Origin of the sequence: Pseudoxanthomonas sp. J35 (assembly GCF_000513995.1) — a bacterium.
Classification (GTDB): domain Bacteria; phylum Pseudomonadota; class Gammaproteobacteria; order Xanthomonadales; family Xanthomonadaceae; genus Pseudoxanthomonas.
In genome coordinates, this window is record NZ_AZVB01000026.1 from 1 (window position 1) to 44,535 (window position 44,535).

General features: G+C 71.0%; 50 protein-coding genes. 32 read left to right on the top strand and 18 right to left on the bottom strand.

The window, feature by feature from the left end; genetic code table 11:
- Window positions 1-332: 332 nt before the first annotated feature.
- A complete protein-coding gene (locus PSEJ35_RS0112915; protein ID WP_156924816.1) occupies window positions 333-686 on the bottom strand; it encodes a hypothetical protein in 354 nt (117 codons plus the stop codon).
- Window positions 687-965: 279 nt separating this feature from the next.
- Here PSEJ35_RS0112915 and PSEJ35_RS0112920 point away from each other — a divergent pair, with 279 nt between their 5' ends.
- The gene (locus tag PSEJ35_RS0112920) at window positions 966-1,931 is read left to right on the top strand and encodes an integron integrase (protein ID WP_028918162.1); all 966 of its coding nucleotides are present in this window, start codon (window positions 966-968) and stop codon (window positions 1,929-1,931) included.
- A gap of 27 nt (window positions 1,932-1,958) precedes the next feature.
- Here PSEJ35_RS0112920 and PSEJ35_RS0112925 read toward each other — a convergent pair whose 3' ends face one another.
- The 4 genes from PSEJ35_RS0112925 to PSEJ35_RS0112940 all read right to left on the bottom strand — a co-directional run bounded on the left by PSEJ35_RS0112925 (window position 1,959) and on the right by PSEJ35_RS0112940 (window position 5,191).
- Window positions 1,959-2,141, bottom strand: a complete 183-nt coding sequence (locus tag PSEJ35_RS0112925) for a hypothetical protein (RefSeq protein WP_028918163.1) — start codon at window positions 2,139-2,141, stop codon at window positions 1,959-1,961.
- 39 nt (window positions 2,142-2,180) lie between these two features.
- Entirely contained in the window at window positions 2,181-2,570 is a 390-nt protein-coding gene (locus PSEJ35_RS16255; RefSeq protein ID WP_051412681.1) for a hypothetical protein, read from the bottom strand.
- Between the two features lie 449 nt (window positions 2,571-3,019).
- Window positions 3,020-4,522 carry an aldehyde dehydrogenase gene (locus PSEJ35_RS0112935; RefSeq protein WP_028918164.1) on the bottom strand — a complete coding sequence of 501 codons (1,503 nt, stop codon included), beginning with the start codon at window positions 4,520-4,522 and terminating at the stop codon, window positions 3,020-3,022.
- 120 nt (window positions 4,523-4,642) lie between these two features.
- Window positions 4,643-5,191 carry a cupin domain-containing protein gene (locus PSEJ35_RS0112940; RefSeq protein WP_024869297.1) on the bottom strand — a complete coding sequence of 183 codons (549 nt, stop codon included), beginning with the start codon at window positions 5,189-5,191 and terminating at the stop codon, window positions 4,643-4,645.
- Window positions 5,192-5,435: 244 nt separating this feature from the next.
- On the opposite strand from PSEJ35_RS0112940, the gene PSEJ35_RS0112945 reads away from it, so the two are divergent.
- From PSEJ35_RS0112945 to PSEJ35_RS0112960, 4 genes are all read left to right on the top strand, one after another.
- Window positions 5,436-6,731 carry an aspartate aminotransferase family protein gene (locus PSEJ35_RS0112945; RefSeq protein ID WP_198014188.1) on the top strand — a complete coding sequence of 432 codons (1,296 nt, stop codon included), beginning with the start codon at window positions 5,436-5,438 and terminating at the stop codon, window positions 6,729-6,731.
- A gap of 44 nt (window positions 6,732-6,775) precedes the next feature.
- Entirely contained in the window at window positions 6,776-7,894 is a 1,119-nt protein-coding gene (gene ald, locus PSEJ35_RS0112950; protein WP_028918166.1) for an alanine dehydrogenase, read from the top strand.
- Between the two features lie 64 nt (window positions 7,895-7,958).
- Entirely contained in the window at window positions 7,959-9,461 is a 1,503-nt protein-coding gene (locus tag PSEJ35_RS0112955; RefSeq protein WP_037083306.1) for a CoA-acylating methylmalonate-semialdehyde dehydrogenase, read from the top strand.
- Window positions 9,462-9,853: 392 nt separating this feature from the next.
- The gene (locus PSEJ35_RS0112960; RefSeq protein WP_037083312.1) at window positions 9,854-11,107 is read left to right on the top strand and encodes a DUF445 family protein; all 1,254 of its coding nucleotides are present in this window, start codon (window positions 9,854-9,856) and stop codon (window positions 11,105-11,107) included.
- Window positions 11,108-11,298: 191 nt separating this feature from the next.
- Here the strand turns inward: PSEJ35_RS0112960 and rlmKL are convergent, their stop codons facing one another.
- The 3 genes from rlmKL to PSEJ35_RS0112975 form a co-directional block, all read right to left on the bottom strand.
- Entirely contained in the window at window positions 11,299-13,569 is a 2,271-nt protein-coding gene (gene rlmKL / locus PSEJ35_RS0112965; RefSeq protein ID WP_028918169.1) for a bifunctional 23S rRNA (guanine(2069)-N(7))-methyltransferase RlmK/23S rRNA (guanine(2445)-N(2))-methyltransferase RlmL, read from the bottom strand.
- A gap of 145 nt (window positions 13,570-13,714) precedes the next feature.
- Window positions 13,715-14,245 (bottom strand): alpha/beta hydrolase, encoded by a 531-nt coding sequence (locus PSEJ35_RS0112970; RefSeq protein WP_028918170.1) that lies wholly within the window; start codon window positions 14,243-14,245, stop codon window positions 13,715-13,717.
- A complete protein-coding gene (locus PSEJ35_RS0112975; RefSeq protein WP_028918171.1) occupies window positions 14,242-14,748 on the bottom strand; it encodes an MOSC domain-containing protein in 507 nt (168 codons plus the stop codon). The genes PSEJ35_RS0112970 and PSEJ35_RS0112975 overlap by 4 nt, the downstream gene beginning before the upstream one ends.
- 25 nt (window positions 14,749-14,773) lie before the next feature.
- Between PSEJ35_RS0112975 and PSEJ35_RS0112980 the strand changes: the two genes are divergently transcribed.
- The 3 genes from PSEJ35_RS0112980 to PSEJ35_RS0112990 all read left to right on the top strand — a co-directional run bounded on the left by PSEJ35_RS0112980 (window position 14,774) and on the right by PSEJ35_RS0112990 (window position 17,347).
- Window positions 14,774-15,346, top strand: coding sequence for an N-acetylmuramoyl-L-alanine amidase (locus tag PSEJ35_RS0112980; protein ID WP_028918172.1), 573 nt, complete (start codon window positions 14,774-14,776; stop codon window positions 15,344-15,346).
- Window positions 15,347-15,908: 562 nt separating this feature from the next.
- Entirely contained in the window at window positions 15,909-16,820 is a 912-nt protein-coding gene (gene tesB, locus PSEJ35_RS0112985; protein WP_028918173.1) for an acyl-CoA thioesterase II, read from the top strand.
- A gap of 2 nt (window positions 16,821-16,822) precedes the next feature.
- On the top strand, window positions 16,823-17,347 hold the full coding sequence (locus PSEJ35_RS0112990) for a hypothetical protein (protein ID WP_028918174.1): 525 nt from the start codon (window positions 16,823-16,825) through the stop codon (window positions 17,345-17,347).
- 92 nt (window positions 17,348-17,439) lie between these two features.
- Here the strand turns inward: PSEJ35_RS0112990 and PSEJ35_RS0112995 are convergent, their stop codons facing one another.
- Window positions 17,440-18,030 carry an EF-hand domain-containing protein gene (locus PSEJ35_RS0112995; RefSeq protein WP_028918175.1) on the bottom strand — a complete coding sequence of 197 codons (591 nt, stop codon included), beginning with the start codon at window positions 18,028-18,030 and terminating at the stop codon, window positions 17,440-17,442.
- 166 nt (window positions 18,031-18,196) lie between these two features.
- Between PSEJ35_RS0112995 and PSEJ35_RS0113000 the strand changes: the two genes are divergently transcribed.
- The 7 genes from PSEJ35_RS0113000 (at window position 18,197) to PSEJ35_RS0113030 (ending at window position 23,173) form a co-directional block, all read left to right on the top strand.
- A complete protein-coding gene (locus tag PSEJ35_RS0113000; RefSeq protein WP_028918176.1) occupies window positions 18,197-18,934 on the top strand; it encodes an arginyltransferase in 738 nt (245 codons plus the stop codon).
- Between the two features lie 82 nt (window positions 18,935-19,016).
- Window positions 19,017-20,177 carry an endonuclease/exonuclease/phosphatase family protein gene (locus PSEJ35_RS0113005; protein WP_232207666.1) on the top strand — a complete coding sequence of 387 codons (1,161 nt, stop codon included), beginning with the start codon at window positions 19,017-19,019 and terminating at the stop codon, window positions 20,175-20,177.
- A gap of 84 nt (window positions 20,178-20,261) precedes the next feature.
- Window positions 20,262-20,651, top strand: a complete 390-nt coding sequence (locus PSEJ35_RS0113010; RefSeq protein ID WP_028918178.1) for a roadblock/LC7 domain-containing protein — start codon at window positions 20,262-20,264, stop codon at window positions 20,649-20,651.
- A 2-nt stretch (window positions 20,652-20,653) separates the two neighbouring features.
- The gene (locus PSEJ35_RS0113015) at window positions 20,654-21,157 is read left to right on the top strand and encodes a PAS domain-containing protein (protein WP_051412682.1); all 504 of its coding nucleotides are present in this window, start codon (window positions 20,654-20,656) and stop codon (window positions 21,155-21,157) included.
- Window positions 21,154-21,906 (top strand): phosphate/phosphite/phosphonate ABC transporter substrate-binding protein, encoded by a 753-nt coding sequence (locus tag PSEJ35_RS0113020; protein WP_028918180.1) that lies wholly within the window; start codon window positions 21,154-21,156, stop codon window positions 21,904-21,906. Before PSEJ35_RS0113015 ends, PSEJ35_RS0113020 begins: the two co-directional genes overlap by 4 nt.
- 2 nt (window positions 21,907-21,908) lie before the next feature.
- Complete coding sequence (locus PSEJ35_RS0113025; RefSeq protein ID WP_028918181.1) at window positions 21,909-22,538, top strand: hypothetical protein; 630 nt, start codon at window positions 21,909-21,911, stop codon at window positions 22,536-22,538.
- Window positions 22,535-23,173 (top strand): hypothetical protein, encoded by a 639-nt coding sequence (locus PSEJ35_RS0113030; protein WP_084635555.1) that lies wholly within the window; start codon window positions 22,535-22,537, stop codon window positions 23,171-23,173. The genes PSEJ35_RS0113025 and PSEJ35_RS0113030 overlap by 4 nt, the downstream gene beginning before the upstream one ends.
- A gap of 95 nt (window positions 23,174-23,268) precedes the next feature.
- Here PSEJ35_RS0113030 and purT read toward each other — a convergent pair whose 3' ends face one another.
- Window positions 23,269-24,471, bottom strand: coding sequence for a formate-dependent phosphoribosylglycinamide formyltransferase (purT, locus tag PSEJ35_RS0113035; RefSeq protein ID WP_028918183.1), 1,203 nt, complete (start codon window positions 24,469-24,471; stop codon window positions 23,269-23,271).
- Window positions 24,472-25,100: 629 nt separating this feature from the next.
- Here purT and PSEJ35_RS0113040 point away from each other — a divergent pair.
- The 9 genes from PSEJ35_RS0113040 (at window position 25,101) to PSEJ35_RS0113080 (ending at window position 29,603) form a co-directional block, all read left to right on the top strand.
- Window positions 25,101-25,964: an SPFH domain-containing protein gene (locus PSEJ35_RS0113040; RefSeq protein ID WP_028918184.1), complete on the top strand. Its 864-nt coding sequence runs from the start codon at window positions 25,101-25,103 to the stop codon at window positions 25,962-25,964.
- Window positions 25,964-26,248, top strand: coding sequence for a hypothetical protein (locus PSEJ35_RS0113045; RefSeq protein WP_028918185.1), 285 nt, complete (start codon window positions 25,964-25,966; stop codon window positions 26,246-26,248). Before PSEJ35_RS0113040 ends, PSEJ35_RS0113045 begins: the two co-directional genes overlap by 1 nt.
- Complete coding sequence (locus PSEJ35_RS0113050; protein WP_028918186.1) at window positions 26,245-26,424, top strand: hypothetical protein; 180 nt, start codon at window positions 26,245-26,247, stop codon at window positions 26,422-26,424. Before PSEJ35_RS0113045 ends, PSEJ35_RS0113050 begins: the two co-directional genes overlap by 4 nt.
- Window positions 26,421-26,600 carry a DUF4177 domain-containing protein gene (locus PSEJ35_RS0113055; RefSeq protein ID WP_028918187.1) on the top strand — a complete coding sequence of 60 codons (180 nt, stop codon included), beginning with the start codon at window positions 26,421-26,423 and terminating at the stop codon, window positions 26,598-26,600. The genes PSEJ35_RS0113050 and PSEJ35_RS0113055 overlap by 4 nt, the downstream gene beginning before the upstream one ends.
- A 14-nt stretch (window positions 26,601-26,614) precedes the next feature.
- Window positions 26,615-26,737: a hypothetical protein gene (locus PSEJ35_RS17770; RefSeq protein WP_255326749.1), complete on the top strand. Its 123-nt coding sequence runs from the start codon at window positions 26,615-26,617 to the stop codon at window positions 26,735-26,737.
- 8 nt (window positions 26,738-26,745) lie between these two features.
- A complete protein-coding gene (locus PSEJ35_RS0113065) occupies window positions 26,746-27,564 on the top strand; it encodes a CPBP family intramembrane glutamic endopeptidase (protein ID WP_051412683.1) in 819 nt (272 codons plus the stop codon).
- Entirely contained in the window at window positions 27,561-28,154 is a 594-nt protein-coding gene (locus PSEJ35_RS16715) for a hypothetical protein (RefSeq protein ID WP_051412684.1), read from the top strand. The genes PSEJ35_RS0113065 and PSEJ35_RS16715 overlap by 4 nt, the downstream gene beginning before the upstream one ends.
- Before the next feature lie 9 nt (window positions 28,155-28,163).
- On the top strand, window positions 28,164-28,994 hold the full coding sequence (locus PSEJ35_RS0113075) for a M15 family metallopeptidase (RefSeq protein WP_028918189.1): 831 nt from the start codon (window positions 28,164-28,166) through the stop codon (window positions 28,992-28,994).
- Window positions 28,995-29,060: 66 nt separating this feature from the next.
- Complete coding sequence (locus PSEJ35_RS0113080; RefSeq protein WP_028918190.1) at window positions 29,061-29,603, top strand: cytochrome b; 543 nt, start codon at window positions 29,061-29,063, stop codon at window positions 29,601-29,603.
- A 7-nt stretch (window positions 29,604-29,610) separates the two neighbouring features.
- On the opposite strand, the gene PSEJ35_RS0113085 is transcribed toward PSEJ35_RS0113080, so the two are convergent.
- The 5 genes from PSEJ35_RS0113085 to PSEJ35_RS0113105 form a co-directional block, all read right to left on the bottom strand.
- Window positions 29,611-30,285 (bottom strand): DNA-3-methyladenine glycosylase, encoded by a 675-nt coding sequence (locus PSEJ35_RS0113085; RefSeq protein ID WP_028918191.1) that lies wholly within the window; start codon window positions 30,283-30,285, stop codon window positions 29,611-29,613.
- Between the two features lie 2 nt (window positions 30,286-30,287).
- Window positions 30,288-30,668, bottom strand: a complete 381-nt coding sequence (locus tag PSEJ35_RS0113090) for a DUF423 domain-containing protein (protein WP_232207667.1) — start codon at window positions 30,666-30,668, stop codon at window positions 30,288-30,290.
- A 120-nt stretch (window positions 30,669-30,788) separates the two neighbouring features.
- Window positions 30,789-31,952, bottom strand: coding sequence for a polyketide cyclase (locus PSEJ35_RS0113095; RefSeq protein ID WP_028918193.1), 1,164 nt, complete (start codon window positions 31,950-31,952; stop codon window positions 30,789-30,791).
- A gap of 291 nt (window positions 31,953-32,243) precedes the next feature.
- Window positions 32,244-32,885 (bottom strand): response regulator transcription factor, encoded by a 642-nt coding sequence (locus PSEJ35_RS0113100; protein WP_028918194.1) that lies wholly within the window; start codon window positions 32,883-32,885, stop codon window positions 32,244-32,246.
- On the bottom strand, window positions 32,882-34,081 hold the full coding sequence (locus PSEJ35_RS0113105) for a sensor histidine kinase (RefSeq protein ID WP_028918195.1): 1,200 nt from the start codon (window positions 34,079-34,081) through the stop codon (window positions 32,882-32,884). Before PSEJ35_RS0113105 ends, PSEJ35_RS0113100 begins: the two co-directional genes overlap by 4 nt.
- 228 nt (window positions 34,082-34,309) lie before the next feature.
- Between PSEJ35_RS0113105 and PSEJ35_RS0113110 the strand changes: the two genes are divergently transcribed.
- The 5 genes from PSEJ35_RS0113110 (at window position 34,310) to PSEJ35_RS0113130 (ending at window position 37,439) form a co-directional block, all read left to right on the top strand.
- On the top strand, window positions 34,310-34,909 hold the full coding sequence (locus tag PSEJ35_RS0113110) for a GNAT family N-acetyltransferase (RefSeq protein ID WP_028918196.1): 600 nt from the start codon (window positions 34,310-34,312) through the stop codon (window positions 34,907-34,909).
- A 7-nt stretch (window positions 34,910-34,916) separates the two neighbouring features.
- Complete coding sequence (gene minC, locus PSEJ35_RS0113115; protein WP_028918197.1) at window positions 34,917-35,681, top strand: septum site-determining protein MinC; 765 nt, start codon at window positions 34,917-34,919, stop codon at window positions 35,679-35,681.
- Between the two features lie 70 nt (window positions 35,682-35,751).
- Window positions 35,752-36,561 (top strand): septum site-determining protein MinD, encoded by an 810-nt coding sequence (minD, locus tag PSEJ35_RS0113120; RefSeq protein WP_028918198.1) that lies wholly within the window; start codon window positions 35,752-35,754, stop codon window positions 36,559-36,561.
- A 2-nt stretch (window positions 36,562-36,563) separates the two neighbouring features.
- Window positions 36,564-36,821: a cell division topological specificity factor MinE gene (gene minE, locus PSEJ35_RS0113125; protein WP_028918199.1), complete on the top strand. Its 258-nt coding sequence runs from the start codon at window positions 36,564-36,566 to the stop codon at window positions 36,819-36,821.
- Between the two features lie 138 nt (window positions 36,822-36,959).
- Entirely contained in the window at window positions 36,960-37,439 is a 480-nt protein-coding gene (locus PSEJ35_RS0113130; RefSeq protein ID WP_028918200.1) for a hypothetical protein, read from the top strand.
- Between the two features lie 122 nt (window positions 37,440-37,561).
- Here PSEJ35_RS0113130 and PSEJ35_RS0113135 read toward each other — a convergent pair whose 3' ends face one another.
- Entirely contained in the window at window positions 37,562-38,869 is a 1,308-nt protein-coding gene (locus PSEJ35_RS0113135; protein WP_028918201.1) for a HAMP domain-containing sensor histidine kinase, read from the bottom strand.
- A complete protein-coding gene (locus PSEJ35_RS0113140; protein WP_028918202.1) occupies window positions 38,862-39,557 on the bottom strand; it encodes a response regulator transcription factor in 696 nt (231 codons plus the stop codon). The genes PSEJ35_RS0113135 and PSEJ35_RS0113140 overlap by 8 nt, the downstream gene beginning before the upstream one ends.
- A 318-nt stretch (window positions 39,558-39,875) precedes the next feature.
- Between PSEJ35_RS0113140 and PSEJ35_RS0113145 the strand changes: the two genes are divergently transcribed.
- The 3 genes from PSEJ35_RS0113145 to PSEJ35_RS0113155 all read left to right on the top strand — a co-directional run bounded on the left by PSEJ35_RS0113145 (window position 39,876) and on the right by PSEJ35_RS0113155 (window position 44,194).
- Complete coding sequence (locus tag PSEJ35_RS0113145; protein WP_231497027.1) at window positions 39,876-40,475, top strand: phosphatase PAP2 family protein; 600 nt, start codon at window positions 39,876-39,878, stop codon at window positions 40,473-40,475.
- Between the two features lie 65 nt (window positions 40,476-40,540).
- Window positions 40,541-42,184: a phosphoethanolamine--lipid A transferase gene (locus PSEJ35_RS16265; protein WP_156924818.1), complete on the top strand. Its 1,644-nt coding sequence runs from the start codon at window positions 40,541-40,543 to the stop codon at window positions 42,182-42,184.
- A 33-nt stretch (window positions 42,185-42,217) separates the two neighbouring features.
- Window positions 42,218-44,194 carry a M2 family metallopeptidase gene (locus tag PSEJ35_RS0113155; RefSeq protein WP_028918204.1) on the top strand — a complete coding sequence of 659 codons (1,977 nt, stop codon included), beginning with the start codon at window positions 42,218-42,220 and terminating at the stop codon, window positions 44,192-44,194.
- A 52-nt stretch (window positions 44,195-44,246) separates the two neighbouring features.
- On the opposite strand, the gene PSEJ35_RS17515 is transcribed toward PSEJ35_RS0113155, so the two are convergent.
- Window positions 44,247-44,535 (bottom strand): transposase (locus tag PSEJ35_RS17515; RefSeq protein ID WP_028918009.1); only part of this gene is annotated, 289 nt, incomplete at its 5' end.

Consider the following 44,535-nt stretch of genomic DNA (forward strand, 5'->3'; position numbering starts at 1 on the left):
TTCCGGCGCCACCACGGCACGCGGCTGATCCCCGCGACCGGGCGACACCGATGAATGAGAGAGGCCTTCGGGTGCGGTTTTTGCCCTGGTCCGGATCGGCGACATCGATCCAACAAGACCGTCCACGGAAATGCAGTCTGGCTTTCGTTGCCACCGACCACTGAGCGAACAGCAGCACCGCAGCAGAGCAGCAGAGCAGCAGAGCAGCAGAGCAGCAGAGCAACAACACCACAACGAGGAAGCAGCAATGCCTGAAGCTCAAGGCAAGGACGTCATGCACCCCGGGTTGACGGGAAGCTCCCCACGGAATTGTTAGGTGCCTGGCGAGGCACTTACAGGCCCTGACTGCGATAGACCGCGTTAACGGCGGCCATGGCCATAATTACATTTTTGCAGAGAGTGCTAGGCATAAGTTCGTCGTGTTCGAGCGAACCCACATAGGTCATTACTCGCGACTTTTGGCCACCAAAGATGCCGCGGCCAGCATTCTGCTTGATAAAGACAAAGTCGGTGTCCAAGTCGGCTGCCTTCAACGCGATAAAGCCTTCATCGAATGCTTCTTTAACCGAACCTGCCATCGTTGGATGGAAGTTGATCCTGCGGCCCGACTGCATGAAGCCTTTGAGGGTAGACAACAGGTACTGCCCGTCCGCCTGCGAAAAATGGAGGCGGTTGCTGGCCGTCATGATGCTCTCGAGTGACGCGTACTGCGGAGTTGGCATTGCTTCCTCTTACGATTGCTACGTTGCTGCTTCAGGCGCCTAACTACCAGTAGACCCCCACCGGGGGCGTAGCGCCGAGTTTGTGCCCCGGGGCGGGAGCCGTCAATCAAGGAATTCCTACCGCAATCANAGGTTTATGCCGATTCCGGCCCGGCCGGCGGGGCGCCAGGATCCGGGGAAAGGCGGCAAGGAGGCCNCGATATGACGTATGACGGCGAGCAGGCCCCGTTATCGGCCGGAGGGATGCAGGCGGGCGGGCCGCGGCTGCTGGAGCAGGTACGCGGGCGGCTGCGGCTCAAGCATTACAGCCTGCGTACCGAGCAGGCCTACCTTTACTGGATTCGCCGGTATATCCGGGCGTACCTGCCGCGGCATCCGCGCGATCTTGACGGGGCGGCGGTCGAGGCCTTCCTCACCCGCCTGGCCACACGCGACCACGTCGCCGCCAGCACCCAGAACCAGGCGCTGTCGGCGCTGCTGTTCCTGTACCGCGAGGTGCTGGGCGTGGACCTGCCGTGGATGGAGAACGTGGTCCGGGCGCGGCGGCCGCAACGGCTGCCGGTGGTGCTGTCGCGGGCCCAGGTCGGCCAGCTGCTCGGCCTGCTGGCCGGGCGCGAGGCGCTCATGGCCGGGCTGCTCTACGGCAGCGGCCTGCGCCTGATGGAGTGCGTGCGGCTGCGGGTGAAGGACGTGGACCTGGCGCGCAACGAACTGACCGTGCGCAATGGCAAGGGTGGCAAGGACCGCATGACCGTGCTGCCGGCCGCGCTGCGCGAGCCCCTCGCCCGCCAGCTGGCGGGGGTGCGCCAGCTGCACGCACGCGACCTGGCCGCCGGGCTCGGCCGGGTGCACCTGCCGCACGCGCTGGCGCGCAAGTATCCGAACGCGGCGGCCGAGCCGGGCTGGCAGTACGTGTTCCCCGCCACGCGCATCTCGGTGGACCCGCGCGACGGCGTGCGCCGGCGCCACCACATCGACGAGAAGGTGCTGCAGGCGGCGGTGCGGCGGGCGGCGCTGGAAGCGGGCTTCGAGCGGCCGGTGACCCCACATACCCTGCGCCACTGCTTCGCCACCCACCTGCTGGAAGCCGGCGCGGACATCCGCACGGTGCAGGAACTGCTCGGGCACAAGGACGTCGCCACCACCCAGATCTACACCCACGTCCTCAATCGCGGCGCCCACGGTGTGGTCAGCCCGCTGGACCGCTGAGGAGATGGCCGGCTGCACCGGTGGGATTCAGAACACGGTGGACAGTACGACCGAAAGCGCCGCGCAGATCACCACCACGCTCCAGAAATAACCCGGAGAGTCGATGCGCTGGACTTCGCGCATCCGGACGCCGGCCTTCGCGTGGATGCGTCCGGTGGCGACCGCGTAGCAGACGTAGAGCAGGAGGAACGCGCCGATCAGCTTGAACATGACTGTGCCCGTATGGTCTTCACGCCCGGGGTCGGCCCATCACGCGCTCTGGCGGACGAACAGCAGCCATCCGGGCAATCCGCCGACCAGCGCCCCCACGAATGCCGATCCGAACCCGGGCGCCAGGACCAGGGCGATCTCGAACGGCCACAGGTTGTGGGTGCCCGGATCCAGGATCACGTCGTAGGCGACGCGGGCGAAGATGGCGGCCGGGACCGAGGCGCCGATCACCAGCCACGACAGCCAGAAGCCCGTGCCGCTGAGGAACGCTGGCACTGCGGCCATCACTGCGACGACGACCAGGCGGGCATCCAGGATCGCGTCCGGCAGCGCCAGCTGCTTGAGCGGCGTCAGCCAGTAAGGCAGGCCCACGGCGAGGAAGGCGACGAGGAAACACGGGATGAGGACATCGCGGCTTTTCGCAGCCATGGCGGCGGTTCCCCCAGGTCCGGGACTGGCCGGGCGCCCGCCCCCCCTGGGCGTGAGTCCGGCTGGGCCTGAAGTTAACCCAGGACGCGACATCAGCGTAGCCCGGGCAAGCGGAGCGCACCCGGGGTATGCGGTCTGGTATCGCAGGATGGTCGACTGCCGGGCCCTTCGAGGTGGTGTCCCGGATGCGCCCTTCGGCCTTATGCGGGCTACGGGGCGATTGCTGGGCGCCCGAACCTCTCCCCTCCCCCCTCGCGAGGAGAGAGGGAGGCCAGGTGCGTAGCCCGGGTAAGCGGAGCGCACCCGGGATCACGGCGCCTGGTGTCACGGAGTGTCGGCCGCCGGGGCGCGCGGGACCGGTTTCCCGCATGCGGCCTTCGGCCTTGTCCGGGCCACGCCGGCGCCCGACCCGCTGCCCTACCCCTCTCCGGGGGAGAGGGGGCTCCTGGCTAGTCGGCCAGGTTGATCCAGGTCGCCTTGATCTCGGTGTACTTGTCGAAGGCGTGCAGCGACTTGTCGCGGCCGTTGCCGGACTGCTTGTAGCCGCCGAAGGGCGCGGTCATGTCGCCGCCGTCCCAGTAGTTCACCCACACGCTGCCGGCGCGCAGGCCGCGGGCGACACGGTGGGCGCGGGCCAGGTTGGCGGTCCACACGCCGGCGGCCAGGCCGTACTCGGTGTCGTTGGCGATCCTCAGCGCCTGGGCCTCGTTGTCGAACGGGATCACCGACAGCACCGGGCCGAAGATCTCCTCGCGCGAGATCGTGTGCTCCGGGCGCACCTCGTCGAACACGGTCGGCTCCACGTAGCAGCCGCCGTCCACCGGCGAGATGCGCTTGCCGCCCAGGGCCAGCTTCGCGCCTTCGGCCTGGCCCTTGGCGATGTAGTCGAGCACCCGCTTCGTCTGCGACTCGTCCACCAGCGCGCCCATCGGCGCGCCCGGCTCCAGCGGGTGGCGCGGCTGCATCTTCCTGCCCGCTTCCACCACCCGGGCGACGAACTCGTCCTTGATCGAGCGGTCCACCAGCAGGCGCGAGGCCGCGGTGCAGACCTCGCCCTGGTTGTAGAAGATGCCCACCGCCGCGGCCTCGGCCGCCTTGGCCAGGTCCGGGGCGTCGGCGAAGACGATGTTCGGGCTCTTGCCGCCGCACTCCATGTACGCGCGCTTCATGTTGGACAGGCCGGCGCACTGCAGCAGGCGCTTGCCCACCGCGGTCGAGCCGGTGAACACCAGCCCGTCCACGTCCATGTGCAGCGCCAGCGGTTCGCCGGCCTCCTGGCCGAAACCCGGCACCACGTTGAACACGCCGTCGGGGATGCCGGCCTCGGCCACCAGCTCGGCCAGGCGCAGCACGCTCAGCGGCGACTTCTCCGAGGGCTTGAGCACCACCGAGTTGCCGGTGGCCAGCGCCGGGGCCAGCTTCCACGCCGCCATCAGCAACGGGAAGTTCCACGGCACGATCGCGCCGACCACGCCCAGCGGCTCGCGCGTGACCAGGCCCAGCTCGTCCTCGCCGGTGGGCGCGACCTCGCCGTAGACCTTGTCCAGCGCCTCGGCGGTCCACGAGAAGCAGCGGATCGTCGCGGCCAGGTCGACGTTGCGCGCGTCGTCGATCGGCTTGCCCATGTCCAGGGTTTCCAGCAGGGCCAGCTCGTCGGCGTGCCGTTCGATCAGCGCCACCAGCTTCTGCAGGGTCTTCTTGCGCTTGACCGGCCTGGCCCGCGACCAGTGCCCGGCCTCGAAACTGCGCCGCGCCGCGCGCACCGCGCGGTCGATGTCCGCCTGCCCTCCACGCGCCACCTGCCCCAGCACCCGCCCGTCGATCGGGCTGGTGCAGTCGAAGGTGCGGCCGTCGGCGGCGTCGACGTACTTGCCGTCGATGAACGCCTGGGTGCGCAGCGACAGCCCGGCGGCCATCGCTTCCCAATCGGTGCGGGTACGTGCAGTGCTCATCGTGAACTCCCGAAGTAAAGCGTCAACCCCGTCCAGCGGAGAAATGGTCCTGGAACCGCTGGCGACCTCGAAGCATCACGGTGCGAGGCCTGCCGACGGAAAACAATCGCCACCTGTGCATCAGAACGTCGCCGGCGTGTTCGCACTGACGATCACCGCCTCGGTGTCGCCGACGTTACGGAAACGGTGCGGCACCTTGCTCTCGAAGTAGTACGCCTCGCCCGGCCCCAGCACCCGCACCTGGCTGCCGACGGTCACCTCCACCTGGCCGGAAACGACCACGCCGCCCTCCTCGCCTTCGTGGACGATCATCGCCTCCCCGGTGTCGCTGCCCGGCGGCATCACCTCGCGCAGGATGCACATCTGCCGCTGCGGCCGGTGCTGGCCCACCAGGTAGTAGTGGATGCCGCCATTGCCCACGTCCGGCAGTTCGTCGGCCGCGTAGAACGGCTGCTCCGGCGGGCCCGGGTCCAGGTCCAGGGTGAAGAAGTCGGCCAGCGAGATCGGGATCCCGTCCAGCACCTTCTTCAGCGAGCTGACCGAGGGGCTGACCTTGTTCTGCTCGATCAGCGAGATCGTGCTGTTGGTGACGCCCACGCGGCGGGCCAGCTCGCGCTGGCTCAGGCCACGGGCCGTGCGTACCCGCTGCAGGCGTGCGCCGATGTCCATCGCCTCGTTCCGCTCCGTCCGGGGGCTGGCCCGGCGTGTTGCGGGATACTTTACATGGCACCCCGCCGGGGTCAATTTTTGCCGTAGACTCGCCCCCAGCGTTGAATTTTTCGAACGGCGCCCGGTCCCACGGACGCCCCGCCGATCCAGACCGGAGCCTGCCGCCATGAGCACCGACGCCGACGCTTCCCGGGCCGCCCTGGCCGACCACTACGCCTCCCAGAACCTGGCCGCGCCGCCGGCCATGGACGCGTTCTGGATGCCGTTCACCGCCAACCGCCAGTTCCGGCACAGCCCGCGCCTGCTCGCCTCGGCCGAGGGCATGTACTACCGCGACGTCGAGGGCCGCCAGATCCTGGACGGCACCGCCGGCCTGTGGTGCTGCAACGCCGGCCATGCGCGCCCGCGCATCGTCGAGGCGATCGCGCGCCAGGCCGCGACCCTGGACTTCGCCCCGCACTTCCAGATGGGCTCGCCGCTGCCCTTCGTCGTGGCCGAGCGCCTGAAGGAAATCGCGCCGCGGCCGCTGGACCATGTGTTCTTCACCAACTCCGGCTCCGAATCCGTCGACACCGCGTTGAAGATCGCCATCGCCTGGCACCGCGCCCGCGGCGAGGGCCAGCGCACGAAACTGGTCGGCCGCGAGAAGGCCTACCACGGCGTCGGCTTCGGCGGCATCTCGGTCGGCGGTCTGCCCAACAACCGCAAGTGGTTCGGCCCTGGCCTGCCGGGCGTGGACCACCTGCGCCACACCCTGGACATCGGCCGCAACGCGTTCTCGCGCGGCCTGCCCGCGCACGGCGTGGAGCTGGCCGAGGACCTGGAACGGATCGTGCAGCTGCACGACCCCAGCACGATCGCGGCGGTGATCGTCGAGCCGATCTCCGGTTCGGCCGGCGTGATCCTGCCACCGCCGGGCTACCTGCAGCGGCTGCGCGAGATCTGCGACAAGTACGGCATCCTGCTGGTCTTCGACGAGGTGATCACCGGCTTCGGCCGGGTCGGCGCGCCGTTCGCGGCGCAGCGCTTCGGGGTCACCCCGGACATGATGACCGTGGCCAAGGGATTGACCAGCGGCTGCGTTCCGATGGGCGCGGTGTTCGTGTCCGAGCGCATCCACGAGGCCTTCATGCAGGGCCCGGAGGGCGCGATCGACCTGTTCCACGGCTACACCTACTCCGGCCACCCTCTGGCCTGCGCCGCCGCGCTGGCGACCCTCGACACCTATGCCGAGGAAGGCCTGCTGACCCGGGCGCTGGAGCTGGAGGACTACTGGGCCGACGGCCTGCACGCGCTGCGCGGCAGCAGCCCGCACATCATCGACATCCGCAACTACGGCCTGATCGGCGCGATCGAGCTGGCGCCGCAGGACGGCGCCCCCGGCGCGCGCGGCTACCAGGTGCTGGAGCGGGCGTTCCGCAAGGGCCTGCTGGTGCGCACCACCGGCGACATCGTCGCCCTGTCGCCGCCGCTGATCGTCGAACGACGGCACATCGACGACATCTTCTCGATGCTGGGCGAGATTCTTTCGAGCCTCTGACCGGCGCTCCCCCACGCCGCAGTCATCACTCCACGGAGATTTCCATGCTGATCGGCGTACCCAAGGAAATAAAGAACCACGAGTATCGCGTCGGCCTGACCCCGGCCGGCGCGCGCGAGCTGTCCGCACGCGGCCACCAGGTCCTCGTGCAGCGTGGCGCCGGCGAAGGCGCGGGCCTGGCCGACGCGGCGTTCGAGGCCGCCGGCGCCCGGATCGTCGACACGGCCGAGGAGGTCTACGGCTGCGCCGAAATGGTCATCAAGGTCAAGGAGCCGCAGCCGGCCGAATGCGCGATGCTGCGGCCCGGGCAGATCCTCTACGCCTACCTGCACCTGGCGCCGGACCCGGAGCAGACGAAGGCGCTACTGGCTTCCGGCTGCACCGCGATCGCCTACGAGACCGTCACCGACGACCGCGGCGGCCTGCCGCTGCTGGCGCCGATGAGCGAGGTGGCCGGGCGCATGTCGATCCAGGCCGGCGCGCACGCGCTGGAGAAGGCGCAGGGCGGCTCGGGCATCCTGCTCGGCGGCGTGCCCGGGGTGAAGCCGGCCGAGGTGATGGTGATCGGCGCCGGCACCGTGGGTCTCAACGCCGCGCGCATGGCCATGGGCCTGGGCGCGCACGTGACCCTGCTGGATCGTTCGCTGGAACGGCTCAAGTACGTCGACGAGCTCTACGGCGACCGGCTGACCACGATCTTCTCCAGCCAGGACGCGATCCAGGAACGGTTGCCCTACACCGACCTGGTGATCGGCGCGGTGCTGATCCCCGGCGCGGCCGCGCCCAAGCTGGTCAGCCGCGCGCAACTGAAGCTGATGCGACCCGGCTCGGTGCTGGTGGACGTGGCCATCGACCAGGGCGGCTGCTTCGAGACCAGCAAGCCGACCACCCACCAGGAGCCGACCTACGAGGTCGACGGGATCATCCACTACTGCGTGGCCAACATGCCCGGCGGCGTGGCCCGCACCTCGACCTTCGCCCTGACCAACGCCACCCTGCCGCATGCGCTGGCGCTGGCCGGCAAGGGCGCGGTGCAGGCGCTGATGGACGACGCGAACCTGCGCAACGGCCTCAACGTGCACGCCGGCAAACTCACCTACCGCGCGGTGGCCGATGCGCTGCGCCTGCCGTACACGCCGGCTTCCGAGGCGCTGGCGGCGTAGCCGCGCCCGGCACGCATCCCTTCCCCACCACCGGCGCCCGCCGCGCCGCGCACCGCAGACCGCCATGGACACGCACCAGATCCGCCAGCTCACCCACCACATCCGCGGCCCGGTGGCGGCCGCGCCCGGCGCGCGCCTGTCGCCGGTGTTCGACCCGTCCAGCGGCGCGGTCACCGCGCAGGTGCCGCTGGCCGATGCGGCCCAGGTCCGCGCCGCGGTGGATGCGGCCCAGGCCGCGTTCCCGGCCTGGGCCGCCACGCCGCCGCTGCAGCGCGCGCGGGTGATGTTCCGCCTGCGCGGGCTGATCGAACGCGATGCCGACGAACTGGCGCGCACGATCACCTCCGAGCACGGCAAGACCCTGTCCGATGCGCGCGGCGAGGTGACCCGCGGCATGGAGGTGGTGGAGTTCGCCGCCGGCATCCCGCACCTGCTCAAGGGCGAGCACTCGCCGGAAGTGGGCCGCGGCGTGGACAGCTGGAGCGAGCGCGCGCCGCTGGGCGTGGTCGCCGGCGTCACCCCGTTCAACTTCCCGGTGATGGTGCCGCTGTGGATGGCGCCGGTGGCGCTGGCCTGCGGCAACAGCTTCGTGCTCAAGCCCTCGGAGAAGGTGCCGTCGGCGGCGCTGCACCTGGCGCGGCTGCTGCAGGAGGCCGGGCTGCCTCAGGGCGTGTTCAACGTGGTCCACGGCGGCCGCGAGGCGGTGGACGCGCTGCTCGACGATCCGCGGGTGCAGGCGCTGTCGTTCGTCGGTTCCACGCCGGTGGCGCGCTACCTGTACGAGCGTGGCAGCGCCGCCGGCAAGCGCGTGCAGGCGCTGGGCGGGGCCAAGAACCACGCGGTGGTGCTGCCGGACGCGGACATCGGGCTGGCCGCCGACGCGCTGCTGGGCGCCGGCTACGGCTCGGCCGGCGAGCGCTGCATGGCCATCTCGGTGGCGGTCTGCGTGGGCGACGCCACCGCCGACGCGCTGGTCGCGGCGCTGGCGCCGAAGGTGGCGGGGCTGCGCATCGCGCCGGGCCTGGAGGATCCGGACATGGGTCCGCTGGTCGACGCGGCGCACCGCGAGCGGGTGCGCGGCTACATCGACCTGGGCGTGCAGGAAGGCGCGAAGCTGGTGGTCGACGGGCGCGCGCATCCGTGCACCTCGCGCGACGGGTTCTTCCTCGGCGGCAGCCTGTTCGACCATGTCACCCCGCAGATGCGGATCTACCGCGAGGAGATCTTCGGGCCGGTGCTGTGCGTGGTGCGGGTGCCGGACTTCGAGTCGGCGCTGGCGCTGGTGGACGGCCACGAGTACGGCAACGGCACGGCGGTGTTCACCCGCAGCGGCGGCGCGGCCCGCGAGTACGCGCGCCGCGTGCAGGCCGGCATGGTCGGCATCAACGTGCCGATCCCGGTTCCGATGGCGTTCCACTGTTTCGGCGGCTGGAAGGCCTCGCTGTTCGGCCCGCTGCACATGCACGGCCCCGACGGTGTGCGCTTCTACACCCGCCTGAAGACCGTGACCGCCCGCTGGCCCGAAGGCGCCGCCGGCGCCGAGTTCGTGATGCCGACAATGCGCTGACCCCGCCGGCACTCGACCTGTAGAGCGGGGCTTGCCCCGCTGCTTTTCGCAGGGCGCTGGAACATCGGGCGGGGGAGTCGGGCAAGCCCGGCTCTACAGGGGCATTCCGCTCCCACCGGGCCAGGCTCGCCTCGTAGAGCGGGGCTCGCCCCGCTGCTTTTCACAGGCGCGGGACATCCGGATTCCGTAGCCCGGATAAGGCCGAAGGCCGCATCCGGGACGAACGGGCCCACCACGCGTACCCCCGGACGCGCTTCGCTTATCCGGGCTACACGCCGGCAACGCCCCCGCCGCTAAACTCCCGCGAGTCGGTGCCGCCCGATGGTGGCGCCTCCCTCCCCTACAGGACGCAGATGAGCGAGCAGGACCCGCGCGCGGCGCAGTTGCGCCGCATGAAGAGCATCGCCCTGGCGATGCTGCTGGCGATGGTCGCCGGCTTCGTGCTCAGCCACGCCATGGGCAACCAGGGCGTGTGGGCGTGGGTGTCGGCGTTCTGCGAGGCGGCCACCGTCGGTGCCCTCGCCGACTGGTTCGCGGTGGTCGCGCTGTTCCGCCATCCGCTGGGCCTGCCCTTCCCGCATACCGCGATCATCCCGCACAGCAAGGCGCGCATCGCCGACAGCCTGGCCGCGTTCGTGCGCGACCATTTCCTCGAGCCGGAGACCCTGCTCAAGCGGCTGGAGGTGTTCGATCCGGCGACGAAGCTGGGCGAGTGGCTGTCCCGGCCCGAGCAGTCGCAGCGACTGGCGCAGATGGCGCGCGGCTGGGCGCTGCAGGCGCTGGACCTGCTCGACGAGCGCGCGGTGCACGAGAGCATCCAGCGCTTCGTCATCGCCCGCCTGCAGGCCTGGGATGCCTCCGCCACCGCCGGCGAGGTGATGGGCCTGCTCACCGCGGATGGCCGCCACCAGCAGCTGCTGGATGAGGCGCTCAAGCGCCTGTCGCATTACCTCGACGGCGAGGCGGTGAAGCGGCGCGCCTCGGCGCTGCTGGTCAAGCACGCGCGCCGCGAGTGGCCGCGGCTGGTCGGCACGGTCAACTGGATCCGTCCGGTCGAAGGCATCGCCGACGACCTGGCCGAACGCATCGCCCGCGCGGTGCTGGAAGAGCTCAACGGCATCCTCGCCGAGCCGCGCCACCCGATCCGCCGCGATTACGAACGCTGGTTGCGTACGTACATCCAGCGCCTGCGCACCGATCCCGAGCTGGCCGCGCGCGTGGCGAAGATCAAGCAGGACCTGATCGACCATCCCAGCGTGCAGGACTACGTGCGCGGATTATGGGACCAGATCCACGGCGCCCTGCGTGAGGACCTGGAACGCGGAGACGGCGTTCTGGCGCGCCACCTGGAACGCTCGCTGCTCGGCATCGGCGAGGCGCTGGGCCGCGACGAGGGCCTGCGCGAGGCGATCAACCAGCACGTGATGGGCGGGGCCGAAAAGCTGGCCCTGCGCCTGCGCGGCGGCGTGACCGACTACATCGCGCAGACGGTGAAGAGCTGGGACGAGCGCCACCTGGTCCGGCAGCTGGAGCTGAGCGTCGGCCGCGACCTGCAGTACATCCGCTTCAACGGCACCCTCGTAGGCGGTCTGATCGGCCTGCTCCTGCACGCGGTGATCGTCCTCCTCGACCGCGCCCCGGTGTGACCCCGTAGAGTCGGGCTCGCCCGACTCCCCGCCTGATGTCCCAACGCCCCCCGAAAAGCAGCGGGGCAAGCCCCGCTCTACAAAAGCCCCGCCCCTGTAGAGTCGGACTTGCCCGACTCCCCCGCCCGATGTTCCAGCGCCCTGCGAAAAGCAGCGGGGCAAGCCCCGCTCTACCAAGCGCGGCACGCCCCTCAAACCGTCAGGCGCCAGGCGCGGTGGATGCGCGGGTTGCGTTCGAAGTCCGGCGGGATGGTGGAGGCGCTGATGTCCTCGCAGTGGGCGAACTGCGCCACCGCTTCCTCGTCCAGGCGGAAGCGGCGGAAGTTGTTGGAGAAGTACAGCACCCCGCCCTGCGCCAGGCGTGCGCAGGCGGCGCGCAGCAGGCGCACGTGTTCGCGCTGCACGTCGAAATCGTCCGCGCGCGCCGAGTTGGAGAAGGTCGGCGGGTCGCAGAAGATCACGTCGTACTTGCCGCGCTCGGCCTCCAGCCACGCCACCGCGTCGGCCTGCACCAGCCGGTGCGAGGCGCCGCCCATGCCGTTGAGCGCCAGGTTGTCCGCGCACCACTGCAGGTAGGTCGCCGACAGGTCCACGCTGGTCGTCGATGCCGCGCCGGCCACCGCCGCCTGCACGCTGGCCACGCCGGTGTAGCAGAACAGGTTGAGGAAGCGCCGCCCCCTGGCCTCCTTGGCCATCCGCCGGCGCAGTGGGCGGTGGTCGAGGAACAGGCCGGTGTCCAGGTAATCGAACAGGTTCACCCACAGCTTCGTGCCATGCTCGCGCACGACGAAGCGCTCGCCGCCCTGCTGGAAGCGCCCGTACTTGCTGCCGCCCTTGCCGCGCTCGCGGGTCTTCAGCGCGACCCGGTCCGGCGGCACGGCGAAGGTCGTGCGCGCGGCGGCCAGCAGTTCGTGGCGGCGGCGGCGCACGTCGGCCTCGGGGATCTCCGCCGGCGGTGCGTACTCCTGCACGTGCAGGAAGGTGCGTTGTTCGCCACCGTCCTCGGCGTAGACGTCGATCGCCGCCGCGTACTCGGGGATGTCGGCGTCGTAGGCGCGAAAGCAGGACACGCCCTCGCCGCTGCGCCAGCTCTTGAGCTTGCGCAGGTTGCGCTGCAGGCGGTTGGCGACCATCTTCGCGCCTTCGGACAGCTCGCGCGGGACGGCGTCGCGCTGCGGCGGGCGCAGCGGATCGCAGACGATCAGCGCGCACTCCAGCGCGCCGTTGAACAGCTGGTATTTCTTCGCCGCGCGCAGCCCGGTGGCCTGGGCCAGCTCCGCGTCGCCGCACAGCAGGCTGGCGCGCCACTCCGGCACCGCCCGTTGCAGCGCCTGGCCCAGGCGCCGGTACAGCAGGCCGTCTGCAGCCAGGCGGCGGTCGTACGGCGGATTGCACACCACCAGGCCGCGCGGTTGCGGCGCCTCCGGCAGCGCGTCGATATCGCGCACCTCGAACGCGATCGCCGAGGCGACGCCAGCGGCCTGCGCGTTGCTGCGCGCCGCGGCGATCGCGTACGGATCCAGATCGCTGCCATGGAACACCGGGCGCAGCGCGGCCAGGCCGGCCGCGGCGCGGGTGCGGGCTTCGGCCACCAGCGCGCGCCAGGCGGCGGCATCGAAGCCGATCCAGCGGGTGGGCCGCGACGCATCGGCGGTCGCGGCGACGGCACGGGCGCCTGCATCGCCCGGCGCGACCTTCGCCAGCGCCGCCGACCACGGGTCCTGTGCCGCACCTTCCAGCGAAGGGGCCGCCAGTGCCTCCGGCGCCGGATCGCCGGCGCTGCGCGCGTCGATCCGGCCCAGTCCCGGAGCCACGTCGGCGGCCATCAGCGCGCCTTCGATCAGCAGCGTACCGCTGCCGCACATCGGGTCGAGCAGCGCGCCGCCTTCGGCATACAGCGCCGGCCAGCCGCCACGCAGCAGCACCGCCGCGGCGAGGTTTTCCTTCAGCGGCGCCTCGCGCTGTTCGGCGCGCCAGCCGCGCCGGTGCAGCGGGCCACCACCGAGATCGATCGACAACGTCGCCCTGCCCTTGCGCAGCGACAGGTTCAGGCGCAGGCCGGGGGCCTCGACGTCGACCGACGGCCGTTCCAGGCCCTGCGCGCGGAACACGTCGACCACCGCGTCCTTGACCCGCTGCGCGGCGAAGCGCGCATGGCTGATCGCCTCGCCGGAAACGTGCGCGTCCACCGCCAGGGTGTCGCCCTCGCCCAGGTGCTCGTGCCACGGTACCGCGGCCGCGCCGGCGTACAGCGCCTGCTCGTCCGGGCAGTCGAAGCTGGCCAGCGGCCACAGCACGCGGCTGGCCAGGCGCGACCACAGCACGGCGCGCTGGGCGTCGGCCAGGCTGCCTTCGGCGTTGGCACCGGCGATGGTGGCGGTGGCCTTCGCGGCGCCCAGCGCCACCAGTTCGTCGGCCAGCAGGTATTCCAGGCCCTTGGCGCAGGAAACAAAGAACTTCATCGGGAAACGGGCTCGCGTTCGGGGCCGCCGGGCCGCGGCGCGCGGCCGGGCATCGGCATGGATGGGAATGGTCGGCCATCGGGCGGGGCCGCGCCAGCCCGGGGCTGGCGCGGCGTTCACCCGGGCGATGGCCGCCGGCGCAGGCTCAGAGCGATTCGAGCAGCTCGGCGAAGGCGCGCGCGGTGGCGTCCACGTGCGCCGACAGGCGGTGGCTGTCGTCCAGCAGCAGCAGCCGCGCCGAGCGCGCGCGTGCCCATTCGATGACCCCGGCCGCCGGGATGATCTCGTCGTGCCAGGCATGGACCACCGAGGTCGGCACCGGCGCGGCGTCCAGCGCCGGCATCGGCCCCATCTGCAGCGGCGGCACCATCAGGAACAGGCCGCGGGTCGGCACCTGCAGCGAGGCGATCGCCGAGATATAGGCGCCCAGGCTCGAGCCGGCCAGCACCACCGGCCCGCGCCGCTGCACCGCCTCGCCGGCGATGCGCAGCAGGCGCTGCAGGCGCGCCGGCACGTCACCGACGCGGCTGACCTCGCTGCGCGCGTCCAGGTCGGTGTAGTCCGGGCGCTCGGTGGTCCAGCCCAGCGCCTCGGCCGCCTGCGCCAGCGCGGTGACCTTGGTCGCGTCCGGGCCGCTTTCGAAACCGTGGGAAAGAATGCAGTGGCCGCGGCTCACAGCGCCTCCACCACGTCGCCGACGCGCAGGGTGCCGCCTTGGACGATGCGCGCGCACAGCCCGCCGTGGCCGCGCATGGCATTGAAGCCGCCGGGGCCGAGCGCGTCCTCCATGCGCGTGCACGGATCGCACGCATCCGTGCCTTCCAGCACCACCTCGCCGACGCGGAAGCGGCGGCCCTTCAGCGCCACCAGCGGTATCCCGGAGACGACCAGGTTGCGGCGCAGGGTGGCCGGGACGACGGATTCGTGGCCGGACAGCGCGGCGATCACCGGCAGGTGCTCGGCCTGGATCAGGGTGACCCCGCGCTTGCCGCTGCCGCCGTTGTAGCGGTCACCGGTGAGGCCGGCGCCGGGGGTGGCTTCGACCGCGTCGACCTCGACCATCGCCGTGTCGCGGGCCGGGCGCAGACCGATCCATTCGACCTTGCCGCCGCGCGGGAGGGTCGCCATGAGCCGACCGAGGGGACTGTCGGGAGGAGGAACGGAGCTGCGGGTCGCCATGGCGCGAATGCTAGCATCCGGCCCCATGCCCACCCCGCCGGAACTCGAAGTGATCGACCAGCCGCTACCCTACGTGGACCGGCTCGGGCAGCGTTCGCTGGCGGACATCGACCTGGTGGTCATCCACTGCACCGAACTGCCGGACCTGGCCACCGCCCGCGAGTACGGCGAACGCGTTCGCTACGACAGCGGCACCGGCAACAGCGGCCATTACTACATCGACCGCGACGGCACGGTGCTGCGCTACGTGCCCGAGGAGCGCATCGCCCACCACGTGCGCGGGCAGAACCCGCGTTCGCTGGGGATCGAGCTGGTCAACAGCGGGCGCTACCCGCACTGGCTGGACTCACGCCACCAGGCGATGGACGAGCCGTACACCGACGCGCAGATCGACGCGCTGGCGCGCCTGCTGCAGGACCTGGCCGCGCGCCTGCCCTCGCTGCGCCACATCGCCGGCCACGAGGACCTGGACCGCGAGCGCGTCCCCGCCAGCGACGATCCGGCGGTGCTGGTGCACCGCAAGCTCGACCCCGGCCCCCGCTTCCCCTGGGACCGCGTCCTCGCCGCCCTCCCCCTCCAGCGCCTCCTGCCCTCGTAGAGTCGGGCCCACCCGACTCCCACCCCTGATGCCCCGCTCTTCGTAGAGTCGGGCTCGCCCGACTCCCACGCCCGATGCCCCAACCCGCGCCAAGAGCAGCGGGGCAAGCCCCGCTCTACCCGAAGCGCCGCGGATTCATGTCCGTCGCCCCAACCCTTCCCCCGGGGAGCGAGGGAAAGAAGCCACGACCCATAAGCGCCCGAAGACGCGGCAGCACGGGGGTATGGCGCAAGCAGCACATGGATGTGCTGCGTTCGCGCGCTGGAGCAGGACGCGGAACCGCGCGATGCGCCATACCCCCGTGCTGCCGCGGCTCCGTCCGGAGCTGGCCCAACCCAATGCTGTCGTTGTTGCTGTCGCTATTGCTATTGCTGTTGCTGTTGCTGTGGCTGTCGATCGAGCGGACTCAGGCTCGAGCGGGGAACGTCCGGACGCCGCCGCACCGCGAACGGGAGGACTTGCCGGCCCCCGGCCCCCTCCCCCGGCCCTCTCCCCGGAGGAGAGGGGGCAGACAACGCCCCCGGTATAATTGGCTCCCCCCTTAGCGACGACGGGTGCCCCCTTGCCCCCCGCCCTCGGCCCCGTGGCCTCCGAACTGATCGACCTGCTCACCCTGGAGCGTCTGGAAGACAACCTCTTCCGCGGCCAGAGCCGCGACATCGGCACCCGCTACGTGTTCGGCGGGCAGGTGCTCGGCCAGGCCCTGGCCGCCGCCCAGGCCACCCTGGACAACGGCCGCCACGTGCACTCCCTGCACGCCTATTTCCTGCGCGCCGGCGACATCGACCACCCGATCGTCTACGACGTCGACCGCACCCGCGACGGCGGCAGCTTCTCCGTGCGCCGGATCACCGCGATCCAGCACGGCAAGGTGATCTTCTTCTGCGCCGCCTCCTTCCAGGACGACGAACCCGGTGCCGAGCACCAGCTCGGCATGCCCGAGGTCCCGCAGCCGGAAGACGTCCAGCCCGCCCCGCTGGTGCCGGCCGACGTGATGGCCTCGCTGCCGACCAAGGTGCAGCGCTGGCTCTCCCGCGGCGGCCCGTTCGAGTTCCGCCACGTCTATCCGCGCGACGAACTCAACCCGCCCAAGCGCCCGCCCTACCAGCAGGTGTGGTTCCGCCTGCGCGAAAGCGTCGGCGACGCGACAACCGAGATGCACCAGGCCCTGCTCGCCTACGCCTCCGACTTCCACCTGCTGGGCACCGCGACCTTCCCCCACGGCATCAGCTACTACACGCCGAACGTGCAGATGGCCTCGCTCGACCACGCGCTGTGGTTCCACCGTCCGTTCCGCATCGACGAGTGGCTGCTGTACTCGATCGACAGCCCCTCCACCCAGGGCTCGCGCGGCCTGGCCCGCGGCCAGATCTTCGATCGCCAGGGCCGGCTGGTCGCCAGTACCGCCCAGGAAGGCCTGATCCGCGTCGTCCCGGACCGCGCCGCCGCGCGGGCCGTGCCGGCGAAGGAATAAGCGTGCGCCAGGTATTCACCAGCCAGCGCCTGGAAACCGTCGAAGGCGTGGCGAAGATGCTGGAAGAGGCCGGCATCGCGGTCCACGTCAGCCAGCCGCGTTCCTACCGCGGGCGTCGCCGCGGGCAGTTCAGCTATTCCGAACCGGTGCCGCAGAACCAGCAGCCGGCGGTCTGGGTGCGCCTGGCCGAGGACCAGCCACGCGCCCGCGAGCTGCTGCGCCAGGCTGGCCTGCTGGCGACCACGCGCTCCTACTCCGGCCTGCCGCAGGCAGCGACCGAAGCGCTGCCCTCGCGCTTCGAGGAGAACGGCGGCAGCCGCTGGGCCTGGCGCATCCGCCTGGCCCTGCTGCTGGTGATCGCGGCGGTGGCGGTGCTGGTGTGGATGGGCCGCCACAAGGCGCCCGCGCCGGCGGCAGTCCCCGCTGCCACGGAACAGCCAGCCGCATCGCAACCGGCGCCGGCCGAGGACGAGGACGAGGAGGTCCGCGTCCGCATCGCCCCGCCGCCGCCAGCGCCGCAGGACTGAGCGCGCGGCGCGCCACGGCATAAAAAGAGGCCCGGCGACGCATCGCCGGGCCTCGTTGCTTCAGGCTTCGCGGAGCCGGGGCTCCAGCGGGCTTACTTCTGCGCCGGCGCAGCCTTCGGCGCCGAACCGCCCTTCGGGGGGTGGTGGCCGCGCTCCGCCATGCGCCTGGCATGGGCGGCGTCGAACTCGGCCTTGCTCAGCTTGCCGTCCTTGTCGGTGTCGGCCTCGGTGAACCAGGCGTCGTTGCGCTTCTTCATCGCCAGCTCGTGATCGGCCTTGTCGAGGAAGCCGTCGCCGTTCACGTCGAGCTTGGCGAAACGCTCGGCGAAACGCGGCTTGGCAGCGGCCTCGGCCTTGCTGATGCGGCCGTCCTTGTCGGCGTCCAGGGCCATGAAACCGTCGTTCGGCCCGTGGCCGAAGCGGCCGTGGTGGCCCTTGCCGTGGCGCGGCAGCTCGCCGGTCTGCAGCTTGCCGTCCTGGTCGCGGTCCAGTTCGTCGAAACGCGCGGCCAGGCGGGGGAACGCGGCGGCCTCGCTGCGATCGACCACGCCGTCGCCATTGGCATCGAGCGCCTTGCGCTCCGCCTTCGCAGGCGCGGCGGCCGGGGGGGTGGTCTGGGCCACGGCGGCGCCGGCGGTCATGGCCAGCAGGGCGGCGGCGATCAGGGAGGGGGTCTTCTTCATGGTGTTCTCCAGTCAAGGTGACCCGGTGGCCACGCGAAGGAGAACGGGCCAGCACCGGGCCGGTTGACCGCCCGCCGGATCCGTTCAGCCACCGTCCGGGAAAGGCGTCGCAGCGTCCGCGACCGGCCGGCGCTATGCTGCGGGCATCCGCCGCGGTCCGTACCCGATGGGCAACGACTCCTCCCCGACCGACGACCTGCGCCTGTTCCAGACCGGCGGCCACCCCTGTGGCTACTGGCCGGAGCGCAGCGCGCGCGACCTGGTCCTGGATCCGCGCGACCCGCGCCTGGCGACGTTCTACCCGCAGGCGCTTGAATGGGGCTTCCGCCGCTCCGGCGACCTGGTCTACCGGCCGCACTGCGCGCACTGCCGCGCCTGCATCGCCGTGCGCATCCCGATCGCGGACTTCGTTCCCGACCGCAGCCAGCGCCGCTGCCTGGCACGCAACGCCGAGGTCGAGTCGCGCATCGTGCCGGCGCGGCGCAGCACCGAACACTTCGAGTTGTACCAGCGCTACCTCGGCAGCCGCCACCGCGACGGCGGCATGGACGGGCATGGCACCGCCGAGTTCGACCAGTTCCTGGTCGGCAGCTGGTCGGACACCCGCTTCCTGGAGATGCGCGAGCCTGGCGACGGCAAGCCCGGACGGCTGCTGGCGGTGGCGGTGACCGACCGCGCGCCCCACGGCCTGTCGGCGGTCTACACCTTCTACGAACCGGACCTGCCGCAACGCGGGCTGGGCACGCTGGCGATCCTGCGCCAGATCGAATGGGCCCGCCGCGAGGGCCTGGACCACCTCTACCTGGGCTACTGGATCGACGGCCACGCGAAGATGGACTACAAGCGCCGCTTCCGCCCGCTGGAAGCCTTCGACGGGTGCCGCTGGCGCCGCTTCGAACCCTGAGCGCGGACGAGCGCGCGGCGGCGCATGCGAGAATCGGCGCATGCACGCCCTCTTCCGCTTCCTGCCCGCCGCCCTCCTGCTGATGACCACCGCCTGCGCCAGCACGCCGCAGCCGGCCGCGACGCACGCGACGCTGCGCGTGGCCACCTACAACACCTCGCTGTACGACGACGAGGACGGCGGCCTGGTCCGCCGCCTGGAAGCCGGCGACGAGAGCGCGCGCAGGATCGCCGCAGTGCTGCAGCAGGTGCGCCCGGACCTGGTCCTGCTCAACGAATTCGACTACGACCCCGAAGGCCGCGCCGCCGACCTGTTCCAGCGCCGGTACCTGGAACAGCCGCAGGCCGGCGGCGGCGAACCGCTGCGCTATCCCTACCGCTACCTGGCCGAGGTCAACACCGGCGTGCCCAGCGGCCTGGACCTGGACAACAACGGTGTGGTCGGCGGCGAAGGCCGCGCCCGCGGCAACGACGCCTGGGGCTACGGCCTGCACCCGGGCCAGTACGGCATGCTGGTGCTGTCGATGCATCCGATCGACGCGGCGCAGGTGCGCAGCTTCCGCCTGCTGCGCTGGGCCGACATGCCCGGCGCGCGGCGCCCGCTCGACCCGGCCACCGGCCAGCCCTGGCACAAGGACGAGGTATGGCGGCAGCTGCGCCTGTCGTCCAAGTCGCACTGGGACGTGCCGGTGCGCACGCCGCTGGGCACGGTGCACTTCCTGGTCTCGCACCCGACCCCGCCGGTGTTCGACGGTCCGGAGGACCGCAACGGTGCGCGCAACGCCGACGAGATCCGGCTGTGGCAGGACTACATCTCGCCGGGCGAACACCCGTGGCTGTGCGATGACGCCGGGCGCTGCGGCGGCCTCGCGCCGGACGCGCGCTTCGTCATCGCCGGCGACCTCAACAACGATCCGGTCGACGGCGACGGCCACAGCGAAGCCATCCTCGGCCTGCTCGAACATCCGCGCGTGCTGCGCATGGCCACGCCGAGCTCGATCGGCGGCGCGGAAAAGGCCCGTGCCTATGCCGCGGCCGGGCTGCAGCACCGCGGCGCACCGGCGCACGTGACCGGCGATTTCGGCCCTCGCTCCGGCGCGATGCGCCTGGACTACGTGCTGCCGTCCACCGGCTTCGCCCTGCGCGGCAGCGGCGTGTTCTGGCCGGCTTCGGACGATCCCGCAGCGGCCATCGCCGATGCCAGCGACCACCACCTGGTATGGGTGGAGCTTGCCGCCGACTGAACGGCACCGGGGGTCCGGAAAGGCGGCAGTGGGCGATTGATTTCAATCAATCTCCCCTTCGGGATGGCGTGCTGCAATGAATACATGAACGCGATCCCCCTCCAGCAGAACCAAAGGGCCCAGCAGATCCATCAGACGCTGGCGGACCTCAACACCTCCAGCGCCGACATCGAAGCCTCGGCCCTGATCTCGATCGACGGCCTGCTGATCGATGCGGTCATGCCCCAGGGCATGGACGAAGACCGCATCGGCGCCATGTCGGCGGCGCTGCTCTCGCTCGGCGAGCGCACCGCGCGCGAACTGGGCCGCGGCCGCCTCGAGCGCGTCCTGGTCCAGGGCGAGCACGGCTACGTGATCATGACCGCCGCCGGCGAAGAGGCCGTGCTGACCGTGCTGACCAAGGCCGAGGTGAAGCTGGGCCTGGCCTTCCTTGACATCAAGCGTGCCGCGCAGGCCCTCGGCAGGATCGTCTGAACATGCGCGTGCTCCCCGACATGGTCCCGCCGGCGGAGCCGCATCGCTCCGCCAAAGCCATCTACCAGGACGGCACCTCCCGCGTCATCCACTGGAGCGATCGCGAGGTGCCCTTCCCCGACGGCCGTCTCATCGTCTCCAGGACCGACCTGGACGGCATCATCACCCACGCCAACGCGGCCTTCGTCGAGATCAGCGGCTACAGCCGCGAGGAACTGATCGGCGCCCCGCACCACATCCTGCGCCACCCGGACATGCCCAAGGTCGCCTTCAAGGACCTGTGGGACACCCTCAAGCAGGGCCGCAAGTGGCACGGCTACGTCAAGAACCTGCGCAAGGACGGCGCCCACTACTGGGTCTACGCCACCGCGCTGCCGAACGTGCGCAACGGCGAGGTCGTCGGCTACACCTCGGTGCGCCGCAAGCCTTCGCGCAAGCGCATCGAGGAGCTGGTGCCGGTCTACCAGAAGTGGCTCGAGGAAGAGATCGCAGGAGTGGGCGCATGACGCTGAACATGCTGGTGGCGCCGGACTTCGCGCCCGAGAACTTCCCCGGCTGGTACATGCTCAGCACCCTGCTGCAGGGCCGCTCCGGCCTGCGCCTGCACCTGCTGATGCCCAGCGACGCCCACGAACAGGTGCGCATGCTGGCCGACGGCGGCGTCGACCTGGTCTACGCCAATCCCTTCGATGCCACCTCGCTGATCCGCAGCGAAGGCTACATCCCGTTCGCGCGCCCGGCCGGGCATTCGGACGAGATGGTGATCGCCACGGCCGCGACCTCGCCGCTCAACTGCGTCGAGGACCTGCAGCCGGGCTGCAGCATCGCCCTCACCGACAACCGCGACGTCAAGCTGATCGGCCTGCGCCTGCTCGAACCGGCCGACCTGGCCGAACAGGACATCCGCTGGGAACTGGCCAACAGCTACCAGGCCGCCGCGCGCATGACCCTCAACGGCCAGGTGGACGCGGGCTTCTTCCTCGCCTCGGCCTACCACTCGCTGGCGCGCATCACCCGCGAGCGGCTGAAGGTGTTGGTGGAAAGCAAGCTGCGCGACATCAGCCACGTGCTGCTGGCCCACCCGCGCATGACCGAAGACCTGCCCAGGCTGTCCGAGGCCCTGCTCGGCGTGAACCCGGCCGACCCGGGCGACCTGGAAGTGCTCAGGGCGCTGGGCCTGGCCAACGGCTTCGAGGCCATGGAGCAGGAAGACGCCGAGTTCATGATCGACCTGATGGACACCCTGCTGGATTGACCATGCCCGGGACCGCCGCCTCGCTCAACGCACGCCGCCAGTTCCGCACCCGCACCTGTGCGGTGCTGCGCGCCCCGCAGGACGCCAGCGCGCACCTGGCGCGCCTGCAGTCGGCCCTGCAGCTGGGCGACGTGGAACCGCTGCAGGGCACGCTGGCGGACCTGTTCGTGGCCCTGCCCAAGGAAGAGACCGCGATCCGCCAGGCCGCGCTGGCCCTGGCGGCGCCGCGGCTGCCGCCCTACGTGGCCGAAGCCTTCGACCGCAACGCCCACGGCCACGCGCTGACCCAGGTCACCACCCTGGCCACGCGCTGGAGCGTGTTCGCCCAGCCTTCGGCCAGCGTGCCGGCGCGGATCCGCCGCGCCAGCCCCGACCATTCGCGACGCCTGGCGGCGCGGGTGGTGGAGGCCCTGCTCGACGGCGAGCCGCTGCAGGCGGCGCGCATCGAGCGCGACTTCCTCGACCACTGCGTCTCCTGCCAGGACAAGTTCGCCTTCATGCTCGCCAGCCGCGACCTGCGCCGCCACGAGATCGCCGTGGGCGACCGCTGGGAACAGGTCGCCGCCTGGCTGGAACAGCACGCGGCGATGGGCGAGAAGCAGCCCCCGCCCCGTTCAACGACACGGACATGACCCAGACCCTCGACAGCGTCGAAACCCTCTCCACCGCCATGTGGGTCCTGCCGACCCCGCGCGGTGCGCTGCATGCCTTCTCCTCCCCGGACCCGACGCCGATGCAGCGCGCGGTACAGGCGATGCTGCGCGACCAGTCCGCCCCGCCGCTGGAAAGCTGGCGCCGCAACCACGACCAGGGCGGGCGCATGCTCGAGCAGCTGCGCGAGCGGCAGTGGGTGCAGCTGCTGCGTCGCGAGGTGCCGGCGCCGGACGTGCGCCTGGGCGACTTCGCCCAGCACGTGATCGCGCCGCTGTCCGGCGAGCGCCGCGCGGTGCTGGCCTCCGACAGCGGCTTCTGCCTGGGCCAGTCCGGCCTGTCGCAGGAGCAGGCCGAGACGCTCAGCGCCGCGGCCGCCGACTACTCCTCCTTCGCGCAGCGCCAGGCGCGCCGTGGCTGGGACGGGGCGCGCCGCGTCTCCTTCCACAGCGACCCGGACATGCTGCTGCCGGACTGGTCGTTCGTGCCGTTCTGGGTCGACGGCACCGGCTACTGGCTGATCCTGGCCGGCGAACCGCTGCTCAACAACCTGGCGATGGTCGAGCTGGTGTGGAGCATCCAGCTGGCCGGCGCACGCTTCGCCGCGCCGCTCTGATCGAAGCGAAGTGAAGGCAGTTGCGCCGCCGCCCTCGGGCGGCGGCGCTGTTTTTACCGCCAGGGCATCACGTCGCGCTGGATCGCGTGTGCCCGTCAGGGCATCACGTCGATCCTGATCGCTTCCGCCGCCTCGCGGGCGATGGCGCGCGCGGCGTCCACGTCGGCCGCCCGCGCCAGGGTGACGCCGACGCGGCGATGCCCTTCCACGCGCGGCTTGCCGAACAGGCGCAGCGCCGTGGTCGGTGCCTGCAGCGCCGCTTCGACGTTCGAGAACACCGGCACGCCGTGGCCGTAGGCCAGCAGCGCGCACGAGGCCGACGGGCCGCTCTGCGGCACCACCCCGCCTTCGCCGGCGCCGACCGGCAGGCCGAGGATGGCGCGCGCATGCAGGGCGAACTCGCTCAGTTCCTGCGAGACCAGGGTGACCAGGCCGGTGTCGTGCGGGCGCGGCGACACTTCCGAGAACCACACCTGGTCGCCCTTCACGAACAGCTCGACGCCGAACACGCCCCAGCCGCCGAGGTCGCCGGTGACGGCGCGGGCGATTTCCTGGGCGCGCTGCAGCGCCAGCGGCGACATCGGCTGCGGCTGCCAGCTCTCGCGGTAGTCGCCGTCACGCTGCAGGTGGCCGATCGGTTCGCAGAAGCTGGTGCCGCCGGCGTGGCGCACGGTCAACAGGGTGATCTCGTAGTCGAAGTCGACGAACCCCTCGACGATGCAGCGGCCGGCGCCGGCGCGGCCGCCGGTCTGGGCGTACTCCCAGGCGGCGCCGATCTCCTCGGCGTGGCGCACGGTGCTCTGGCCCTTGCCCGACGACGACATCACCGGCTTGACCACGCACGGCAGGCCGATGGCGGCGATGGCCTCGCGGTACTCCTCCTCGGTATCGACGAAGCGGTACGGCGAGGTCGGCAGGCCGAGGGTCTCGGCGGCAAGGCGGCGGATGCCTTCGCGGTCCATGGTCAGGCGCGCGGCGCGCGCGGTCGGGATGACGCGCAGGCCGTGCTCGCGTTCCAGCTCGACCAGGGTCTCGGTGTGGATCGCCTCGATCTCCGGGACGATCAGGTCCGGCTTCTCCAGGGCGATGAGTTCGCGCAGGGCGAAGGTGTCGAGCATGTCGACGACGTGGCTGCGATGGGCCACGTGCATGGCCGGGGCATCGGCATAGCGGTCGGCGGCGACCACTTCCACGCCCAGGCGCTGCAGCTCGATCGCCACTTCCTTGCCCAGTTCGCCCGATCCGAGCAGCAGGACGCGGGTGGCATGGGGAGACAGCGGGGTTCCGATCCGGACCATGGCGGGCTTCGCAAGGCAATGGGCCCACCATTGTAGAGCGGGGCCTGCCCCGCTGCCGTCGCCGCGAAGAGCAGCGGTGCAGGCCACGCCAGCATGTGCTGTTGCGGCATACCCCCGCGTACCGGCCCCCGGATGCGCTTCGCTTATCCGGGCTACCGACTGCCGTCGCACGCGACGCAGCGGGGCAAGCCCCGCTCTACAGGAAGACGCGGCACCCATCAGCCCCCCAAGGCGGCGGGGGAGCAAAGAACGAAGCCACGACCGGAACGCCCCCGAAGACGCGGTAGCGCGGGGTATGCAGAAGCGTGTGGCTGGACGATGCGGTTGGAAGGCCGGCGCGTGGCGACGCGCCAGGCATGGCCAGCGCCCGAGCTCATTCCCGGCGCGGCGCAAGCAGGCCATGGATGGCCTGCGGTCGGCTGTTGGAACCATGGATGGCGGAACCAGCCGATGCGCCATACCCCCGGAGCTGGCGCCCCCGCTGCGCGATCGAACCCTAGCCGCCCTCGCGATCGGGACCGTCCGACGGCGCCCCCTCGCGCCTGCCCTCTCGGGGGAGGGGATGTCCCGGGGGCACTTGACGTCTGATATCAAATTGATATCTTCGTCCTGCACCCAGGAGACCCGCCATGAAAGAGCTTCCGATCCGTTCGCTTCCCGGTATCCCCGTCCTCATCGCGGTCCTGCTCGCCGCTGCGTCCACGGCGTGGCTGTTCTTCACCGGCATGGAGCAGGCCTCCGCCCCGAGGATCGCCACCTCGGTCGTGCTGGCCATCCTGACCGTCTTCGCCATCATCGGCCTCTACTCGATCCAGCCCAACCAGGCCGCCGTGCTGAGCCTGTTCGGCAAGTACGTCGGCACGGTCAAGGAAGCCGGCCTGCGCTGGAACAACCCCTTCTACGCCAAGCGCAAGGTCAGCCAGCGCGTGCGCAATTTCGAGAGCGGCCGGCTCAAGGTCAACGACCTGGACGGCAGCCCGATCGAGATCGCCGCGGTGATCGTGTGGCAGGTGGTGGACGCGGCCGAGGCGGTGTTCAACGTCGACGACTACGAGAGCTTCGTCCACATCCAGTCCGAGGCGGCGCTGCGGGCGATGGCCTCCAGCTATCCCTATGACCAGCATGACGACGGCCAGGTCGCGCTGCGCAGCCACCCGCAGGAGATCTCCGAGCACCTGCAGGTGCAGATCGCCGAACGCCTGGGCCGGGCCGGCGTCGAGGTGATCGAGGCGCGCATCAGCCATCTGGCCTACGCGCCGGAAATCGCCCAGGCCATGCTGCAGCGCCAGCAGGCCAACGCGGTGATCGCAGCCCGCACGCGGATCGTCGCCGGTGCGGTGGGCATGGTCGAGATGGCCCTGGAGGAGCTGCAGAAGAACGACGTCGTGCAGCTGGACGAGGAGCGCAAGGCGCAGATGGTCAGCAACCTGCTGGTCGTGCTGTGCGGCGACCGCGGCATGCAGCCGGTCCTCAACGCCGGGTCGATCTACTGATGGAGGCGTTGGCTCCCCTGCTGCTGGCGCTGACCGGACTGCCGGCCGTGGGCATCGCCGCGTGGTACGCGCGCGATGCCCGCGGTCCCTACGCCCGCGGCATCGCCCTGCGCTGGGCGCTGGCCTCGCTGGCGATCTTCGGCGGCGCCATCGGCCTGTACTTCGCCGGCGGCGACCGCACCGCCGCCACCGTGGTGGTGGTCGCGATGGTGGTGGCGGTCAACGCACTGGCGGTTTCGCTGGTGATGCACATGAAGCGCGGCGACCGGGATACGCGGCAATGAGCGAGAAGAAGGCCTACCCGCTGCGGATCAACGCCGAAGTGCTGGCGGCGGCGCAGCGCTGGGCCGACGACGAGCTGCGCAGCCTCAACGCGCAGATCGAGTACGTGCTGCGCGACGCGCTGCGCAAGGCTGGCCGGCTGCCCAAGCCCGGCGGGAAGAAGGAGAACGACGCATGAGCACGCGCTGGCAATACCACGTGGTGGAGATCAAGCCGACCGTGCTGAGCGGCTTCAAGCTCCAGGAAGTGCAGGAAGCCCTCTCCCGCCAGGGACAGCTGGGCTGGGAGCTCGTCAACATCATCACGCACGCGCCGATGATGCCGCTGATGGCGGTGTTCAAGCGCCCGGACTGAAGGAGGAGCGCGCCATGGTCCATGTGATCCGCATGATCGAACGGCGCAGCGGCCGCCACGCCCGCCTCGTCGCCCCCGCGCTGGGCCTGCTGTCGCTGCTGGCGCTGGCGGGCGGACTCTGGCTGGCCACGCACTGAGGCTCGCCATGGCCACGACGACGGCGAACGGCGCGTCCGCGCCGGCCAGCGCACTGCAAGACCTGAAAGTCGCCGGCGTGTACGGCGTGCTGGCCGGGCTGGCCGGCGCGGCGGTGATCCCCTACGCCGCGCAGCTGATGCCGGAGGCGTTCGCGAAGATCCCGCTGCCGCTGTGGATCATCGCCGCGGCGCAGGGCGCGCAGGCGGCGGTGTTCTGCGCGGCGATGGCCTGGCTGGGCCTGCGCATGGGCCAGCGCATCGGGCTCGGCAGCCCGCTGCTGCATGCCTGGATGGTCGCGCGGCGGCGTCCCGACTGGGCGCGGCTGCGGCCTCTGCTGGCGGTGCTTGTCGGCCTCGCCGCCGGCATCGCCATCCTGGTCCTGGCGCCGCTGGTCGACCGCGCCATGCCGCCGATGCTGCATCCGCCGGCGCAGGCCGGGGCCGGCGGCACGGCGCTCAACGGCTTCCTCGCCTCGTTCTACGGCGGCATCGCCGAGGAACTGATGCTGCGCCTGTTCCTGATGACCCTGCTGGTGTGGATCGTGGCGCGGGTGTCGAAGCACCAGCCACCGGCCTGGGTGTACTGGGCCGCGATCGTGGCCGCCGCCGTGCTGTTCGGCGCCGGCCACCTGCCGGCGGCGGCCAAGGTCTGGGGCCTGGAGCCCGTCGTGGTCGCGCGCACCCTGCTGCTCAACGGCATCGCCGGCGTCGCCTTCGGCTGGCTGTACTGGAAGCGCGGCATCGAGATGGCGATGCTCGCCCACTTCAGCGCCGACATCGTCCTGCACGCCATCGCGCCCCTGCTCCAACCCGTCCACCTGCCATGACCTCGACCACCGATCCCCGCCTGCAACTGGCCCCGGCCGGCCCGCGCGCCGGCACCTGGCTGTTCCTCCTGGGCTTCGTCCTGCCGCTGGCCATCACCGCCATCGCGCTTGCCTTCGCGGTGCAGGGCGGCGGCGAACTGAAGCTGATCGCCGGCAGCCTGCCGCTGACCATCGTCCTCACCCTCGGCGGCCTTGCCGTGCTCTGCGGCGGCCTGTGGTGGCTGCTGGCGCGGATGATGCGGCGGCAGTCGCTGCAGCTGTCGGCGGCCGGCGTCGACGTGCGCTCCAGCTTCTACCGCTGCCAGGTGCCGCTGCAGGAACTGAAGCTGGACCAGGCGCGCGTGGTCGACCTGGACGAGCACACCGAACTCAAGCCCATGCTGAAGACCAACGGCTTCTCGATCCCCGGCTTCCACAGCGGCTGGTTCCTGCTGCGCAACCGCCGCCGCACCTTCGTCGCCATCGCCGAGGGCCGGCGCAAGCTGTGGCTGCCGGGCAACGGCAGGCGCGACCTGCTGCTGGAACCGCGCGATCCGCACGCCGTGCTGGCCCGCCTGCGCGAGCTGGCCGCCACCGCCAGGCGTGGCTAAGCTGGCCCGATGCGCACCAACCTCGCTCCGCTGCACGCCCGCCTGCTCAACACCCCGGCCATCGAACTGTGGCCGGCACCGCTGCTGCGTGCGCGCAGCAATGGCGACGCCCGCCTGCTGGCGCGCGCCCGCACCGTGCTGCGCCGCAAGCGCGACGGCCGCTACCTGGCCGCTGCGCTCGACGGTGGACTGATGCCGCTGGTGCCGCGGCTGGCGGACGAAGCGGGTATCGACAAGGCGCTGGACCTGCTGGAGACGCAGGAAGGCCCGCGCCGGGGCCCGCCCCCGCCGCCGGGCGAGCTGCCGCTGCACGGCCTGCGCGAGCGCCTGGAGGCGCTGGGCCTGGACGACGGCTACGCCACGCGCACCGGGCTGGCCCTGGTCGCCGAGCCGGACTGGCTGCTGCTGGCCGGCTTCGACCGCTACCGCCGCCCGCTGTGGCTGCGTCCGGCGGCCGCGCGCGCCTGGCAGGCGATGCGCGCCGCCGCCGCGGCCGATGGCGTGACGCTCGAGGCGATCTCCGGCTACCGCAGCCACGACTACCAGCTGGGCATCTTCGAGCGGAAGCTGGCACGCGGGCAAAGCATGGCGCAGATCCTGCAGGTCAACGCCGCGCCCGGCTACAGCGAACACCACGGCGGCGACGCGCTGGACATCGGCACGCCGGGCGAGCCCCCGGCCGAGGCATCGTTCGAGGCCACGCCCGCCTTCGCCTGGCTGCGCGAGCACGCCGCCGCGCACGGCTTCGCGATGAGCTACCCGCGCGACAACCCGCACGGCATCGTCTACGAGCCCTGGCACTGGCGCTTCAGCCGCTGGGACAGCCCGCGTCCGTCTTGACCCGGATCAATGGCAAGCGCGCGACACAGGCGGACACTCCCCGCATCCGCCCCGCCGGAGTGCCACATGTCCACCCTCGCCCACGGCCGCTATCCCCGCGGCGTCATCGCCCTGCACTGGCTCACCCTGCTGTTGCTGGTCGCCGTCTACGCGACGATGGAACTGCGCGGCGTCTTCCCGCGCGGCAGCGCCGAACGCGCGGCGATGAAGACCGCGCACTACTTCCTCGGCATGTCGGTGTTCGTCCTGACCTGGCTGCGGCTGGGCCTGCGCATCGCCGGCAGGACCCCGCCGATCCTGCCCGAGCCGCCGCTGTGGCAACTGCTGCTGGCCAGGGCCGTGGCGCTGTCGCTGTACGGGCTGATGCTGGCGATGCCGGTGCTCGGCTACCTGCTGCTCAACGCCGAGGGCACCGCACCGGCGATCGGCGGCTGGCAGCTGCCGCCGCTGATCGGCGCGCAACCGGGCCTGGCCGAAACCCTGGAGACCTGGCACGAGGGCATCGCCACCGCCGGCTACTGGCTGGTCGGCCTGCACGCACTCGCCGCGATCTACCACCACCACGTGCGCCACGACGACACCCTGCTGCGGATGTCGCTGCGCGGCTGAGCCGCGCTCAGTCCTGCGAACGGTTGGTCGGCGTCTTCGCCGCCGTGGCGAAGTCGGCGATGCGCCACAGGTAGAGGCTGGCGTAGGTGCGGTAAGGCCCCCACGCCTCGCCGCGGGCGGCCAGTTCTTTCGGCGTGGGCATGGCTTCCAGCCGGTCGACCAGCTGCGCGCCCTTGCGGATGCCCAGGTCGTCCACCGGCAGCACGTCGGGGCGGCCGAGGCGGAACATCAGCATCATCTCCACCGTCCAGCGGCCGATGCCGCGGATCGGCACCAGCGCGGCGACGATCTCGTCCTCGTGCATGGTCGACATGCGCCGCAGGTCCGGGATCTCGCCGCGGGCCTCGCGCGCGGCCAGGTCGCGCAGCGCCAGGGTCTTGTTGCCGGACACGCCGCAGGCGCGCAGGGTCGCGTCGTCGACCCGGCCCAGGGTGTCGTGGTGCAGGCGCCTGCTGCCGATCGCCGCCTCGACCCGGCCGACGATGGTGGAGGCGGCCTTGCCCGACAACTGCTGGAACAGGATCGCCCGCGCCAGCGCGTCGACCGGATCGAACGGCTTGCGCCAGCGCGGCTCGGCCGGCAGCGGGCCCAGCTTCTTCATCCAGGCGCCGAGCCTGCGGTCGCGCCGCAGCAGGTGCGCGTGCGCGGCCTCGACGTCGAATCCACGGGCATGGCGCGGCATCGTCAGCGCCTCCGCAGCGCGGCCACGGCCAGCAGCAGCCAGCTGGCCATCAGCACGGTGCCGCCGAACGGCGCCAGCCGCGTCGGCCAGCCCAGCAGCGCGCCACCGGCGACGCTGCCGGCGAACAGCAGCGTGCCCAGCAGCAGCCCGGCCAGCGCAGCCAGGCGCAGCCCGCGCGCGGTACCGCCGAGCACCGCCAGCACCGCGCCGTGCCCGAAGGCGTAGAGGCTGGCGGTCTGCAGGTTGCCGCGCGCGTGCGCGTCGGCCACGCCGTGCGCGGCATAGGCCGACAGGGCGATCGCCAGCGCCGCCAGCACCGCGCCGGCGGCCACCAGCCACGCACCCGCGCTCCCTGCCACCGCCTGCTTGCCCTGCTCCGACACCACGGATACTCCCGATGTTGCAACCGCAGCGAGCCTAAACGAAAAAGCGCCGCTTGCGCGGCGCTTTCGCGGGGATCCGCAGATCCCGGTTGCGGCCCGGCCAGCGCCGGATCGCAGGTCTTACTTGATCGCCCAGTAGACGTCGTAGGTGCCGTCGGCGGTGAACGACTTGTCCACGCCGCCCTTCCAGATCTCGAACGGACGATCGGTGACCTCGTAGCCGTGGGTCAGGGCCCAGGCGCGGACCGAGTTGCGGACCGCGTCCAGCTCGGCCATATAGCCGGTGTAGGAACCGAACGCGGCGCGCCGCGGCTGGGTGCGGACGTACTGGACCGGGGCGCCGTCCGGGATCTTGACGGTCAGCGGCTCGCCATCGGCGGCGACCAGCGGGAACGGACCCTTCGCCGCCTCTTCCTTGGCTTCCTCGCCCTCGCCTTCGGCCGGGGCAGCCGCGGCCGGAGCCGGGGCCGAACCCTTGCGGCGGACCGGGATGGCCACGTCGAAGGCGTACTTCTCGGCGCCGAAGTCGGTGGTGATGATGCGCACCGGGCCGGCGGCCTCGAGGTTGTTGGCCTCCATGGTGCGCTTGATCCACTCCTGGTTGTTCTTGATCGACTGCTTGATCGCGTCGTTGTTGCGGTCGACGTTGCCGGCGTTGACCACCAGCAGGTCCTCGGCCGGGACATCGACGATCTTCAGGTCGCGCAGCGGCACGCCCTCGGCGCGGTAGTCGAAGTTGGGCACCGTGGCCAGCATGTTGCTCATGCGGCTCAGGCCCAGCTTGATGTCGTCGCCGACGTGGCGGCTGACGTACAGGCCGGCGTAGCGGCCGATCAGGTCCCAGCCGTAGTCGACGTCGTAGGTCTGGGTGATCTTGACGTTGCGGTTGTTCTTGCCAGTCGGCTCCAGCAGGAACTGCACGGTCTTGTTGTGACCGCGGCGCTCGTCCTCGACCTTGATCACGACCTTCTCGTTGGGGACGCTCTCGACGATCTCCCAGCTGCCCTTGCCGATGTGGCCCTCGTTCGAGGCGTAGTCCAGGCGCGCGCCCACGCCTTCGCTGGCGCCGGAGACGTTGAGCTGGACCTTCGGGTCACGCAGGACCAGCGGGTTCCAGTCCTTGAAGCGGCGCAGGTTGTTCACCGTGTCGTACACGATGGTCATCTTGCGGTTGGTCTCGACGCTCTCGGAGATATGGCGGTGGGACGGAAGTACAACGCCAACCACCAGGGCCAGAACAGCCACGATGCCCAGGGCGATCAGGAACTCGATAAGGCGGGTCATGCAGGGGGTCTCCGGGGCCGATCCACGGCAAATTGACAAGGCGAGCCGCGAATCCTAGCAGGCTTCGCCGCCTGCGCGCAGCCAAGCAGGCCACCGAGGCGTGGGGTGAACGGAATTCTTACAACCGGAACGGCCGGGTGTCCTCCATGGACACCACGGCGCGACGGCGGTTCCGGTGCTGGAGGGCGTGGCCGCCAGACGGTAGCGCATGGCCGCCGTGCGGCGCGAAAACGCCTGATCCACGCGGGTTTCCGCGTGGGCCGTGCGGCAGTGGTTCAGTTTCGCGACGACTCAGACCAGCTGCAGCTCGAAGGCCTTCAGCACCGCGCGGGTGCGGTCGCGCACGCCGAGTTTGCTGAGAATGTTGGAAACGTGGTTCTTGATCGTGCCTTCGGCCACGCCCAGCGAATTGGCGATCTCCTTGTTGGAGAAGCCCGACGCCATCAGGCGCAGGATCTCGGTCTCGCGGTCGGTCAGCGGGTCCGGGCGGTCCAGGCTGACGAATTCGTTGCGCATGTGCTCCAGGCCCGACAGCAGGCGCTGGGTCACCGCCGGCTGCACCAGCGAACCGCCCTCGGCCACGGTGCGGATGGCCCCGACCAGCTGCTCCAGGGACACGTCCTTGAGCAGGTAGCCCTTGGCCCCGGCCTTGAGCCCGGCCAGCACCAGCTGGTCGTCGTCGAAGGTGGTGAGGATGATGGTCGGCGGCAACTGGTCCTGGCGCGACAGCACCTGCAGCGCCTCCAGGCCGGACATCGCGGGCATGCGCATGTCCATCAGCACCACGTCCGGCTTCACCTGCGGGATCAGCTCGACCGCCTGGCGGCCGTCGCCGGCCTCGGCGACCACCTCGATGCCCCCGTCCAGGGCCAGCAGGGAACGGATGCCCTGGCGGACCAGGGTCTGGTCGTCGACCAGGCAGACACGGATCATGGCAAGGCTCCTTCGATGGCCGGCAGCACCGGCGTCGTAACGGGAATGGACAGGCGCAGGCGGAAACCTTCGCCGCGCCGGGTCTGGATCTCGAGGGTACCGCCGCACTGCTGGATGCGTTCGCGCATCCCGCGCAGGCCGTTGCCCGGGACCAGGCCATCGGCGCCCCGGCCGTCGTCCTGGGCGTCCAGCATCAGCGCGCCCGGCTCGCGCCAGACCCGGATCCTGAGGTGGCGGGCACCGGCGTGGCGCACGGCGTTGGTGATGATTTCCTGGGTGCAGCGCAGCATCACGTGGGCCCGTTCGGGGTCGTCCACGGCCAGCGGCGACTGCACGTCGAGGGTGATGTCCAGCGAGGGCACGTGGTCGGCCAGCGGCTGCAAGGCCGCGGCCAGGTCGATGCCGCCGCTGGCGTCGCGCAGCTGGCTGACCGCCTCGCGCACGTCGGTCAGCAGCAGCTTGGCCAGGGTATGGGCCTGGCGCACGTGCTCCTGGGCCCGGCCCTCGGTCATGTGGCTGGCCACTTCCAGATTCAGGCTCAGCGCGGTCAGGTGGTGGCCGAGCAGGTCGTGCAGCTCGCGGGAGATGCGGGTGCGCTCGTTGACCCGGGCGCTCTCGGCCAGCAGCGCGCGGGTGGCGCGCAGTTCGGCGTTGAGCCGGCGCTGCTCGTCGCGGGCCTGGGCCTGCTGGCGGGCGACGTAGGCGGTGGTCATCACGAAGGCCGAGAACCCCACGTAGAACAGCGACTGCAGCAGGGATTCCCAGAAATTGAAGTCGTCCCGGGCCATGAACGAGGGCACCAGGGCCACGTGCGCGGCCACCAGCCACAGCACCGCGACCCGGATCCCGGCCAGCCAGGGCAGCACCCCGGCCATGATCATCAGCAGCACCGCGCCCAGGCCGGTCTGGGTATAGAAGCCCACGCCGATGGCCGCGGCGTTCATCGCCAGCAGCAGCACGGCGTGCCAGGCCACCTCGCGGCGGCCGCCGCTGCCCAGCGAGCTGGTCGCCAGCCAGTAGCAGGCGCCGAACCCGAAATAGGTCAGCGCGGTCATCGGCACGTGCACGCCGTTGCCGTCCACCCCGCGCGACGGGGGCAGGAACCAGATGTTAAGGATGATCGGCAGCCCCACCAGGGCCCAGGTGTACAGGCCGGCGTAGCGCAGCAGATTGGTGTGGCTCAGTCTTCCCAGCATCGCGGAACGCTCGTGCATTGGTGCCATGGCGCACATGTGCAGGAAGCCATGGCCCGCTCGTGGCCGGGAGCCTCGCATCCCCTGTGGATGCGGCGAACGTGGCCCACAAGCCCGGCCTTGTCAAGCAATCCGGCCGCCGCGGGCCTGCCCGTGGCCGGAACCTCGTGCGATAATCCGGGACGGCCGCGCCGCTGGCCCGCATCGCCCCACTGGAGTCGGCTTCACCCCATGTCCATCGTCATCCGCGACGTGCGCGAACACGAGCTGGATTCGATCCTGGCGCTCAACAACAACGCCGGTTCGGCGATCCTCCCGCTGGACCAGGCCAGGCTGCGCCGGTTCTACGACGAGGCCGAGTACTTCCGCGTGGCCGAACGCGACGGCAACCTGGCGGGCTTCCTGGTCGGTTTCGGCAGCGACAGCGACCACGACAGCAGCAACTTCGCCTGGTTCAAGGAGCGCTACCCCCACTTCTTCTACATCGACCGCATCGTGGTCGCCAGCCGCCGCCGCGGCGGCGGCGTCGGCCGCGCGTTCTATGCCGACGTGCAGAGCTACGCCGAGCTGCGCTACCCGCTGCTGTGCTGCGAGGTCTTCCTCGACCACGGCGCCGACCCGGCGCTGCTGTTCCACGGCAGCTTCGGCTTCCACGAGGCCGGGCAGAACCTGATGCCCGACGTCGATGTCCGCGCGAGCATGATGATCAAGGAACTGTGCAGTTACCCGTGGGTCCGCGAGACCTACGGCGACAACCTCCCCGACCTGCCCTGGGTCGGCCGCCCCCGCCACCAGCGCCAGCCGCGCGCCAGCCGTGCGACGGGTACCTGACGTGGCCCTGGCAGCGAACGACTACGAACAGGCGGGCGAACTGAAGATCGGCCAGGTCGGCATCGCCAACCTGCGCATCCGCAACCTCGACGTGGACCAGCTCGTGCGCGAGATGCGCGAGCGGGTCGAGCGCGCGCCGAAGCTGTTCGGCCGCGCCGCGTTGATCGTCGACTTCGGCGGCCTGGCGAAGACCCCGGACGTGGACACCGCCCGCGCCCTGATCGACGGCCTGCGCGGCGCCGGCGTGCTGCCGGTGGCGCTGGCCTACGGCACCCGCGACAATGACGCCCTGGCCGAGGCCCTGGGCCTGCCGGTGCTGGCCAAGTTCCGTGCCCAGTACGAGCGCAGCGAACCGGCGCCGGCTGCCCCGCCGCCGGCGCGCGAACCGGCCCCCGCCCCGCGCGCGGCCGCCCGCCCTGCCCCGGCACCGGACAAGCCGCGCGCCCCGGGCCGCATGCAGAAGGCCGCGGTGCGTTCCGGCCAGCAGCTGTACGCCGAGGGCTGCGACCTGACCGTGCTGTCCACGGTCGGCGCCGGCGCCGAGGTGATCTCCGACGGTTCGATCCACGTCTACGGCAGCCTGCGCGGCCGCGCCCTCGCCGGCGCCCAGGGCAACACCGACGCGCGGATCTTCTGCCGCGAATTCCACGCCGAGCTGGTGGCCATTGCCGGCCACTACAAGGTGCTGGACGATATCCCCGAAACCCTGCGCGGCAAGGCAGTGCAGGTGTGGCTGGACAACGGCCAGCTCAAGCTGGCCGCGCTCGACTGACCATTCCCCCGGCGCGCCGGCGACGACGCCTGGCGCGCATACCCCGCACGCAGCACGCAGGAGACATCCATTGGCTGAAATCATCGTAGTCACTTCCGGCAAGGGCGGCGTCGGCAAGACCACCTCCAGCGCGAGCATCGCCATCGGCCTGGCCAAGCGCGGCCACAAGACCGCGGTGATCGACTTCGACGTCGGCCTGCGCAACCTCGACCTGATCATGGGCTGCGAGCGCCGCGTGGTTTACGACTTCGTCAACGTCGTCCACGGCGAGGCCACGCTGAAGCAGGCGCTGATCAAGGACAAGCGCTTCGACAACCTCTACGTGCTGGCCGCCTCGCAGACCCGCGACAAGGACGCCCTGACCAAGGAAGGCGTGGAGAAGGTGCTCAAGGACCTGGCCGCCGACGGCTTCGAATACATCGTCTGCGACTCGCCGGCCGGCATCGAGAAGGGCGCGTTCCTGGCCATGTACTTCGCCGACAAGGCGGTGGTCGTGGTCAACCCGGAAGTGTCCTCGGTGCGCGACTCCGACCGCATCATCGGCCTGCTCGACTCCAAGACCCGCCACGCCGAAGCCGGCGAACCGCTGCCGGCGCACCTGCTGCTGACCCGCTACAGCCCGGCGCGCGTGGCCAGCGGCGAGATGCTGAGCATCGCCGACGTGGAGGAGGTGCTGGGCCTGAAGGCGCTGGGCGTGATCCCCGAGTCGACCGACGTGCTCAACGCCTCCAACAAGGGCGAGCCGGTGATCCTGGAGACCGAATCGGAGGCCGGCCAGGCCTACGACGACGCGGTCGCCCGCCTGCTCGGGGAGGACCGTCCGATGCGCTTCACCACCCTGGAGAAGAAGGGCTTCTTCAGCAAGTTGTTCGGAGGTTGAGCATGGGCCTGTTCGACTTCCTGAAGTCCAAGAAGAACACCGCCGAGACGGCCAAGAACCGCCTGCAGATCATCATCGCCCAGGAGCGCAGCAGCCGCGGCGCCCCGGACTACCTGCCGCTGCTGCGGCGGGAACTGCTGGAGGTGATCAAGAAGTACGTCAACGTCGACGTGGACGCGGTCAAGGTCGACCTGATCAAGGACGGCGACCACGACGTGCTCGACATCTCGGTGGCCCTGCCGGAAGGCCCGGCCAACTGACCTGGCCCGGCGGGGACGCGCCAGCGTGCCCGCCTGTTCCCTGACCGGCAGGAACGCGCAGGCACCTGCCGTGCATCGCGTGGTGCCGGGCGGCCCGCGACTTCCCATGTTCGCCCTGCGCCCGCGCCTGACGCACCGATGACCGCTCCCGATCCCTCCACCGTCCTCCGCCTGGACGACATCTCCGTGGCCGACGCGGCCGCCCTGCTCGCCCGCTACGACCTGGTGCTCGAGCAGGTGCCGGCCGGCGCACCGATCCCCGGCAGCTACTGGGGCGAACCGGAGGCCGGGATCATCGGCAGCACCGTCTACGTGCGCGGTGACACCCCGGTGCACTCGATGCTGCACGAGGCCTGCCACCTGATCGTGCTGCCGCCCGAGCGCCGCGCCCAGGTCCACACCGACGCCACCGATTCGGTGCCCGAGGAGGACGCCACCTGCTACCTGCAGATCGTCCTCGCCGGCCAGCTGCCCGGCGTCGGCAGCGAACGGCTGATGGCGGACATGGATGCGTGGGGTTACACGTACCGGCTGGGTTCGACCAGGGCGTGGTTCGAGCAGGACGCGGACGACGCGCAGCAGTGGCTGGCCGAGCACGGGCTGCTGCCCCTCGCCTGACATCCCATGCCCCCACACTCCGGGTGCGCTGCGCTTACCCGGGCTACGAGGCTCCCACGCCTGGTCCCAGGCCGCGCGGAAAGCAGCGGGGCAAGCCCCGCTCTACGGGACGAATCGCCGGCTCAGGCGCCTTCGCGGGGCCGCGAGCGGCCCAGGTCGAGGGTCGCCTCCGTACCTTGCGGCTGCCGGGGCGCGAACGCCAACTTCCAGCCCAGGTGCTCGCACAGCCGCGCGATCAACTCCAGCCCGATCCCGGGTGCCTGGCCCTCGCCTCCCGCCCGGGCCAGGCGGGCGTGGATCGTGCTGATTTCCTCGGGCGCCATGCCATGGCCCGGGTCCTCGATCGTCGCCACCGCATCGGCCGTCAGCGACACCCGTACCACTCCGCGGTCGCTGTTCTCGACCGCATTGCGCAGGAGGTTGCCGATCGCCGCCTCCACCACCCCCGGCGGGGCGAGGATCACGCACGGCGACAACGCGCCGAACTCGATGGCCAACTGCTTGTCGCCCAGCAGGTGGGCATGGTCGTCCACGACCTGCCGCACCACCTGGTCCAGCTCGATCCGTTCGGACAGCGCGGGCAGGCGCCGCGGGTCCCGCGCCAGCACCAGCAGCAGCTGGATCAGCTGCTCCACGCCTTGGGCGGTGTGCAGGACCCGCTGCAACTGCTGCCGCGCCATTGGCGGCAGCTCCGGGTTGTCCAGGGCCAGGCCGGCGGCGCCGACGATCACCGCCACCGGCGTGCGCAGCTCGTGGCTGGCGGTGGTGATGAAGACGCGCTCGCGCTGCACGAACTGGTCGTTGCGCTTCAGGTAGGCGTTGAGCGCATCGGCGATCACGTAGAGCTCGGAACTGCCGCCCGCCGGCACTTCTACCCGCTGCGCCTGCGCACCGGCGCGCAGGCGGCCGATGTCGTCGGCGAACAGGGCCAGGGGCCGGACCAGGCGTCCCACACCCAGCCAGGCGGCCAGGCCGGCGACCACGATCAATACCGCTCCGGCCAGCACCGCGGAACGCTCGGCGAAGGATTCCAGTTCGTGGAAGTCCTCGATGTCGAGTGCCAGTGCCAGCCGGCCGAAGCGCTGGCTTGGACGGATCATCACCACGCTAAGCCGCCCGTCGAGGTGGACGTTGTCGTGCAATCCGTCGTGCAGCCCGCGCAGGCCCTCCGGCACCGGCTGGCTGCCGTCGAGGCGGAACAGGCGCAGGGTGTCCGAATCCTGCCAGCGGTAGGACGGATCGCGCGCACTGTGTTCCTCGATCGCGGCCAGCTCCGAGCGCAGCAGCGCCCGCCAGGCCGCGTGCTCGGCATGCTCGTGGACATGGGTGCCGACCGCGAACACCAGCACCGAGATCAGCGCCGAGAACGCCAGCAGCCACGCCACCATGCGCCGGCGCAGCGACTTTGCCCGGCGCGCGGCTTCAACCATCCAGCCGCTCCCCGGCCACGGCCGCGAGGCGATAGCCGACCCGCGGCAGGGTCTGGATCAGCTTGCGTTCGAACGGGCCGTCGACGACGCGACGCAGCTCGTACACGTGCGAGCGCAGCAGGTCGCCCTCGGGCGGCTCGTCGCCCCACAGCGAATACTCCAGTTCGCCGCGGCTGACCGCCGCCGGGCTTGCGCGCATCAGCGTCTCCAGCAGCTTGCGGCAGGCCGGATACAGGTGCAGCAGGCGGCCGCCGCGGCGCGCCTCCAGGGTCGACAGGTCCAGCACCAGGTCCTCCACCTGCAGCACCTTCCGCTGCGCGCGGCCATGCGCGCGCAGCAGCAGCGCCTCCAGGCGGATCTCCAGCTCCGGCAGGTCGAAGGGCTTGGTCAGGTAGTCGTCGGCGCCGGCGCGGAAGCCGGCGATCTTGTCCGGCAGTTCGTCGCGCGCGGTGAGCATGATCGCGGGGGTCTCGCAATGGTGCTGCTGGCGCAGCCGGCGCAGCACTTCCGCCCCGTCCATGCGCGGCAGCATCCAGTCCACGACCAGCGCGTCGTAGGCCTGGCTGGTCGCCAGGTGCAGCCCGGTAGCGCCGTCCGGAGCCGCGTCGAGCACATGGCCGCGCGCTTCGAAGTATTCGAACAGGTTTGCCACCAGTTGCCGGTTGTCCTCGATCACCAGCAGGCGCATGCCAGGTGTCCTGCGTTGCGAGGCCCCATGGTAAACCCGCGGATGTCGGAATCCGGTCGGAAATGGCAGCGGCATCGGCCGTTCCCGTCGGCCGCGTGAACGCGGCCCCGCGCTTAACCGCGGGGCAACCTGGTTCCGACCCCTCTCCGACAGCCGGGCCACCAGCATGGGCGCGCCTTTCCAGCAGCGCCCCCCATGAGTCCCCGGTCCGTCACACCCGCACCCGATCGCCCCTGCGTCCCGCCGCTGCCCCGTGGCTTCCTGCTCGGTCACCTGGCCTGGCCGCTGCTTGCCGCGGCGCTTGCCAGCGCCCTGCTGATGCAAGGTGGCGACCGCTGGCTGGCCGACCTGCTGTTCCACCTCGAAGGCGGTCGCTGGGCGTTGCGCGGGCACTGGCTGACCAGCGAGCTGATCCACCGCGGCGGCAAGGTAGCCAGCGCGCTGGCCTGGCTCGGCGTGATCGCCCTGTACCTGCATGCACGCCGCCGCCCCGGGCGGACGTCGCTACGCCAGCCTCTGCTGTACCTGCTGCTCGCCGTCGCCCTTGGCAGCGGCACGGTGTCGCTGCTCAAGCAGGTGTCCCCGCTCGACTGCCCCTGGGACCTCGCACGCTACGGCGCGACTGCGGCGGGCGCGACGCATGGTGGTTGCTACCCGGCGGGCCATGCCAGCGCCGGCTACGCGTGGGTCGCGCTCTACTTCGCCGCCCTGCTGGGCCGGCCACGCTGGCGCTGGCACGGGCTGGCCGTGGGGCTGGGGGCCGGCCTGGCGTTCGGCCTGGCCCAGCAGCTGCGTGGCGCGCATTTCGCCTCGCATGACGTGGCCACGCTGGCCGTGTGCTGGCTGGTTTCACTGGGCCTGTTCGCCGTCTTCCAGGCCTGCGCCGCGCGCGCCCAAGCAGGGGTACCGCACGCGTGAGCACCTGGATCCTGCGTCGCCCGGCCCTGCCGGCCCGGACCGCGTGGCGGCACTGGCGCCCGTCGATGTCGACCGAGGCGCTGCTGGCCTGGACGACCCTCTTCTTCGTCGTGGCCTGCAACGGCGTGTTCTGGCGCGATGCGCTGGCCGTGCACCCGGGCAGCGTGCGCTTCGCGGCCGCGCTGTTGCTGCTGCTGGCGGGAGTCCACGGGCTGCTGCTGGGACTGCTGGCGTGGCGCTGGAACGCGCGCGTCGTGGTCTCCGTGCTCGTGCCGATGGCGCTGGCGGCGGCGCATTACATGGGCCGCTACCACATCTACCTGGACGTGGACATGCTGCGCAACGTGCTCGCTACCGACGTCAAGGAGTCCGGCGAACTGCTCACCGCCTCGCTGCTGTGGCCGTCTGCGCTGGCGATGCCAGCGCTGTGGTTGCTGTGGCGGGTGCGGTTGAGGGCGTACCGCCTGCCGTGCGCGCTGCTGCGTCGCGCCGGCTTCCTGCTGGTGACGCTGGCCGCGATCGCCGCCGGCGCCCTGCTCGCGCCGCAGGACGTGTCCTCGCTGCTGCGCGGCCACCGCGAGGTGCGCTACCTGGCCACCCCCGCCAACATCCTGGTCGGACTGCCGCGCGCCCTGCAGGGCGACGGTCCGGTCCGGCACGAGGCGAAGGCCCCGATCGGCCTGGATGCACGCGCCATCCCGCGCGCGGCTGGCGCGCGCCCGCGCCTGCTGGTGATCGTGGTCGGCGAAACCGTGCGTGCGGAGAACTGGGGCCTGAATGGTTACGCGCGCCAGACCACCCCCGAACTGCAGCGGATCGGCGTGCTCAACTTCCCCGACGTGCAGGCCTGCGGGACCGCCACCGAGATCTCGCTGCCGTGCATGTTCTCGCCGTGGGGCCGCCGTGGCTACGACGAGGCACGCATCCGTGGCCACCAGTCGCTGCTGCACGTGCTCGAGCATGCCGGCGTGGCGACGCTGTGGCGCGACAACCAGTCCGGCTGCAAGGGCGTATGCGAGGGCCTGGAAACCGACCGCCTCGACGACGCCACCGATCCTTCGCTGTGCGCCGGCGGCCGCTGCCTGGACGAGATCCTGCTCGACCGCCTCCCCGAGCGGGTCCGCGCCCGCCAGGGCGACCGCGTGGTGGTGCTGCACCCGCTCGGCAACCACGGCCCCAGCTACTTCGAACGCTATCCACCCGCGTTCCGCCGCTACACGCCAACCTGCGACAGCGCCGACCTCGGGAGGTGCAGCCGCGAACAGATCGTCAACAGCTACGACAACGCGGTGCTCTACGCCGACCACGTGCTCGCCCGCCTGGTCGACACGCTCGGCAGCATGGAGGACTACGACACGGCGATGATCTACCTGTCCGACCACGGCGAATCGCTGGGCGAGAAGGGCCTGTACCTGCACGGGATGCCGCGGGCGATCGCACCCGAGCAGCAGACCCGGGTACCGATGGTGATGTGGTTCTCGGCAGGCTTCGCCGCCCACCGCGGGCTCGATCTGGCATGCCTGCGCGAGCGCGCCACCCGGCCGGCGGACCACGACAAGCTGTTCTCGTCCGTGCTCGGCCTGATGCAGGTCCGCACCGCCCTCTACGATCCCGCGCAGGACCTGTCCGCCGGGTGCGTGCAGGACCCGCAAGGCCTCGTGGCCGCCGCGGCGCCGCGCCAGGTTGCGGGGCCGGGCCCGAGCCACTAGCCTCCCGGGACTGCAATCCACCCGGGGTCCCACGTGAAACACCGCCATCTCCTGCTGCCGCTCGCCATCGCCGCGGGCGTGCTCTCCCTGTCCGCCTGCAAGAAGGAAGCCTCGCCGGGTGAAACCGGTACCTCCGGCAAGGCCGGCACCGAGACCGCCGACGAGTTCGTCGCCCGCATCAACGCCGAGTTCAAGGCCGACATGCCGGAGCAGACCTCCGCGCAGTGGCTCTCGCAGACCTACATCAACGAGGACAGCCAGCGCGTGGCCGCCAAGGCCAACGAGCGCGCCCTGACCAAGCTCAATTCCTGGATCGAGCAGGCCGCGAAGTTCGAAGGCCAGCCGATGTCCGAGGACAGCCGCCGCACCCTGGCCCTGCTCAAGCTGCAGACGCCGATGCCGGCACCGAAGGACCCGGCCAAGCTCGGCGAGCTGACCACTATCGCCACCCGCATGGAAGGCGCGTACGGCGCCGGCACCTATTGCACCGGCGAAGGCGACGCGAAGAACTGCCGCCAGCTCGGCGACCTCGAGGACGTGCTGCGCTCCAGCCGCGACTACGACGCCCAGCTCGACGCCTGGCAGGGCTGGCACTCCATCGCCATTTCGATGCGCAACGACTACGCCCGCTTCGTCGAGCTGGTCAACGAAGGCGCCCGCGAGCAGGGCTACGCCAACGCCGGCGCGATGTGGCGCAGCGCCTACGACATGGACCCGGACGCGTTCGCCGCCGAGACCGACCGCCTGTGGGAGCAGGTCCGGCCGCTGTACGAGCAGCTGCACTGTTACACCCGCGACAAGCTGCAGCAGACCTACGGCGTGGAGAAGGGCCAGGTCGCCGGCGGCCTGCTGCCGGCGCACCTGACCGGCAACATGTGGCAGCAGGACTGGGGCAACCTCTGGGACATGCTGCAGCCCTACCCGGGCGCCGGCGACCTGGACATCACCGCCGCGCTGGAGAAGCAGTACCAGCAGGAACTGCGCGCGGCGCAGCAGAAGCGTGGCGCCAACCCGGATGCCCGCGCCAGCTTCGAGGCCGAGCGCGAGGCACGGCTGGCGATCGCGAAGAAGATGACCGAGCGCGCGCAGGACTTCTACGTGTCGCTGGGCATGCCGGAACTGCCGAAGACCTTCTGGGAACGCAGCCAGTTCATCAAGCCGCTGGACCGCGACGTGGTCTGCCACGCCAGCGCCTGGGACATGGACATGGAAGGCGACGTGCGCATCAAGATGTGCATCAAGCCGAACGAGGAAGAGTTCACCACGCTCTACCACGAGCTGGGCCACCTCTACTACGACCTGGCCTACAACCCGCAGCCGCCGCTGTTCCAGAACGGCGCCAACGACGGCTTCCACGAGGCCATCGGCGACACCATCGTGCTGGCGATGACGCCGAAGTACCTGGAATCGATCGGCCTGGTCAACGCGCAGCAGCAGACCCGGGAGGCGCTGATCAACGAGCAGATGCGCATGGCCCTGGCCAAGGTCGCGTTCCTGCCGTTCGGCCTGATGATCGACCGCTGGCGCTGGGGCGTGTTCGACGGCTCCATCACCCCGGACAACTACAACGCCGCCTGGTGGCAGCTGAAGGCCAAGTACCAGGGCGTGGCCCCGGCCGGCGCGCGCGGCGAGGAGTTCTTCGATCCGGGCGCCAAGTACCACGTGCCGGGCAACACCCCGTACACGCGCTACTTCCTGGCGCACCTGCTGCAGTTCCAGTTCTACAAGTCGCTGTGCGAGGCCGCCGGGCACACCGGCCCGCTGTACCAGTGCACGTTCTACGGCAACCCCGAGGCCGGCAGGAAGTTCCAGGCGATGCTCGCGCGCGGCGCCAGCCAGCCGTGGCAGGCCACGCTCAAGGAGCTGACCGGCAGCGAGCAGATCGACGGCGGCGCGGTGCTCGAGTACTTCGCGCCGCTGCAGGAGTGGCTGAAGCAGCAGAACCAGGGCCGCCAGTGCGGCTGGGAGGCGCCGGCCGCCGCCGCGCCGGCCCCTGCCAAACAGGGCTGACGTTCCAGGACCAGGGCCCGCGAGGTTCGTCTCGCGGGCCTTTTTCTTTGGTTCATCTCCCAACTCCGGGGAAGGCCGCCCGGATCTTGAGGAAGAAGTAGGCGTCATCGCGGAAGCCGTAGGCCATGCGCTTGATGACCTTGATCTTGTTGTTGATGCCCTCGACCAGGTTGGTGCCCAGCGGCCACCGGCAGTGGGCCAGGATGCCGGGCAGGTAGGGCTCCAGGCGCCGGACGAAGATCTTCAGCGGCTCCAGCCCGCTGCGCAGGGCCCGGCGCTTCCACTGCTTCCAGGCGCGTAACGCCCAGGCGCGGCTGCGATATCGCCACAACTGTTTGAGG

What these genes read in the sequence shown, in the direction of transcription:
- PSEJ35_RS0112980 (WP_028918172.1), top strand. Translation starts at nt 14,774, where the DNA reads ATGCCCACCCCGCCGGAACTCGAAGTGATCGACCAGCCGCTACCCTAC.
- PSEJ35_RS0112940 (WP_024869297.1), bottom strand. Translation starts at nt 5,191, where the DNA reads ATGGACATCGGCGCACGCCTGCAGCGGGTACGCACGGCCCGTGGCCTG.
- PSEJ35_RS0113000 (WP_028918176.1), top strand. Translation starts at nt 18,197, where the DNA reads ATGGGCAACGACTCCTCCCCGACCGACGACCTGCGCCTGTTCCAGACC.
- PSEJ35_RS0113140 (WP_028918202.1), bottom strand. Translation starts at nt 39,557, where the DNA reads ATGCGCCTGCTGGTGATCGAGGACAACCGGCAACTGGTGGCAAACCTG.
- PSEJ35_RS0113025 (WP_028918181.1), top strand. Translation starts at nt 21,909, where the DNA reads ATGCCCGGGACCGCCGCCTCGCTCAACGCACGCCGCCAGTTCCGCACC.
- PSEJ35_RS0112995 (WP_028918175.1), bottom strand. Translation starts at nt 18,030, where the DNA reads ATGAAGAAGACCCCCTCCCTGATCGCCGCCGCCCTGCTGGCCATGACC.
- PSEJ35_RS0113040 (WP_028918184.1), top strand. Translation starts at nt 25,101, where the DNA reads ATGAAAGAGCTTCCGATCCGTTCGCTTCCCGGTATCCCCGTCCTCATC.
- PSEJ35_RS0112920 (WP_028918162.1), top strand. Translation starts at nt 966, where the DNA reads ATGCAGGCGGGCGGGCCGCGGCTGCTGGAGCAGGTACGCGGGCGGCTG.
- PSEJ35_RS0113010 (WP_028918178.1), top strand. Translation starts at nt 20,262, where the DNA reads ATGAACGCGATCCCCCTCCAGCAGAACCAAAGGGCCCAGCAGATCCAT.
- PSEJ35_RS17770 (WP_255326749.1), top strand. Translation starts at nt 26,615, where the DNA reads ATGGTCCATGTGATCCGCATGATCGAACGGCGCAGCGGCCGCCACGCC.
- PSEJ35_RS0113015 (WP_051412682.1), top strand. Translation starts at nt 20,654, where the DNA reads ATGCGCGTGCTCCCCGACATGGTCCCGCCGGCGGAGCCGCATCGCTCC.
- PSEJ35_RS0112915 (WP_156924816.1), bottom strand. Translation starts at nt 686, where the DNA reads ATGACGGCCAGCAACCGCCTCCATTTTTCGCAGGCGGACGGGCAGTAC.
- PSEJ35_RS0113065 (WP_051412683.1), top strand. Translation starts at nt 26,746, where the DNA reads ATGGCCACGACGACGGCGAACGGCGCGTCCGCGCCGGCCAGCGCACTG.
- rlmKL (WP_028918169.1), bottom strand. Translation starts at nt 13,569, where the DNA reads ATGAAGTTCTTTGTTTCCTGCGCCAAGGGCCTGGAATACCTGCTGGCC.
- PSEJ35_RS16265 (WP_156924818.1), top strand. Translation starts at nt 40,541, where the DNA reads ATGTCGACCGAGGCGCTGCTGGCCTGGACGACCCTCTTCTTCGTCGTG.
- purT (WP_028918183.1), bottom strand. Translation starts at nt 24,471, where the DNA reads ATGGTCCGGATCGGAACCCCGCTGTCTCCCCATGCCACCCGCGTCCTG.
- PSEJ35_RS0113080 (WP_028918190.1), top strand. Translation starts at nt 29,061, where the DNA reads ATGTCCACCCTCGCCCACGGCCGCTATCCCCGCGGCGTCATCGCCCTG.
- PSEJ35_RS16255 (WP_051412681.1), bottom strand. Translation starts at nt 2,570, where the DNA reads ATGGCTGCGAAAAGCCGCGATGTCCTCATCCCGTGTTTCCTCGTCGCC.
- PSEJ35_RS0112975 (WP_028918171.1), bottom strand. Translation starts at nt 14,748, where the DNA reads ATGGCGACCCGCAGCTCCGTTCCTCCTCCCGACAGTCCCCTCGGTCGG.
- PSEJ35_RS0113030 (WP_084635555.1), top strand. Translation starts at nt 22,535, where the DNA reads ATGACCCAGACCCTCGACAGCGTCGAAACCCTCTCCACCGCCATGTGG.
- PSEJ35_RS0113095 (WP_028918193.1), bottom strand. Translation starts at nt 31,952, where the DNA reads ATGACCCGCCTTATCGAGTTCCTGATCGCCCTGGGCATCGTGGCTGTT.
- PSEJ35_RS0113135 (WP_028918201.1), bottom strand. Translation starts at nt 38,869, where the DNA reads ATGGTTGAAGCCGCGCGCCGGGCAAAGTCGCTGCGCCGGCGCATGGTG.
- PSEJ35_RS0113110 (WP_028918196.1), top strand. Translation starts at nt 34,310, where the DNA reads ATGTCCATCGTCATCCGCGACGTGCGCGAACACGAGCTGGATTCGATC.
- PSEJ35_RS0113085 (WP_028918191.1), bottom strand. Translation starts at nt 30,285, where the DNA reads ATGCCGCGCCATGCCCGTGGATTCGACGTCGAGGCCGCGCACGCGCAC.
- PSEJ35_RS0112935 (WP_028918164.1), bottom strand. Translation starts at nt 4,522, where the DNA reads ATGAGCACTGCACGTACCCGCACCGATTGGGAAGCGATGGCCGCCGGG.
- PSEJ35_RS0113005 (WP_232207666.1), top strand. Translation starts at nt 19,017, where the DNA reads ATGACCACCGCCTGCGCCAGCACGCCGCAGCCGGCCGCGACGCACGCG.
- PSEJ35_RS16715 (WP_051412684.1), top strand. Translation starts at nt 27,561, where the DNA reads ATGACCTCGACCACCGATCCCCGCCTGCAACTGGCCCCGGCCGGCCCG.
- minE (WP_028918199.1), top strand. Translation starts at nt 36,564, where the DNA reads ATGGGCCTGTTCGACTTCCTGAAGTCCAAGAAGAACACCGCCGAGACG.
- PSEJ35_RS0113145 (WP_231497027.1), top strand. Translation starts at nt 39,876, where the DNA reads ATGCAAGGTGGCGACCGCTGGCTGGCCGACCTGCTGTTCCACCTCGAA.
- PSEJ35_RS0112945 (WP_198014188.1), top strand. Translation starts at nt 5,436, where the DNA reads ATGGACGCGTTCTGGATGCCGTTCACCGCCAACCGCCAGTTCCGGCAC.
- PSEJ35_RS0113105 (WP_028918195.1), bottom strand. Translation starts at nt 34,081, where the DNA reads ATGCTGGGAAGACTGAGCCACACCAATCTGCTGCGCTACGCCGGCCTG.
- PSEJ35_RS0112925 (WP_028918163.1), bottom strand. Translation starts at nt 2,141, where the DNA reads ATGTTCAAGCTGATCGGCGCGTTCCTCCTGCTCTACGTCTGCTACGCG.
- PSEJ35_RS0112960 (WP_037083312.1), top strand. Translation starts at nt 9,854, where the DNA reads ATGAAGAGCATCGCCCTGGCGATGCTGCTGGCGATGGTCGCCGGCTTC.
- PSEJ35_RS0113050 (WP_028918186.1), top strand. Translation starts at nt 26,245, where the DNA reads ATGAGCGAGAAGAAGGCCTACCCGCTGCGGATCAACGCCGAAGTGCTG.
- ald (WP_028918166.1), top strand. Translation starts at nt 6,776, where the DNA reads ATGCTGATCGGCGTACCCAAGGAAATAAAGAACCACGAGTATCGCGTC.
- PSEJ35_RS0113130 (WP_028918200.1), top strand. Translation starts at nt 36,960, where the DNA reads ATGACCGCTCCCGATCCCTCCACCGTCCTCCGCCTGGACGACATCTCC.
- PSEJ35_RS0112955 (WP_037083306.1), top strand. Translation starts at nt 7,959, where the DNA reads ATGGACACGCACCAGATCCGCCAGCTCACCCACCACATCCGCGGCCCG.
- PSEJ35_RS0113075 (WP_028918189.1), top strand. Translation starts at nt 28,164, where the DNA reads ATGCGCACCAACCTCGCTCCGCTGCACGCCCGCCTGCTCAACACCCCG.
- PSEJ35_RS0113020 (WP_028918180.1), top strand. Translation starts at nt 21,154, where the DNA reads ATGACGCTGAACATGCTGGTGGCGCCGGACTTCGCGCCCGAGAACTTC.
- PSEJ35_RS0113055 (WP_028918187.1), top strand. Translation starts at nt 26,421, where the DNA reads ATGAGCACGCGCTGGCAATACCACGTGGTGGAGATCAAGCCGACCGTG.
- PSEJ35_RS0113045 (WP_028918185.1), top strand. Translation starts at nt 25,964, where the DNA reads ATGGAGGCGTTGGCTCCCCTGCTGCTGGCGCTGACCGGACTGCCGGCC.
- PSEJ35_RS0113100 (WP_028918194.1), bottom strand. Translation starts at nt 32,885, where the DNA reads ATGATCCGTGTCTGCCTGGTCGACGACCAGACCCTGGTCCGCCAGGGC.